The 57,671-nt window shown below is 43.0% G+C and carries 57 protein-coding genes (1 of these 57 running past the window's edge); 31 read left to right on the top strand and 26 right to left on the bottom strand.

Features of this window, described 5'->3' with window-relative positions:
* On the top strand, window positions 1–2,790 hold a 2,790-nt coding region (locus BET10_RS15880), incomplete at its 5' end, for a TonB-dependent receptor (protein ID WP_070983663.1).
* Window positions 2,791–3,096: 306 nt separating this feature from the next.
* On the opposite strand, the gene BET10_RS15885 is transcribed toward BET10_RS15880, so the two are convergent.
* A complete protein-coding gene (locus BET10_RS15885; protein ID WP_070986577.1) occupies window positions 3,097–3,693 on the bottom strand; it encodes a porin family protein in 597 nt (198 codons plus the stop codon).
* A gap of 126 nt (window positions 3,694–3,819) precedes the next feature.
* Window positions 3,820–4,188, bottom strand: a complete 369-nt coding sequence (locus BET10_RS15890) for a hypothetical protein (RefSeq protein WP_070986578.1) — start codon at window positions 4,186–4,188, stop codon at window positions 3,820–3,822.
* A gap of 345 nt (window positions 4,189–4,533) precedes the next feature.
* Here BET10_RS15890 and BET10_RS15895 point away from each other — a divergent pair, with 345 nt between their 5' ends.
* Both BET10_RS15895 and BET10_RS15900 read left to right on the top strand, forming a co-directional pair.
* The gene (locus BET10_RS15895) at window positions 4,534–5,442 is read left to right on the top strand and encodes a DMT family transporter (RefSeq protein WP_070986579.1); all 909 of its coding nucleotides are present in this window, start codon (window positions 4,534–4,536) and stop codon (window positions 5,440–5,442) included.
* Between the two features lie 11 nt (window positions 5,443–5,453).
* Window positions 5,454–6,167, top strand: a complete 714-nt coding sequence (locus BET10_RS15900) for an SIR2 family NAD-dependent protein deacylase (RefSeq protein WP_070986580.1) — start codon at window positions 5,454–5,456, stop codon at window positions 6,165–6,167.
* An 8-nt stretch (window positions 6,168–6,175) separates the two neighbouring features.
* Here BET10_RS15900 and BET10_RS15905 read toward each other — a convergent pair whose 3' ends face one another.
* The gene (locus tag BET10_RS15905) at window positions 6,176–6,877 is read right to left on the bottom strand and encodes a hypothetical protein (protein WP_070986581.1); all 702 of its coding nucleotides are present in this window, start codon (window positions 6,875–6,877) and stop codon (window positions 6,176–6,178) included.
* 258 nt (window positions 6,878–7,135) lie between these two features.
* Here BET10_RS15905 and BET10_RS15910 point away from each other — a divergent pair, with 258 nt between their 5' ends.
* From BET10_RS15910 to BET10_RS15925, 4 genes are all read left to right on the top strand, one after another.
* Window positions 7,136–9,535, top strand: a complete 2,400-nt coding sequence (locus BET10_RS15910; protein ID WP_070986582.1) for a response regulator — start codon at window positions 7,136–7,138, stop codon at window positions 9,533–9,535.
* Entirely contained in the window at window positions 9,528–10,772 is a 1,245-nt protein-coding gene (locus tag BET10_RS15915) for a sensor histidine kinase (protein WP_070986583.1), read from the top strand. Before BET10_RS15910 ends, BET10_RS15915 begins: the two co-directional genes overlap by 8 nt.
* A gap of 237 nt (window positions 10,773–11,009) precedes the next feature.
* A complete protein-coding gene (locus BET10_RS15920) occupies window positions 11,010–12,440 on the top strand; it encodes a RimK family protein (RefSeq protein WP_070986584.1) in 1,431 nt (476 codons plus the stop codon).
* A complete protein-coding gene (locus BET10_RS15925; protein ID WP_070986585.1) occupies window positions 12,433–13,536 on the top strand; it encodes a GNAT family N-acetyltransferase/peptidase C39 family protein in 1,104 nt (367 codons plus the stop codon). Before BET10_RS15920 ends, BET10_RS15925 begins: the two co-directional genes overlap by 8 nt.
* Here the strand turns inward: BET10_RS15925 and BET10_RS15930 are convergent.
* Complete coding sequence (locus tag BET10_RS15930) at window positions 13,507–14,001, bottom strand: hypothetical protein (RefSeq protein WP_083330580.1); 495 nt, start codon at window positions 13,999–14,001, stop codon at window positions 13,507–13,509. The genes BET10_RS15925 and BET10_RS15930 overlap by 30 nt on opposite strands.
* 39 nt (window positions 14,002–14,040) lie before the next feature.
* On the opposite strand from BET10_RS15930, the gene BET10_RS15935 reads away from it, so the two are divergent.
* Window positions 14,041–14,877, top strand: coding sequence for an SDR family NAD(P)-dependent oxidoreductase (locus BET10_RS15935; RefSeq protein ID WP_070986586.1), 837 nt, complete (start codon window positions 14,041–14,043; stop codon window positions 14,875–14,877).
* A gap of 9 nt (window positions 14,878–14,886) precedes the next feature.
* Here BET10_RS15935 and BET10_RS15940 read toward each other — a convergent pair whose 3' ends face one another.
* Entirely contained in the window at window positions 14,887–15,774 is an 888-nt protein-coding gene (locus BET10_RS15940) for a LysR substrate-binding domain-containing protein (protein WP_070986587.1), read from the bottom strand.
* 96 nt (window positions 15,775–15,870) lie between these two features.
* Here BET10_RS15940 and BET10_RS21525 point away from each other — a divergent pair, with 96 nt between their 5' ends.
* The 4 genes from BET10_RS21525 (at window position 15,871) to BET10_RS15955 (ending at window position 19,917) form a co-directional block, all read left to right on the top strand.
* On the top strand, window positions 15,871–16,014 hold the full coding sequence (locus BET10_RS21525) for a hypothetical protein (RefSeq protein WP_170829167.1): 144 nt from the start codon (window positions 15,871–15,873) through the stop codon (window positions 16,012–16,014).
* Window positions 16,015–16,154: 140 nt separating this feature from the next.
* The gene (locus tag BET10_RS15945) at window positions 16,155–17,666 is read left to right on the top strand and encodes a cytochrome-c peroxidase (protein ID WP_070986588.1); all 1,512 of its coding nucleotides are present in this window, start codon (window positions 16,155–16,157) and stop codon (window positions 17,664–17,666) included.
* Between the two features lie 9 nt (window positions 17,667–17,675).
* Window positions 17,676–19,211, top strand: a complete 1,536-nt coding sequence (locus BET10_RS15950) for an ATP-binding protein (protein WP_070986589.1) — start codon at window positions 17,676–17,678, stop codon at window positions 19,209–19,211.
* A 13-nt stretch (window positions 19,212–19,224) separates the two neighbouring features.
* Window positions 19,225–19,917 (top strand): response regulator, encoded by a 693-nt coding sequence (locus tag BET10_RS15955; RefSeq protein WP_070986590.1) that lies wholly within the window; start codon window positions 19,225–19,227, stop codon window positions 19,915–19,917.
* Between the two features lie 34 nt (window positions 19,918–19,951).
* Here the strand turns inward: BET10_RS15955 and BET10_RS15960 are convergent, their stop codons facing one another.
* On the bottom strand, window positions 19,952–20,845 hold the full coding sequence (locus tag BET10_RS15960; RefSeq protein WP_083330581.1) for a LysR family transcriptional regulator: 894 nt from the start codon (window positions 20,843–20,845) through the stop codon (window positions 19,952–19,954).
* Window positions 20,846–20,958: 113 nt separating this feature from the next.
* On the opposite strand from BET10_RS15960, the gene BET10_RS15965 reads away from it, so the two are divergent.
* From BET10_RS15965 to BET10_RS15975, 3 genes are all read left to right on the top strand, one after another.
* The gene (locus tag BET10_RS15965) at window positions 20,959–21,615 is read left to right on the top strand and encodes a glutathione S-transferase family protein (protein ID WP_070986591.1); all 657 of its coding nucleotides are present in this window, start codon (window positions 20,959–20,961) and stop codon (window positions 21,613–21,615) included.
* An 8-nt stretch (window positions 21,616–21,623) separates the two neighbouring features.
* Complete coding sequence (locus BET10_RS15970) at window positions 21,624–22,319, top strand: aspartate/glutamate racemase family protein (protein WP_070986592.1); 696 nt, start codon at window positions 21,624–21,626, stop codon at window positions 22,317–22,319.
* Window positions 22,320–22,404: 85 nt separating this feature from the next.
* Window positions 22,405–24,714: a TonB-dependent receptor plug domain-containing protein gene (locus BET10_RS15975; protein ID WP_083330582.1), complete on the top strand. Its 2,310-nt coding sequence runs from the start codon at window positions 22,405–22,407 to the stop codon at window positions 24,712–24,714.
* A gap of 54 nt (window positions 24,715–24,768) precedes the next feature.
* On the opposite strand, the gene BET10_RS15980 is transcribed toward BET10_RS15975, so the two are convergent.
* From BET10_RS15980 to BET10_RS15990, 3 genes are read right to left on the bottom strand one after another with little or no spacing between them, the layout of a single operon-like run.
* On the bottom strand, window positions 24,769–24,960 hold the full coding sequence (locus BET10_RS15980) for a hypothetical protein (protein ID WP_070986594.1): 192 nt from the start codon (window positions 24,958–24,960) through the stop codon (window positions 24,769–24,771).
* Between the two features lie 4 nt (window positions 24,961–24,964).
* Window positions 24,965–25,141: a DUF1328 family protein gene (locus BET10_RS15985; protein ID WP_070986595.1), complete on the bottom strand. Its 177-nt coding sequence runs from the start codon at window positions 25,139–25,141 to the stop codon at window positions 24,965–24,967.
* Window positions 25,142–25,166: 25 nt separating this feature from the next.
* Complete coding sequence (locus tag BET10_RS15990) at window positions 25,167–25,613, bottom strand: PA2169 family four-helix-bundle protein (protein WP_070986596.1); 447 nt, start codon at window positions 25,611–25,613, stop codon at window positions 25,167–25,169.
* A 473-nt stretch (window positions 25,614–26,086) separates the two neighbouring features.
* Between BET10_RS15990 and BET10_RS15995 the strand changes: the two genes are divergently transcribed.
* Together BET10_RS15995 and BET10_RS16000 are read left to right on the top strand one after the other, a co-directional pair.
* Complete coding sequence (locus BET10_RS15995) at window positions 26,087–26,644, top strand: BON domain-containing protein (protein ID WP_070986597.1); 558 nt, start codon at window positions 26,087–26,089, stop codon at window positions 26,642–26,644.
* An 89-nt stretch (window positions 26,645–26,733) separates the two neighbouring features.
* Window positions 26,734–27,315 (top strand): outer membrane beta-barrel protein, encoded by a 582-nt coding sequence (locus BET10_RS16000; protein ID WP_070986598.1) that lies wholly within the window; start codon window positions 26,734–26,736, stop codon window positions 27,313–27,315.
* A gap of 214 nt (window positions 27,316–27,529) precedes the next feature.
* Here BET10_RS16000 and BET10_RS16005 read toward each other — a convergent pair whose 3' ends face one another.
* Window positions 27,530–28,426 carry a mechanosensitive ion channel family protein gene (locus BET10_RS16005; protein ID WP_070986599.1) on the bottom strand — a complete coding sequence of 299 codons (897 nt, stop codon included), beginning with the start codon at window positions 28,424–28,426 and terminating at the stop codon, window positions 27,530–27,532.
* 450 nt (window positions 28,427–28,876) lie between these two features.
* Here BET10_RS16005 and BET10_RS16010 point away from each other — a divergent pair, with 450 nt between their 5' ends.
* From BET10_RS16010 to BET10_RS16020, 3 genes are read left to right on the top strand one after another with little or no spacing between them, the layout of a single operon-like run.
* A complete protein-coding gene (locus BET10_RS16010) occupies window positions 28,877–29,224 on the top strand; it encodes a hypothetical protein (protein WP_070986600.1) in 348 nt (115 codons plus the stop codon).
* 1 nt (window position 29,225) lies between these two features.
* Window positions 29,226–29,636 carry a hypothetical protein gene (locus BET10_RS16015; protein ID WP_070986601.1) on the top strand — a complete coding sequence of 137 codons (411 nt, stop codon included), beginning with the start codon at window positions 29,226–29,228 and terminating at the stop codon, window positions 29,634–29,636.
* Window positions 29,637–29,643: 7 nt separating this feature from the next.
* Window positions 29,644–29,898, top strand: a complete 255-nt coding sequence (locus BET10_RS16020) for a hypothetical protein (RefSeq protein ID WP_070986602.1) — start codon at window positions 29,644–29,646, stop codon at window positions 29,896–29,898.
* A gap of 38 nt (window positions 29,899–29,936) precedes the next feature.
* On the opposite strand, the gene BET10_RS16025 is transcribed toward BET10_RS16020, so the two are convergent.
* The 6 genes from BET10_RS16025 to BET10_RS16050 all read right to left on the bottom strand — a co-directional run bounded on the left by BET10_RS16025 (window position 29,937) and on the right by BET10_RS16050 (window position 37,178).
* Entirely contained in the window at window positions 29,937–31,895 is a 1,959-nt protein-coding gene (locus BET10_RS16025; RefSeq protein WP_070986603.1) for an ATP-binding response regulator, read from the bottom strand.
* Between the two features lie 13 nt (window positions 31,896–31,908).
* Entirely contained in the window at window positions 31,909–32,355 is a 447-nt protein-coding gene (locus tag BET10_RS16030) for a response regulator (RefSeq protein ID WP_070986604.1), read from the bottom strand.
* Window positions 32,327–33,832, bottom strand: coding sequence for a sensor histidine kinase (locus BET10_RS16035; protein WP_070986605.1), 1,506 nt, complete (start codon window positions 33,830–33,832; stop codon window positions 32,327–32,329). The genes BET10_RS16030 and BET10_RS16035 overlap by 29 nt, the downstream gene beginning before the upstream one ends.
* A gap of 40 nt (window positions 33,833–33,872) precedes the next feature.
* Window positions 33,873–34,070: a histidine kinase dimerization/phospho-acceptor domain-containing protein gene (locus BET10_RS16040; RefSeq protein WP_070986606.1), complete on the bottom strand. Its 198-nt coding sequence runs from the start codon at window positions 34,068–34,070 to the stop codon at window positions 33,873–33,875.
* Between the two features lie 26 nt (window positions 34,071–34,096).
* Window positions 34,097–35,488 (bottom strand): sigma-54-dependent transcriptional regulator, encoded by a 1,392-nt coding sequence (locus BET10_RS16045; protein ID WP_070986607.1) that lies wholly within the window; start codon window positions 35,486–35,488, stop codon window positions 34,097–34,099.
* Between the two features lie 61 nt (window positions 35,489–35,549).
* Window positions 35,550–37,178: a diacylglycerol kinase family protein gene (locus BET10_RS16050; protein ID WP_070986608.1), complete on the bottom strand. Its 1,629-nt coding sequence runs from the start codon at window positions 37,176–37,178 to the stop codon at window positions 35,550–35,552.
* Between the two features lie 403 nt (window positions 37,179–37,581).
* Here BET10_RS16050 and BET10_RS16055 point away from each other — a divergent pair, with 403 nt between their 5' ends.
* Entirely contained in the window at window positions 37,582–39,606 is a 2,025-nt protein-coding gene (locus BET10_RS16055) for a methyl-accepting chemotaxis protein (protein WP_070986609.1), read from the top strand.
* On the opposite strand, the gene BET10_RS16060 is transcribed toward BET10_RS16055, so the two are convergent.
* From BET10_RS16060 to olsF, 6 genes are all read right to left on the bottom strand, one after another.
* The gene (locus BET10_RS16060; protein ID WP_070986610.1) at window positions 39,596–40,798 is read right to left on the bottom strand and encodes an iron-containing alcohol dehydrogenase; all 1,203 of its coding nucleotides are present in this window, start codon (window positions 40,796–40,798) and stop codon (window positions 39,596–39,598) included. The two genes, BET10_RS16055 and BET10_RS16060, sit on opposite strands and share 11 nt — an antisense overlap.
* A 185-nt stretch (window positions 40,799–40,983) precedes the next feature.
* Entirely contained in the window at window positions 40,984–42,798 is a 1,815-nt protein-coding gene (locus tag BET10_RS16065) for a DEAD/DEAH box helicase (protein ID WP_070986611.1), read from the bottom strand.
* A gap of 214 nt (window positions 42,799–43,012) precedes the next feature.
* Window positions 43,013–43,276 carry a GrxA family glutaredoxin gene (locus BET10_RS16070; RefSeq protein WP_070986612.1) on the bottom strand — a complete coding sequence of 88 codons (264 nt, stop codon included), beginning with the start codon at window positions 43,274–43,276 and terminating at the stop codon, window positions 43,013–43,015.
* Window positions 43,277–43,376: 100 nt separating this feature from the next.
* On the bottom strand, window positions 43,377–43,655 hold the full coding sequence (locus BET10_RS16075; RefSeq protein ID WP_070986613.1) for a peptidylprolyl isomerase: 279 nt from the start codon (window positions 43,653–43,655) through the stop codon (window positions 43,377–43,379).
* 226 nt (window positions 43,656–43,881) lie between these two features.
* A complete protein-coding gene (locus BET10_RS16080) occupies window positions 43,882–44,364 on the bottom strand; it encodes a TlpA family protein disulfide reductase (RefSeq protein WP_070986614.1) in 483 nt (160 codons plus the stop codon).
* Window positions 44,365–44,474: 110 nt separating this feature from the next.
* On the bottom strand, window positions 44,475–46,181 hold the full coding sequence (gene olsF, locus BET10_RS16085) for a bifunctional ornithine lipid synthase OlsF (protein WP_070986615.1): 1,707 nt from the start codon (window positions 46,179–46,181) through the stop codon (window positions 44,475–44,477).
* A 174-nt stretch (window positions 46,182–46,355) separates the two neighbouring features.
* On the opposite strand from olsF, the gene BET10_RS16090 reads away from it, so the two are divergent.
* The gene (locus BET10_RS16090; protein WP_070986616.1) at window positions 46,356–47,276 is read left to right on the top strand and encodes a 2-hydroxyacid dehydrogenase; all 921 of its coding nucleotides are present in this window, start codon (window positions 46,356–46,358) and stop codon (window positions 47,274–47,276) included.
* Window positions 47,277–47,476: 200 nt separating this feature from the next.
* The gene (locus BET10_RS21530; RefSeq protein WP_170829168.1) at window positions 47,477–47,617 is read left to right on the top strand and encodes a hypothetical protein; all 141 of its coding nucleotides are present in this window, start codon (window positions 47,477–47,479) and stop codon (window positions 47,615–47,617) included.
* Here BET10_RS21530 and smrA read toward each other — a convergent pair.
* From smrA to BET10_RS16105, 3 genes are all read right to left on the bottom strand, one after another.
* Complete coding sequence (gene smrA / locus BET10_RS16095; RefSeq protein WP_070986617.1) at window positions 47,607–48,188, bottom strand: DNA endonuclease SmrA; 582 nt, start codon at window positions 48,186–48,188, stop codon at window positions 47,607–47,609. The genes BET10_RS21530 and smrA overlap by 11 nt on opposite strands.
* A gap of 66 nt (window positions 48,189–48,254) precedes the next feature.
* On the bottom strand, window positions 48,255–48,494 hold the full coding sequence (locus BET10_RS16100; protein ID WP_070986618.1) for a hypothetical protein: 240 nt from the start codon (window positions 48,492–48,494) through the stop codon (window positions 48,255–48,257).
* A 100-nt stretch (window positions 48,495–48,594) separates the two neighbouring features.
* The gene (locus BET10_RS16105; protein ID WP_070986619.1) at window positions 48,595–49,059 is read right to left on the bottom strand and encodes a hypothetical protein; all 465 of its coding nucleotides are present in this window, start codon (window positions 49,057–49,059) and stop codon (window positions 48,595–48,597) included.
* A 93-nt stretch (window positions 49,060–49,152) separates the two neighbouring features.
* On the opposite strand from BET10_RS16105, the gene BET10_RS16110 reads away from it, so the two are divergent.
* Window positions 49,153–49,536, top strand: a complete 384-nt coding sequence (locus BET10_RS16110) for a response regulator (protein WP_070986620.1) — start codon at window positions 49,153–49,155, stop codon at window positions 49,534–49,536.
* 63 nt (window positions 49,537–49,599) lie between these two features.
* Here the strand turns inward: BET10_RS16110 and rpsT are convergent, their stop codons facing one another.
* The gene (rpsT, locus tag BET10_RS16115; RefSeq protein ID WP_070986621.1) at window positions 49,600–49,860 is read right to left on the bottom strand and encodes a 30S ribosomal protein S20; all 261 of its coding nucleotides are present in this window, start codon (window positions 49,858–49,860) and stop codon (window positions 49,600–49,602) included.
* 373 nt (window positions 49,861–50,233) lie between these two features.
* On the opposite strand from rpsT, the gene murJ reads away from it, so the two are divergent.
* The 7 genes from murJ to BET10_RS16150 form a co-directional block, all read left to right on the top strand.
* Window positions 50,234–51,802, top strand: coding sequence for a murein biosynthesis integral membrane protein MurJ (murJ, locus tag BET10_RS16120; RefSeq protein ID WP_276204896.1), 1,569 nt, complete (start codon window positions 50,234–50,236; stop codon window positions 51,800–51,802).
* Window positions 51,803–51,929: 127 nt separating this feature from the next.
* On the top strand, window positions 51,930–52,856 hold the full coding sequence (ribF, locus tag BET10_RS16125) for a bifunctional riboflavin kinase/FAD synthetase (protein ID WP_070986622.1): 927 nt from the start codon (window positions 51,930–51,932) through the stop codon (window positions 52,854–52,856).
* 21 nt (window positions 52,857–52,877) lie between these two features.
* Window positions 52,878–55,703, top strand: a complete 2,826-nt coding sequence (gene ileS, locus BET10_RS16130) for an isoleucine--tRNA ligase (protein ID WP_070986623.1) — start codon at window positions 52,878–52,880, stop codon at window positions 55,701–55,703.
* A 9-nt stretch (window positions 55,704–55,712) separates the two neighbouring features.
* On the top strand, window positions 55,713–56,213 hold the full coding sequence (lspA, locus tag BET10_RS16135) for a signal peptidase II (RefSeq protein WP_070986624.1): 501 nt from the start codon (window positions 55,713–55,715) through the stop codon (window positions 56,211–56,213).
* Entirely contained in the window at window positions 56,210–56,650 is a 441-nt protein-coding gene (fkpB, locus tag BET10_RS16140; protein WP_070986625.1) for an FKBP-type peptidyl-prolyl cis-trans isomerase, read from the top strand. The genes lspA and fkpB overlap by 4 nt, the downstream gene beginning before the upstream one ends.
* Complete coding sequence (gene ispH / locus BET10_RS16145) at window positions 56,650–57,579, top strand: 4-hydroxy-3-methylbut-2-enyl diphosphate reductase (RefSeq protein ID WP_070986626.1); 930 nt, start codon at window positions 56,650–56,652, stop codon at window positions 57,577–57,579. Before fkpB ends, ispH begins: the two co-directional genes overlap by 1 nt.
* Window positions 57,580–57,597: 18 nt before the next feature.
* Window positions 57,598–57,671: the beginning of a sensor histidine kinase gene (locus BET10_RS16150; RefSeq protein WP_070986627.1), read on the top strand. Its footprint extends 952 nt past the window's final position; only the first 74 of its 1,026 coding nucleotides appear in the window; the start codon lies at window positions 57,598–57,600; its stop codon lies beyond the right edge, outside the window.

Below are 57,671 nucleotides of genomic sequence, written 5' to 3' on the forward strand. Positions count from 1 at the left end.
GCGGTTCGCTTAGCAATCGCGTTTGGCGCTGCTTCTACGGCTGCGTTTTCTGCGAATACGTTCGCGGCCGAAGGTGAACAGAAAGTAGAGCGTATCGAAGTTACTGGTTCTGCAATCAAAAGAACTGACTTAGAAGGTGCATTACCTCTAGACGTAATCGATGCGTCAGCAATCGCAAAATCAGGTGTAACAAGTGTTCCTGATCTAATCGCTAACCTTCCTGCGATGCAGGGTTTCACAGCTGCTGGTGAGTCAGTAGGTGGTGGCGGTGGCGGTATCCAAACTGCTTCACTAAGAAACTTAGGTTCTGAATACACGCTAGTTCTTCTTAATGGTCGTCGTATGGTATCTGCTGACTCAGGCGGTACAATCGACCTTAACTCAATTCCTCTAGCGGCTATTAAGCGCGTTGAAATCCTAAAAGATGGTGCATCTGCACTATATGGTTCTGACGCTATCGCAGGTGTTGTTAACTTCATCCTTAAAGATGACGTACAAAGCACAACTATCAGCGCTCGCTATGACAAGCCAAAAGATACTTCAAGCTCAAACTTCTCAATCACGACTGGTTTCGGTGATTTGAGTGTTGATGGTTTCAACATCACAGCTGCATACAGCCGCGATGAGCAAGATAACCTACGTTCTGTTGACCGTGATTTTGCAAAAACTGGTTTCGTTCAATTTGAACACTCAGGTCAAGACCTACTAGCAGTTGCTGGTTCTTCAAGTGCTATCCCTGGTAACGCGTATGTAAGCTATAACAGACGTGATGAGAACGGCGAACTAATGTTCGATGAAGATGGTAACAACATCAGAAGCACTTATTCATTCAACCCGTACAAATTGAACAACAACGATACTTGTCACACTACAAGTGCACCGTCTGGCGCACGTGCGTGTCAGTTTGACTACACAAGTACTTTGGAAATCCAACCAGAGTCTGAGCGTGACAATATCTTCGTTCAAGGTGTTGCAACTGTAAATGATACGACTGAAGTATACGCGAATGCTTCATGGTCAAAATTCGAAATGATCACACGTATCGCGCCATACCCAACAGGTATTCCTCTAGCTATTGACTCAGAACTAGCGCAAAAATACGTTATTCCTCATACACCGCAAGCTATTTTAGATGATATGGTTGGTATCAGTGCTCGCTGGCGTGTACTTCCAGGCGGTAACCGTACTGATGAGTGGAATACAACAACTAGCCAAATCACAGCGGGTATCCGTGGTGAAATCTCTGAGTGGAATTATGACCTAGCGGTAACTCGCGGTGACTCAGAGCGTGAGCAAAACCGTCTAACGGGTTATCCTAAGCAAGAAGAGTTTCTAGCTCTACTTAACTCTGGTGAAATCGATATCTTCGCAGCGCCTGAAGATTTAACTGATGAAGAAAATGCAGCGGTAGCAGCAACTATGTTTAACGGTCTTTGGGAAAAGACTGAAACTTCAATGACTTCAATTGATGGTAAGATCTCAGGTGCAATCGCTGATTTAGACGCAGGTAGCGTATACCTAGGTGTTGGTTTTGATTACCGTACATCTGAGTACTCTCGCTTTAACGGCGAAGGTAACAACGACAAGGTAGTATTGTACGAGTCAGTATCTCCTGAGTATGACCTAGAGCGCGAAAACTACGGTGCATTTGCAGAATTGATTGTTCCAGTTCTAGAAAACCTTGAAGTAACGGGGTCAATCCGTTACGACAACATCGGTGAAGTTACTGATTCACTTCGTGAAGGCAACAAAACAGTTAACGATAGCGAAAACGATACAACTTATAAGTTGAGCCTATCTTACCGCCCAACAGACGAGCTATTGCTACGTGCTTCAATGGGTACTGGCTTCAAGATGGCTACCATGCGTCAAATCGCTGAGCCTCGTGTAGAGTTTGGTGTAACAGCTGCACCTTACGACTGTCCACTAGCATCAGGTCACCCACTGAAATCAGCATGTCACTCAGACAAACTTCAGTATGACGTATACCGTGAAGGTAACGCGGCACTGAAGCCAGAAACTTCTGAGCAGTATACATTCGGTTTCGTATGGGCTGGTGACACAGGTACAAGTGTATCTGTTGACTACTGGAACATTGACATGGAGAACGAGGTTCGTCGTCTAACTCAGAACCAAATCTTCTTCAACCCAGCGACTTATAACCACTTATTCACGACTAAGTATGATGAGAGCTTGAAAAAAGACGTTCTAGCTATCGTTCAAGCAGCGGATAACGTTGGTAAGTCAACGACTACAGGTATCGACTGGAGCATCAACTTAACGAACGAACTATCTTTCGGTACGTTGAAGACTGGTATCATGGGTACTTACCTAATCGAGTCTGAAAACCTACGTGTTGGTGAAGACAATGTATGGGATTCAAGCCTAGGTAAAGTTGGTCCAGATGAAGCAGTTGCATTCCGTAACATCATCAACATCAACAACTCATTCACTCACGGTGACTTCACTCATGACTTGAACATCAAGGCTCGTAGCGGTTACACAGATGCAGCTGCTGATGTAAACTTCACAGTTTACAGATCTGACTTGAGCGAGACAGTTGATGGAAGCCTTATCCAGAAGCACATTCCGGTATACTTCACTGTTGATTACCGCTTGTCATATGCTTACGGCGACAATGCAAACGTAACATTCGGTATTAAGAACCTATTAGACAAAGAGCCGCCATTTACTCTAAATGCCGCTGCTGGTCACCAAGTAGGTTACGATCCACGTTACGCAGACCCGTACGGTCGTACTTTCTACATTCAAGCTGACTACACTTTCTAAGTTAGTTTGATGTAATAACAATTCGAAACCCCACTTTATGTGGGGTTTTTTGTGGAGGGCGTGCTGCATTCAACAGTCTACTTTCAATAAACACTAAGTTTTTGTTACTCGTTCATCTTGGTGGTTTAATATTGTCGAGGAGCTATAGAAAATAGCAATGCTAGAAACATTGAATAAGGTCGATAAAGCTTAGGGAGGATAGGTTGTTAGCCAGCATACACTGACTAACTAATTAGAAAGCGTTGGTGCTTGTAATGCACCATAAGGCGCTTAACACCAAAAATTTATTAGGCGATAGTTTCTTGGTTAGAACCTATAGCTTATACCTACTGCAAGTGAGCTGGTATCTAAGTCGCCCATATCCATATATTGCCAGCCAATATTTAAAGCAATCCCGTTGTCCCAGTCGTATTGCCAACCAGCTTCGGCAAACAGTCCCATACCGTCATCTTCTTTGAGCTTTTTGCTATTTTGAGCGATTTCATAGTCGTAAAGCTGTGCCCCTAGTTTGCCGTAAAAGTGGCTATTGTCGGTTATTTTGTATTGGCCTTTGGCGGCTACGACAAAGTTATTGTAATCCAACTTATTGGCGTCCAATTCAAACAGCAGATTGTCGTTTCGGTTACAAACAAACTTATCATTGGTGATGTCTTTACAGTCCCAGTCATCAGCCTCGCTACCACCATTTAGACCCAATTCTAAGGCCCATATAGAATCAAACTGGTAGTTGTAATAAACATAGAGCGAACCAACACCATCACCATCCTGACTTGAGCTTTTATACTCTGCAGCGCCCCCTTGTAACTGGGCACCGATACGATGGGTTTCGTTATGTTGTTTTGCTTGGGTGGTAAAGCTGATTGCACTAAGTAGCGCAAGAGAGATAATCGAATGTGTTTTCATATTTTACAATTCCTGTTTGTTTAAGTTACAAAGCAGTGTAGAGATAAGGCTTGTGAGAGTCTGTTGTGGGTTTGTGAGGGGCTGTGGGAGTGTGTCAGAAAATGTAAAGAGCTGTATTAAGTTGGACTATTTAAGATACAAAGAATGTGCTTTGGCATTTAAGAATATCCCTATCCCATATAAGGTTAAACCGCCAGCAATACCAGCACATAGGATGTGATGTACTATCAAATGAGATGCGATAAAGGCTGGTATGTCTTGCAGGCCATCTAGGAGTGTGAACTTGGCAATAAGCAAACCATAAGCGGACAAATGCGTGAATGTTGCTATTTTGAACGCGCGAGCAAAATGCTTATGTTGATAGGCAGGCATATTGAAAAAGGCAAACTTGATCAATATCAGGGCTGAGATTGAAATTATTAAGCTAGCAACACCTAGCCCCAGTAATGATGTTTTGATTGTCGCTGCGAGTAAAATGTAAGCGAATACTTGCATGAATGCCTGACCTTGTAGATTTGAGTTTGGATTGTAAGGAATGGGGGGATTTTGTCTAGCAGTTCATTTCAGTAGACATAGAAAATAAAAGTTGATTAGTACATTTTTTGAATTGACTTATTTCCCTGATTTGATACAACTATAGATTCATTATTCTTTTGAATTCTTATACTTTCATGACTCAATTAACGCATCTGACAAACCTGATAACATGGCAACGAAATAACGTTGTTGTGCGCGTGTTTGTGCTCTGCGGTTAATTATTTTTTCTAACCGCGATGATAAAAGCGGTTAGCCCCCAAGTTTTTCTCCCTTTTATCGTCCAAACTGACAAGGATATAGATTATGCCCGTTCAGGCATCCTATTTGTTTGTGATCTTAGTGTGGTCAACGACTCCACTGGGGATCGTTTGGAGCAGTGAAACAATTGCACCAACATTGAGTGTTTTAATGCGTATGTCGATTGCACTAATACTTGCTGGGCTGGTTGTTGCAATAGGTAATATTCGTGTGCCTTGGCATCGACGTGCTTGTACGCTTTATATGTACTCAGCCTTAGGTATTTTTGGTGGTATGCTGTTGAGCTATATCGCTGCGCAAACCGTGCCATCAGGTGTGATCTCCCTAATATTCGGGATAGCCCCCATACTTTCTGGATTGCTTGCTCAAAAGCTGCTCGGTGAAGCTAAATTTACACCCATTAAAGTATTTGCTTTGCTACTGGCACTGTGTGGTTTGTACTTGATATGTGCTGCACAGATCCAGCAATTGGACTTAGCGCCAATGGGCTTATGCTTAGTTTTTTTGGCGGTATGTTGCTTTAGTCTCAGCGGAGTGCTTATTAAACGTGTTAAAGTTGCGATTCATCCAATGGCAACGACTTTCGGGGCATTGTTATTTGTAACCCCTATGTTTGCGCTTGTATGGTGGATTGTTGATGGCACCTTGGCGATTGAGCAATGGCAAATGAAGTCGGTTTGGTCAACTGTATATTTGGGGGTGGTTGGTTCACTACTTGGGTTTTTAGCTTACTTTCATGTTTTGCAAAAACTGCCCGCAAGCACTGTGGCGCTTACGACATTAATTACACCTGGGTTTGCTATCGCTTTGGGAGCATGGCTCAATAATGAGGTGATAACTGGCAGCTTGCTGCTTGGTGCGGTAATTATTATTTCGAGTTTGGCGTTGTTCCAATTTGGTGAGCAGCTTAAATGGTTCACACCGCAATGTGATCAAGCCAAAAGCGATAGGTAGATGAAAAGCATATGAACACTTTATACATTACTGGGGCGGGAGTCAGCGCACAAAGTGGCATCCCCACCTTTAGGGGAGAAGATGGATTTTGGACTATCGGTAGCCGTAATTATACACCGAAGCAAATGGCTACTCGAGCAATGTATGAACATAACCCTGGTGAGTTTTTAAGTTGGTACTATAAGCGCTTTGTTACTTATCGTGATCACGGCCCAAATGAGGTGCACGCTTGGTTAGCTGACAAAACATTGATAACTCAAAACATTGATGGGTTAGACGCTAAAGCGGGAAATATGAATTATATCTCGGTACACGGACGCATAGATAAAGTGACTTTGTTTCACAACCAAGGTGACCCTGTATCACTAGAGCCTGCACCTTGGCACGAGGTGGATGAAAATAACCTTAAAGCGTCGCTATTGGATATTTTTAAAATTGGACAATTTGGCCCTCAGCTCAATGAATCGCTCAAGTCCTATGTATTGCTCTTTGATGAGTATTATACCGATTTATATAATATCAGTCGTGCCCAAGAGATGATGATGGCAGCAGATAAAATCGTTTTTATCGGCACGTCTTTTAGTGTCAATATCACACAAATAGCACTTGAAATAGCCCGGTATAACCAAATTGAAGTTGAGGTGGTTGACCCTGAGCCGGCGCACATCGTGTACGATAAAGTGACCTACTATGCGATGCCTGCATCACAATATATTAAACGCTAACTAAGTGTTTATTGTGAGCCCACGAGGGTCATTACTTCTTCGTTGGCGCATTCAAACGCCGCCCCGAGTAGTAAAATACGGTGATTGTTGCTGTCTAATTTTGCAAAGTTAGTGCTTTTTTTCAAATGCTTACAGATCTGCACCAAAGTACTTGCCTGACTGTTTTGCTGTTTGATTTGCGCCTCCAGTAAAGCAAGCGCAGCGGTCAGCTCATGGGCTGGCAGTGTGTCAAAACAGGGGTTATAGGCTAAGTAGCATTCCATCGGCATCAGTTGTTGATTGTTTTTACATGCCAGTGCCTTCGCCAGAGATTCATTCCGCTCAAACAGCATGAGTGAACGAATGTAGTTAAAAGGTGGTGGCGTAGGGTGTGAATGCCCTAGCAGTGCATGTAGTATGGTATTACCATGTTCATTTTGTTGATCAAAGCCTTCGCTGGCACTTAGAGCAGGTGTAAAAAATGTTAGCTTATCTAGATCGTTAATACCTGCAATCAGCGGTTTGGGAATGGGCTTCTTTTCAAATAGTGTGCTAACCAAATCTTGAAAAAACTGATAAAGCGACTGATCACTCTGGGCCTGTTGATACAAGTATTTGAGTTGGGCAATGTTATCACTGCTGTTGCTTTGCTGATAAAACTCAACGAGTGCTTGCGCATCTTGATGTTTGATGAGTTCTACCAACTTTATAACCGATTCTTGCTGACCCATTCTATTGTCACCGCACTATGATTCGTTAGCTTCAGTGTAGAATAAAATGTTTTAAAAAGGGAGACTTATAAACGCTCTTGTGGTTGATGTATTGCTTGAGGCATAACGCGTGTTCTACAAAAACTCAGTGCGCAAAGATAAAAACCACGATGTTTGTTCTTTAAGTATTTTGTAACGATATGCTGTTTGGAATAAAACTATTCGCTTTTCTCATTTGTTCACTACACTTAAAGCTTGGATCGCCCAAAGAGTAGTCATATGTTTGATGATGATTCAATTTTATTTAGCGGTGAAGAAGAGCCTGAAGACATTGTCGTAAAACCCCCATGGAAAGTGCTGATAGTGGATGATGAGGAGGATATTCACCAAATATCGAAGCTAGTTTTGGCACAAATGAAGTTTGATGGTCGTGGTATTACATTCCTACATGCCTACAGTGGTCAGCAGGCCAAAGAAGTATTGAATGAACATGACGATATCGCGCTGATTTTACTTGATGTTGTGATGGAAACCGCCGAAGCGGGGTTGGACTTTGCCAAGTATGTACGCCAAAGTGCCCAAAATGCCAAGGTCAGGATCATTTTACGAACTGGCCAGCCGGGTATGGCGCCAGAGTCTGACATCACCCGAGATTATGATATCAATGATTATAAGACCAAAACAGAACTAACCAGCAGTAAACTCAAAGCCGCAGTGATAGTTGCCCTGCGCACCTATCAGCACTTAGAAAAGGCGGAACATGTACAGTCGGGGTTAGACAAAATCATTCGCTGTACTAATTCATTGCTTGGGGACTGTGAACTGGTTGAATTTGAAGTCAAAGCATTTCAATCTATCGTGGAAACTCTGCCTTTAAGCCAACAGTTTGAACCTAGCCCCGTCACTGTGTTTATCGTACAACTAGATGTCCAAGCAGACAAATTGGATGTGGTGTTACCACAAGGAGAGTTGTTAGAAATTCCAAAACATATACTAGATGTATTTATTGGTAGTTTCGACACACATTTTTACCGCAGTGTGGTCATGGAGAACTTTGCGATTTTATATGCGGGGGACAGGCAAGATGGTGTGCCTGTATTTGCCGTCGCCCAGTACCTTAATACCATTGATGAACAAGAAGAGCTATTACTGCTAAACCTCGGGCAAAATATAGAAATAGCGTGGCGCAATGCCAAATTGCAGCTTAGGTTGAGCGATAGCAATACTGATTTAGAAAATCAAGTTGCCGAGCGCACGGCCGAGCTGACCAAAGCAAGAGAGCGGGCGGAGCAGGCAAATCTAGCAAAGTCTATGTTTTTATCCAATATGAGCCATGAGATACGTACACCACTGAATGCTATTTTAGGGTTTGCTCAGCTTATGGAAAGAGCAAAGGATTTGTCTCAAAGCCACAAGCAAACGATGAGCAAAATCATCAGGGCAGGGCATCACCTCCTTGATATTATTAATGATGTACTGGATATTTCGAAGATTGAAGCGGGGTCTATGCAACTCAACTCCGGTGATTTTGAACTCAGTGGCTTACTTGAAGACCTCAGTAGCATGTTTAAGCTCAAATGTGAGCAAAAGCAATTGGCATGGCGTTTGGAAAATAATGTTCATGGCAAAATTGCTGTACACGGTGATCAGGGAAAGCTACGACAAATATTGATCAACTTATTAGGAAATGCAGTTAAATTTACAGATAGCGGCGAAGTTAGGTTGGTACATTCACAAAGCGATGATGACATCTATCATTTTGAAGTACACGACACCGGACCGGGTATATCTAAGCAGGAGTTGAGTAATTTATTCACCAGCTTCACACAGGGCAGTGCGGGTGTGGAAAAAGGTGGAACTGGGCTTGGGCTGTGTATTTCGAGCAAGCAGGTAGCGCTTCTGGGCGGTAAGCTTAACGTATCCTCTGAACAAGGTGAGGGAAGCTGTTTTTCTTTTAGTATCCAACTGCCACCCGCTAAAATGGATATCAACCAGCGAAAAACAACAGAGCTCACTCAGCTGTCATTGCGCGCTGGTAAAAAACTGCGTGCACTGTGTGTGGATGATGTTGCCTATAATCGAGAAATATTAGGCCAAACGTTACTGTCCTGTGGTATTGAGGTTGAATATGCTGAAGACGGCAGCCAGGCGCTTGAGAAAATAAAACATCAGCCATTTGATATTGTTTTCCTAGATTTGTTGATGCCAGTAATGCGGGGTGATGAAGCAGTGCAAATCATTCGCAATGATCTAAAGCTCAGCGATTTAAAATGCGTAGCCATTTCTGCGTTTAGTTTGCATCACGAGGTACAGCATTACTTAAGCATTGGTTTTGACGAATTTATTGGCAAGCCTTATACCATAGAGCAGATATTTGACTCGCTTGTGCGCTTTTTTCCTGAACACTTTGAGTCAAGTGAGCTTGATAGTGCACAGGCACAAGCTAATCAGCAGGTTAAGAGTATAGAGCTATCTGACTTTACCTTACCAAAAGCTCAACGAGCGCAGTTGCTGTCGTGCGCACAGATCAATGGCACCTCGAAAATTAAACAAATATTGCAGGAAATAGAGCAACAGCAACCAAATAACAAGCAACTTACTCAATATTTAGCTAACTTTATAAGTAAGTTTGATATGGCGGGGTTGATCGCCGCACTGGACGAGGTGCAAGATGAATGATGATTTGGCGTCTCTCAACAATTGCAAGATATTGATAGTCGATGATAAAGCTGAAAACCTAGAACTGCTTACGGGTTTTTTAGAAGCGCAGGGATATGAAGTCGCTTTTGCTACCTCAGGTAAAGAGGCTATTAATATCGCCACTATTTTTTTACCACACCTAATATTACTAGACGTGATGATGCCGGGGATTGACGGGTTTGAGACCTGTAGACGACTCAAGTCGCTTGACAAGGTTAAAGATGTGCCCGTGATTTTTGTTACCGGTAAAGCTGAATTAAGCGATATTGTAGAGGCGTTTAATGTGGGGGCGGTCGATTATGTCACCAAACCGATTCGACAGGAAGAATTGTTAGCGCGGGTGTCAACCCATTTGCAGTTACAGGCGCTGATAAACTTACGAGATGAGTTGATTTCCACACTTCGCGATAAAACACTAGAGCTTGAGAAATTATCTAAACTCAAAGAACAACAGCTTGAGGCATCTCAGCAATTTAGCCATTTAGGTGAGCTGGTGGGGGAGCTCACGCACGAGCTTGGTACACCGCTCAGTGTGATAAGCACAGCAATCACACATTTGGATGATAAGCAGCGGGAGTTAAACCAGAAAGTTCAACAGCAAACCTTGGCTAAGAGTGATTTACAGGCATTTATTGATAATTCAGCGCAAAGCTATGACATTGTACTTTCAAACTTAAGTAACGCAATGAATCTTATAAACAGTTTTAAGCATATTGTCGTGGGAGAGTTTAGCGGTGCCATCACAGAGTTTAATTTATTAGATTATTTATATGATATTCAAAGAGTTCTACACCCCAAACTCAAACGCTTACCCCATGAGGTACAAATTACTTGTCCAACGGCTTTACAGATCACATCTGACGCTGGGGCGCTGTCACAAATATTGATTAACCTGATTAACAATGCCCTCATTCACGCATTTTCGCAAAGCACTGCGGGTCACATTTATATCGATGTGAGTCATCAAAACCAACAAATTACGTTAAGCATTAAAGATGATGGACGAGGCATGGACACTGATAGGCTAAATAAGATATTTGATAAATACTTTTCCACTCGCATTGGCCAAGGTGGTAGCGGACTTGGATTATATATAGTGAAAAACTTGGTAGAGAAGAGCTTGCAGGGTCATATAGAGGTCAGCAGCCAAATTGGAAAAGGAACGCATTTTTGTATCACCTTACCTCAACACATGGCTGTGAATGAACAAAGTTAGCTAGAGTCATATTTTTTGTTTGGTTACTGACGTAGCCCACAGAAGTAGCAATTAGGTAGTAAAAGCTTTAAGCACTCACTCCTAAAGATTCTCATCGTGTAGATAAAAATAACTCACTAGTCAGTGGGGTATTTTAGTTTTATAAATCGCGCAGTGCTTAGTTGCACGATGCTGTGATGTGTCAACAAAGCGTAATAGATACGTCACGATTAATGACTCTAATGATTAGGAATTATCATGTTAAAAACTTTGATTGTGGTTGAATCTGAGCAAACCGCAGCTGAGTTTGGTTTAGCCAATGTGCTAAGTTTTGAACAATACCTGCAAGATTACCCAAAGCGTGATGAACCGAAAACACGCATCATCAATCTTTGTGATACTGGGCAATATTTGAGCAAGGGCTATTATTGTTCACTGTTGGCGGAAGCGCGTAAGCATGTCGTGTTGCCGACGGTGAAAACCATTAATGCATTGCGCACGGAACATTTAGACTTTTCTTTAACGGCAGCTCAGCGAAAAGCGCTTGAACAAAAACCCCAGTGGGTGTTTTTTGGACAAACTGACGTTGTAGCATTAGAGGTTGTGGCCGCGACTTTGTACAAGCGTTTTGCGGCACCGTTATTATGTATTCGTTTAATGACTGAAAATCGTCTGATTGTGGAGCAAGGCTCAATCACTCAGTTAGATGAAGCGCAAAAATCATACTTATTTAGCGCGATGGCGAAGTTGAGTGAATCTGTTTGGCGACTCGGTAATAAGCAGCAACATGCTCGTTGGGAAATGGCGATTTTGGTTGACCCACAAGAGCCTTCACCGCCAAGTGATGACGATGCGATTGCTAAGTTTGTGAAAGCGGCTCGTAAAAATGGCATTCATGCACAGGTGAAAACCATTCACACCCTTGATGATATCAATCAATATGACGCGTTATTTATTCGCCAAACAACCGCCATTGATCATGTAACTTATCGGCTAGCGAGTAAGGCGGAGGGTGCAGGTGTGGTGGTGATGGATGATGCAACATCCATTTTACGTTGCTGCAACAAAGTGTATTTGCATGATGCGTTTAGTTACAACAAAGTACCGACATTGAAGACTCAGGTTGTCAGTGATGCGAGCGAGCACACTCTCATGCAGTTAGAGCAGCTATTTAGTTACCCCATGGTGTTAAAGATGCCAGAAGGCTCATTTTCTCGTGGTGTTTACAAAGTTAAAGAGCGCCAACAGCTTATAGAGCGATTGGAAGAGCTATTGGCAGAGAGTGCGCTGGTACTTGTGCAAGAGTATTTATATACCGATTTTGACTGGCGTATTGGGGTACTTAATGGTCGGGCAATTTATGCTTGTCGCTACCACATGGCTAGAAATCACTGGCAAATATATAACCACGATTCGAAACGCTTTAGTTCTGGTGGCTTTGAAACACTGCCGACCTTTGAAGTGCCAAGAGCGGTACTATCCGCTGCACTAAAGGCTTGTAAGGTCATTGGTAATGGTTTATATGGGGTTGATATTAAAGAAGTAAATGGCAAGGCCTATGTTATTGAGGTGAATGACAACCCAAGCATAGATCATAAAGTAGAGGATGCCTATTTAGGCAATGAGTTGTATATGCTGATCATGGCAGAATTTGTTAGGCGCTTAGAGGCGAGAGGGAAATATGAATAGCAACGCGGTTACGCTGCGTTTTGCCAATTCAGACGATTTAGCGCAACTGGCTAAAATAGAGCAAAGTTGTTTTAGTAACGATAGGTTGAGTGTGCGTAGTTTAAGGCACTGGGTAGGCGCTAAGCATGGCTTATTTTTAGTCGCATGTTGTGATGATGCGGTCGTCGCCTACGCACTGGTGTGGTGTTTAAAGGGCACGCGCTTGGCTCGACTGTATTCACTGGCAGTGTTGCCAGCTTATCGTGGTCAAGGGATTGCACAGCTGTTGCTTAGTGAACTTGAGTTGCTTACACAACGCCGTGGCCGAGCATATCTACGATTAGAAGTGTCGGCTTTAAATAAAGCCGCAATATCACTGTATAAAAGTCTGGGCTATCAAGTGTTTGGTGCCTATAGCGATTATTATGGAGATGGTAGCGAAGCGTTACGTATGCAAAAGCGGGTGGCCAGATTTGACGGTAAGGGCATACAGCTACAGGTGCCTTGGTACAAACAGACCACAGATTTTACCTGTGGCCCTGCTGCATTGATGATGGCGATGCACAGTCTTGACTCTGAGCAGCCTCTAACACAAGTGCAAGAGTTGGCGATTTGGCGCGAAGCAACCACTATCTTTATGACCAGTGGTCATGGTGGTTGCCATCCAATTGGTTTGGCGTTGTCGGCCATTAACAGAGGTTTTAATGCCCAGGTATTCTTAACTCAGCTGACCCCACTGTTTTTGGAGGGAGTGAGAAGTGATGATAAAAAACAAGTGATGAGCGTTGTCCATCAAGAATTTGTGTCACAGGCAGATGCTCTGGGTTGTCAGCTTAATGATAAACCTTTGGAGTTAGAGCAGCTGCATAAGCTACTGAAGTGCAACCATAGGGTACTGATGTTAATTAGCACCTATCGTTTAGATGGAAAAAAGGCACCACATTGGGTGTGCGTGACAGCAATCGATGATCATTGTGTATACGTGCACGACCCCGAATTGGACTCATCTCAGCAGTCCATTGACTGTCAACACGTCCCCATTGGCCTTGAAGAATTCAACAAAATGGCCACGTTTGGTAAAAACCGTTTACGATCGTCCATCGCGATTGCAATGTAATTCTGTGGCTGGTCGAGTATAGTACCAGCCTACAGCAAACCCACATCCGCATAAAAACCAAAGCAAGCTTGCCAGTAGTGAAAACCCCGTGGTTTGTTGCCAATAGATGACACTCAATGGCACAGCTGCCAGCCCCCTTAAGGTACAAAGTATTGCTAACGTGAGTAAAGCCAGCCTTTGTAATGGTATGGCCCGAATGATGTTTGCACCAGCGAGTGCATAAATGCCACATAGTAAAAATAATAAAGATATAAAAACACTCGCCACCGGCGCAAGCCATGTCCCTTGTATTGCAGACTCAATAATGACTGGAGGAGCGAGCTGTGAGCGATAACATTGCTCGCCTAAATATATACAACTGAGGTGCGCCAAAGCGGTGATGGTTGCCATAGCGGCGCAAAATAGCAGACAGTACTTAACTAACTTTGGCAAACCATAGGCCCTTTCTGGTTGTAACTTGTACATGTATAGTGGCTATAGTACGGATAACAAAGATTAATCACAATGACAGAATATACATACCCAACCATTCTTATCACCGGTGCTTCTAAAGGGGTCGGTGCGGCCTGTGCTCATGCTTACGCAAACGCTTACCCACAAGGAGTGAATCTGGTGCTGGTGGCAAGGAACTTAGCGCCTCTTGAACAGGTAAAAATGCAATTAGCCAGCTATACAAATTGTCAAGTTTTGCTCGTTCAAGCAGATGTTGCCTCATTAGGAGATTGCGAGCGTATTATCGCGCAAACCGTCGAGCAGTTTAACAACATCAATGTATTGGTCAATAACGCTGGGCTGCATCATCGTGGTGAGTTTTGCAAGTTGCATGCTCAGCAAGTGGCTGCGATGGTTGATGTTAACTTACGAGCACCATTAGTATTAACGTCGCTTGTCCTAGAACATATGCAAGCGGATGGGCCCAATGCAGTGGTGATGGTTGGCTCGCTTGCTGGACTTACACCGTTACAGGGGGCGGCCACATACAGTGGTACTAAAGCAGGTCTAAGGGCTTTCACGTATGCCTTACATGACGAGTTTGCTAGTCAGCATACAAATATTGCAGTGGTGTCTCCAGGCCCAATCGACACGGGTTTTATTATGGATGAAATTGATCAAGTTGAAGACATTGTTTATTCACAGCCCATGAGCAGTGCTGAGCAAGTTGCTGATGCGGTCGTCCGATTGAGCCAATCCGATAAAACAGAGATAGCCATGCCAAAAGCCAGTGGTAAACTGGCAACATTCAGTTATCTATTTCCTCGTTTTCGCCGTAGTGTCAGAGGGTTACTTTATCGCATTGGTGCCAAGAACAAAGCGAAGTATCGCCAAATGCAGCGCAAATAAGACCTGAATTCATGGTTTGTTCAATAAATCTACTAGCCAGTTTCTAAATTCTGAAATTCTTTCTCTGCGTGGTGAGTCTGGATTGAATAGAAAGCTGTAACGTACGCTGGGTTCGCAACTGATGTCGAAAGGTTGTACTAGCAAGCCTTGTTCTAGATAATGCTTGGCTTGCATTGGCGAGCCCAAACATACTCCATGTCCTGTTATTACTGCCCCTAACGCAAAATCCATGTTGCTGACTTCTAACCACTGACTGTTGTCACTACAACGTGAAATACCCGCTTTATTAAACCAATTTTGCCAATAGTCATTGTAGGTGTAATACACCAACTGACAATGCGCCATGTTGGCTATATCGTTCAGCTTGGCTTGTTGGGCGAAGGTGGGGGAGCAAAGAGGAACCAATTGTTCCTCTAGGATAACCTCCTGTTCCAGGCCGGGAAATTGCGAATGACCATAGCGAATAGCGACATCTACTTCGGTATGGCGGATATCTTCAACAGCGGGTGAAACAAGTACACGAACGGCAATGTGGGGGTAGGCTTGCGCAAAGCGCCACATATTGGGGATTAAGATCATCGAGGCGAACGATTGGGTTGTGGTGACCGTGAGTACTCCCTCCAAAGGCTCACAACTTATCTGCTTTACGCTGGCAGCAATACTTTCAAAGCTATCAGAAAGAGCTTGTGCAAGTTGCTTTCCTTGTGAAGTCGGTTGCATGGCACGACCCTGTCGATAAAACAGCTTTCGGCCAAGATGTGATTCTAACAGTCTAATTTGCTGGCTTACTGCGGCTTGTGTCACGTACAGCTCTTGGGCAGCTAAACTATAACTTTGGTGGCGCGCAGCCGCTTCTACATAACGCAGTGCAGTAAAATGATTTAATTCTTTATACATAAGCTAATCTTATAGTTGATGTTAAAAATCATCGTTCGAGAGAATGTTCTTTTTTGTCAATAATGACATGGTTTGATAATCACAGGAAATAGCAATATGACTCAGGAATCACATAAAGAACATGAAAGGAGCGCAGGTTCAGCGAACAATGTAGAGCAAGTTAAACATAAACAACTGATGCCATTGTTAACTTTAATTGCTCAGAAATTACAACTTGGCCAAGCGATAAAGACAAAATAATTATTAGTTGAAATTTATCAGCTGTAAGGCTGAAGTTTCCATGGATGTGGCTTGGTTAAAATAAATTCAAGCTTTCACATTTGGTGCACTTTTACTTGCCAATGTTTCACTGGAATCATATTAAGGTTTGGAGTGACACTATGAACAACGTAAAGTTTGCACGGGTAATAGTGCTGACAGCAGTTTTGAGCGCATTACAAGTATCAGCATTGGAAGCTAAGCCAAAGCCTAAGCATCCACCAAGGCAGCAACAAATCGCATCGCCATTAGACCTAGAGCTTTCAGCCTTGGCAGCACAGCATGGCCTAACGGGGCGTGTTGAGGGGGCGCAGCAGCTGCCCAGAATTTCAGATCCTATTGCACAGTTAGGCATGCAGCTGTTTTTTACCAAGGCACTCGGTGGTGAAAAGACAGTAGCATGCGCCAGTTGTCATGACCCTCGACTAGGTGGTGCGGATGGGCTGTCATTGCCAATTGGCACGAATGCGGTTGACAGTGATGTTGTAGGCCCCGGTCGTCAGGCTATCAATGATGAGATAAATATTCCACGCAACTCACCGACGATTTTTAACAGTGGGTTTGCCTCACATGCTTTATTTTGGGATGGCCGTGTGGAGCGTGTTGTTACCACCGATGAACAAGGTAATGAAATTAGCTTTATCAGTACGCCTGATTCTGGTTTTAATCAACCGGACGAACAGGCGGGTAATACTTTGGTGAGCACCTTGGCACGTTTTCCTGTCACATCACGAGAAGAAATGCGAGGCCAAGCCTTTGAGACGGCAACCACCAATGATCAAGTGCGTGCTCATCTAGCCGAGCGTATTGGTGATTACGGCTCTGAGCAGGGGAGCCTCCCGACTAACGATTGGTTACAAGCATTTCGCGAAGCATTCAATTCACAGGACGATGCACAATCGCTGATCACATTTGATAATATTGCTTTTGCGTTGGGACAGTACCAGTCTTCATTTGTAATGGTTGATACGGATTGGCATCGTTATGTGCGAGGAGACTTAAACGCGTTGACAGAGCAACAAAAGCAAGGTGCTAAGTTATTTTTCACTCAGATCTCCGATGGGGGCGCTGGATGTGTAAATTGTCACAGCGGTGAAAGATTTACCAACGACGGCTTTTTCAATTTAGCATTTCCGCAATATGGTATTGGTACTGATGAAAACCATGCTGACATCGGTCGTGCAGCCATTGATCCTCAGCCTCGCAACCAGTTTGCATTTCGAGTACCGAGCTTGATCAATGTTGCTTTGACTGCACCCTATAGCCATGCTGGAGCATATGAAAGCCTAGCGCAGGTGGTTAGTCATTATTCGAACCCCGAGCAAACCGTGGAGCAATTTTTCCAAAGTGGTGGCGCTTGTGGGTTAAAGCAGTTTGCCTTGAGCGCACAGTGTGAGACACTCAATCAACACTCAAGAGAGAACACCGATGCGGCCTTGAGCTTGTTGCGCACTTCGCCATTTGTGGCGGCAAATTTAGCGCCACAACAGCAGCAAGACTTAGTCGCATTTTTACATGCGCTAACAGACAAGTGTGCCAAAGACAGGGAGTGTGTGAGACGTTGGATCCCAAATCGTCATACACCAGACCCTGACAATTTGCGCTTGCGTGCGCCGCGCAGAACGGGCGGATAACCAAACATTATGAAACTGACCATTCGTGTCAAACTGTTGTTACTTATTTTGATAGCTAATACCGCTTTGGTATTAGCTATTTATGCAGCAAACAAACTTGCGTTTGAAAAAAGTTTTTCTACATACATCGAAAATACCTCTAGAGTGCAGCTACAGGAAGTGATAGCCAAAGTTGCGCAAACTTATGAAAAGCATGGCTCCCTTGCATGGGTTTATCGAGGGTCAGACGATTGGGAAAGCCTTGTGCGTTTTTATTATGAGCAATCAAGGCTCTCTGGAGATGGCTTTGAGAGCCATGAAGGACGGCGGCCTCCACCACCAAGGAAAGAAACTCGCCCTCCTAGGCCACGTCGTCACGATGAAGGGCATGGTCCGAGACCACGTGCTGATGAAGAGTTTAGCCGTCGATCAGAGCACCGCCCACCGCCACCTAGGGCGGGAAACCGTCGTTTGTTACTCAAAGACGCTGATGGTCAATTATTGATGGGCAGTGCGGAAAATACCAAAAACACGTTTTGGTTCCCAGTTTACAAAACTGATCATCTAAATGACCCCAAACAGGAGCAAGTGATTGCCTATTTGGGCGTAGAGGGCAGTGCGTTGATCCGCAACGAGTTTGATCTGCTTTTTGCAAAGCAACAGCAACAGCAGTTTATTATAATCGCGTTGATTGCTTTGTTAGTTACTGTGGTATTGGCTGTGCCATTTAGTAAATATATGGTCAAACCTATTGTACAATTAAGGCGTAACGCGAAGGTGCTGACTCAAGGGGACTACAGTGCCCAAGTTGATATCAGCAGCAAAGATGAACTCGGTCTGTTAGCGCGAGATATGAACCGTTTGGCAGATACCTTGGCGCAAAATCAAGTGGCCAGACAACAATGGATAGCAGATATTTCCCATGAATTGCGTACACCAATCGCGGTTATTCGTGCCGAGTTGGAAGCGATGATTGATGGCATTATTGACAGTACACCCGAGCAATTAATGTCGCTACATGAAGAAATCCAAAGGCTGACTCGGTTGGTGGATGACTTACACCAATTATCGTTATCCGATCGTGGCGCACTAACTTATCATATGGCGACACACAATTTACACGATATTCTGTCGCGTACATTTGCGAAAAGTCGCCATCAAATAGATACCAAGCACCTAGTATGCTCATTCCAATGTAATGAAGACTTGGCTCTTGATTGCGATGAACAACGCTTAGGACAACTGTTTGATAACTTATTGCAAAACACCTTGCGCTATACTGACTCGTCATTACAACACCCCGGAACGCTAGACGTTAGGGTCACTCAGCATAATGGTGAAACAAAAATATGCTGGCAAGATAGTGCGCCAGGCGTATCTTCCGGTCAACTTGAGAAGCTGTTTGACAGGTTATATCGTGTGGAAGGGGCGCGCAGTCGTGAGGCTGGTGGCTCGGGTTTAGGGCTGGCTATTTGCCAAAGTATTGTGTCGGCACACAATGGTCAAATCAGTGCAGACTTGAGTGAACAGGGCGGTCTCGCTATTATGATCACATTGAGGCATTAAGTGGACACAATGTGTGGCAAACAAACATATTTTAATTGTAGAAGACGAGCCAAAACTGGCCGATATTCTAGCTAAATACCTGGCGCAGGAAGAGTTTACTAGCCATTGTGTGCTTGATGGCGCTTTGGCAGAAGAAGCATTTAAACAACAGCAACCTGCGTTGATTCTACTGGACTTAATGTTGCCCAATGTGGATGGTATTGAGATCTGCAAACGAATTAGAGCCTATTCTAATGTGCCTATTGTGATGATCACCGCTCGGGTCGAAGAGGTTGATAGATTGCTAGGCTTAGAAATTGGCGCAGATGATTATATTTGTAAGCCCTATAGCCCCAAAGAGGTCGTTGCGCGTGTTAAAGCAATACTGAGGCGTGTAGCGCTGAATCAAAAAGGGCAAATATCCGAGTTGGAAAGTAAACTAAAATTGGATGAAGAAACCCTTTTTGCCTCATTTTTAAGTGCGAAAGTGGCATTAACACATGTCGAGTTTATGTTGCTCAAAGCAATGTATGGTCATCCGAGCCGCATTTATAGCCGAGATGCACTGATGGATCAAATTTATGAAGACAGCCATATTGTCAGCGATCGAACCATAGACAGTCATATCAAAAAAATTCGCAAAAAACTGCACAGTATCGCACCTGAGCATGAGTTTATTCACTCTATCTATGGAGCGGGTTACAAGTTTGAAGCGCAGAATAATTAGCGAGGCGAGCTGAGCAGCTTAGTGCTGGCAAGAGTTACATATCGACTCGAAAGCTAACGTCGGTGATGTTGTCTTGGATTGCGTTGTGAGTATTGCTGGTGTAGCATTTCGCAATATTAGCGCAAAAAATGTCCGATACTGGGTTTTGTTGGTTATTAGCTCTGACCAAAACCACATCTGCAATGGGTAAGATTGGCAGGCTTTTGTCGCTAAGCACGCTTAAGCTTCCTTTGCTCAATACCGACATCGCGCCAATCGCAAAACCATTGCGCACAATGCCGCGTTGCGCACTGGCACTGCCACTACAAGCGATGATGGTAAACTCACGATTGAGTTTATGTAACCCTTCAATGGCAGCTTGATGAAAACGGCAATCCCTCTGGAAAATAGCAATTGGCAAAGGTTGTTTGTTGTGCGCATCACATTTGGGGTTGTACACCCACACGCCTTGAGTTGATTCGAGCAAGTAACCTTCCTCAGAATCTGATGAGCGAGTGATGATGGCTAAGTCTAGATGGCCGCTATCGATCATAATTTTAACTCTATTACTGGGTGTACAGGTTATTTGTAAATCTAGATTTGGCCATTGCTGATGAAGTAATTGAACAACTTTAGGTAAAACAGACTCAGCGTAGTCATCTGGGCAGCCTAGACGAAGCAACGTGCTAGGCTTAACAGCGTTCATTTGTGCCAAGGTTTCATCGTGTAATTGCAATAGTTGTTTAGCGTAGCGCGCAAATATTTGCCCATCGTAAGAGAGATTAAGTAAACGACCTTGTTTTTGAAACAATGATTTATTTAAGTCTTGCTCTAGCTTTTTCATTTGCATGCTGATGGCTGATTGTGTGCGATTCACTTGTTTGGCGGCACGGGTAAAACTGCCAGTTTCAACAAACGCCAAAAAACTTCTCAATGCATCAATGTCCAAAAATTGCTCCAACCTATCAGTAATGCTTATAGGTTATATCAAAATTATCCGTTAGTCAGAACTGTTTTTATTGGGTTTAATTGCGTGACATCGCACGCTAAGGAGACATAAAAATGCAGTTATATATAGGTAATAAAAACTATTCATCATGGTCACTAAGAGCATGGTTAATGCTTGAAAAAAATGGCATAAAGTTCGAAGAAATTAAACTTCCACTAGCAACGCCTGCATTTTATGAAGCGTTAAAGGCGGTGACACCTAGCCTTAAAGTTCCCAGTATTATTGACAACGACATTCATGTTTGGGACTCATTGGCTATTTGCGAGTATATCAACGATGTTTATTTGTCTGGTCGTGCGTGGCCTGAGTCAATGGGTCAAAAGACAAAGGCTCGAGCGGTAGCATGCGAAATGCACTCTGGATTTGGCGCCTTACGCAATGAAATGCCGATGAATATTCGGGCCAAGCGCAGCTTAACGATAAGCGATGCCTGCAAAAAGGACATCGCTAGAATAGAGCAGATTTGGGCTGAGCAGATGAAAGATTATGCAGACGAAGGAGGTTGGTTGTTTGGCGATTGGTCAATCGCAGATGCGATGTTTGCGCCTGTGGTGATGCGCTTTCAAACATATGGCATAGTTGTAAGTTCGCAGGCTCGCCTTTACATGGATAAGGTGCTTAGTTGCTCGGTGTTGGGTAAGTGGATAGACGAAGCCTTACAAGAAACTGACATCGTTACAATAGATGAAGCTGGAACAGAACTTGAGTAGGAAGCACAATGAAAACAATAGGTTTATTAGGGGGCATGAGCTGGGAGTCTACCGCTACATATTATCGATTGATAAATGAAGGTGTGAAAGCCAATCTTGGTGGACTTAATAGCGCTAAAATCGTGCTTCATAGTGTTAATTTTGCAGAAATAGAGGCGCTGCAACGTACAGGCGATTGGCAAACATGTGCTCAGATATTAGGGCAAGCTGCCGCAGGGCTGGAGCGTGCTGGTGCCGAGTGTATTGTAATTTGCACCAATACGATGCATAAAGTGGTCCCACAGCTCACAAAATATGTGTCTGTGCCCATTATACATGTTGCGGATGTGGTCGCGCAGACACTAAAGGCACGGAGCGTTGAACGCGTCGCACTGCTTGGTACGCGTTTTACCATGTCAGAGCCATTCTATGCTGAGCATTTAAGCAAGCACGCTTTAGAGGTGATTGTCCCAAATCAAGACGAGCAGAAAATGGTGGATGGTGTCATTTATCAAGAGTTATGTGTTGGGCATATTAATCCAAGTTCAAAGCAACAATACCTAACGTTGATAAATGCATTACATAAAAGAGGTGCTCAGGCGGTAATACTCGGATGCACAGAGATAGGTTTGCTTATCAATCAACGAGATTGTGAACTGACGTTATTTGACACAACACAAATACATGCACAAGCGGCTGTAAGCTTTGCCTGTGACAATAGCTAGCGCCCCTTACTTGCTTTTATGTTGCTAAGTTATACAAGCGCATCTATAACTGTATGATGCGTTTATTTTTTATAGTGATATAAAAGTGAGTAAGAGGCTAGCGGTATGTTGTATCTGGGTGTCGAGTATATTTGGAGGTTTGTTGCAAGCTCAGGAGGACGAACAAGAGATCTTCTCACTTACGTTGAATGACTTACTGGAGCTTTCCGTGACGTCCGGCTCTGAACGAGCCGAGAAGTTGCGCTATACACCCGCTTCCATTCAAGTCCTCACCAAAGAGCAAATCAAACAGCGTGGTTATACAAGCCTAAGCGAGGCTATTGCAGATTTCTCTGGATTCGACCTAAGCACTGCGTATGGCTCTGAACACACGACGTTTTTCCAAAGAGGGTATAGAACACCGAGTACACAGCGTACATTGGTTATGATTAATGGCATTATTAATAACCGACTGTGGGGCCATGACTTTCCAGCAAATCGGCAGATCCCATTCACCGGTATTGAACGTATAGAGGTGCTTTCAGGTCCTTCGGGGGCGGTATACGGACCCAACGCGTTTTTGGGAGTGATCAATATCATTACGCAAAAAGGCAAGGACCTAGAGAGTGACGGGCACCATTTAACGATGCAAGCTCAGATGGCAGATTTTGATTCGAAGGGGTTAGACTTCACGGTACTGGGTAAGCAACAAGGCCTGAGTTATTGGTTATCGGCTAAGGTATATGAAAGTGATGGTCCTGAACTTGAAGACATGGCTCGCTGGGGCTTTGTGAATGAGGATTATTTATCAGATGAGCGGTTTTGGGGACCTGTGCTTAACTACAAGTATAATGGCGTCCCATACGGAGAATATGTATCAAAGAATCAAGAACACGGGGTGTTTGCAGAGATAAGCCATGGTGGCTTAAGCGCAGGCATTAACCACTGGTTGACGCAAAGTGGTTATGGTATGCAGTTTAGTTTTGATAGGGGCCAGCCCAATGCCACTTGGAGTAAAAAAAACAATTTGTACTACCTTGAATACGATCATGTTTTTTCTTCAGGCTTTGGAGTGAAAAGCTTCTTGCGCTATCGCACTGAACAGAGATACGGTAATTGGGCTGAGGCAAGCCCTGATAAAAACAGCGAAAACTCTCAATATTCGTTCGTCACCATTTCCGATTGGAACTCGATTAACTCCTCTTGGCAAGCTCGTCAGGATTATGACTACCAATATTCAGACTCATTACATTTGGCTGCGGGAATTAAATACGAAAGAAAGGAATTAACCAAAGCTTATGAAATTTGTGGATATTGGGCATCTGCGTACTGCTCATTAGAAGATGATGGACAGTTGGGACCTTATGGACTGGGCAAAGGGGTATATTATTCCACCGACAGCAGCATGCCTGTACTACTTGGTGCATTGGGGGAAATGGACGAGTCTAATCTCATTCGAACTACAGACAGAGGCGCATATTTTAGAGCTAGTTTAAAAATGCCAGGTTGGTCGTTAAGTGGTGCCATTCGCTGGGATAATAATTCAACCTATGGCACATTCATCAAGCCCAGAGTAGCGGCTACTTATGATTACAATGAACGCAATACATTTAAGATAATTTATGCCACTGCTTTTCAAGAGCCTGCACCCATTCAACTCTATGGCGGCTGGAATGGTCGCAATGCCAATCCTAACTTGTTGCCAGAAGAAGTTCGTGACTTGTCGTTAATATGGATGTATCAAAGTGGGGCATGGTTTAGTGATTGGTCAGCTTTTTATAGTAAATATAAAAACGTAATAAAAGAAGAAGCGGATAATGCGGGTAAAAGGGATGTAAAAGGAATTGAGTGGCGTGTTAAATATGAGATGGATAATCACTGGTTTGACGCAGCTCAGATAAGCAGTTACATAAACTACAGTTATACTGATGTTACGAGTTATATCAACTATGATCATCAGCGTGGCCGTTGGATAGGTAGTGGCAGCGCAGCCTGTAAGCAAGATAGCACGCTATGCGAAGAGTATCGATTGCCCTTGGGTGATATAGCGCCACACAAACTGAATATTGGTTTTAATGTGCCGGTTACTTCCCAATGGAGCGTAAATACTCGGTTTAACTATGTATCTTCTCGGCACCTTTACTTAAGAAACCCATTAAGAGCACAGGGAATTAAGCTTGGAGACTATTTGACAACGAACCTAAATTTGGCGTGGCGCAGTGATAGGCTCAGTGTTCACGTTAAAATTAACAATCTATTTGATAGTCAAATATATCATTCTGGGCTTGGACCTGCCGACTCGGGCAATGCATTTACAAGTGCTGATGGTAACCTTTCACGCACTCAAGGGTTTTACAATTCAGTGTTGCCACAAGTGGGCCGTAATTGGGAAGTTGTCGTCACCGCCAGCTTTTAGCTCGTTGAAAAGCTCAAAAGGCGGGGGGCGCACTTTTGAGCTTAGTTTGTGTTATTAACAGTTTTCGTTTTCTGCTTTCGCTGCTTCTTTGAGGTTTTCACAAGCGTCTTCGACAGCGTTTTGAGCGTCAGTGATCATTTCATCAACCTCTTCGCCTGTTTCCTCGGCAGGGCCGTCAGAGCAACCAGCTAGTGTCAATAGTGTTGCTGCACCAAAGACTTGTATCAATGTTTTTAAGCTATTCATAATATCACCTTGTTCCTTTTGATTTATTTATTAACGACAGAAGAAATGACAGCACTAAAAAAGCAACGAAGATAAAGAACAAAATCTTCGCAATGCTAGCTGCTGCACCCGCGATGCCACCAAAACCAAATACAGCGGCAATAAGCGCAAGTACTAAAAAAATAAGTGACCAACGTAACATGGGAACCTCCTTTGTACTTAGGCTGTTAAGCCGTAGTTTCTTTCAGGCCTTTCATCTCATCATGGTTTGCCTGCATCACCGAGCGGATTTGATTGAGGGCGAGTGTACAGCTAGGTGGTAAGTCTTGCTTTAAAGCTCTGTCGATTTTTCTCAGTACTTTATCTTCGACCTCTTCAAGCTGAGAAAGGTAGGTATGCTCTTTATCCGTACTAATAAGCGAAATGACTTTAGTATAGGACTCTCGAAGTTCAACGCTTAACGCGTTGTCATCTTCAATTTTACCCTCATCGGCAACTATGAATTTTTGTAGCTCAGATACAGCCTGTGCCTTATCGAGAATATTTTTCTCAAAAATTCGTGCCAGTATAAGGTTGTCAATGTTCTTCTTGGCTTGCGTGTAAAACTCTACGCCTGCATTTAGTACTTTGATCAGTTCTTTAACTGTACTTAAATCATGATTGGGATGGGTCATATATTCTCTCCTTAATCTTCAACAAATTAAATCTTGCGTGTTCAAATATCATCAAGCATGTCCTATGCCATATTATTTTTTCTTTATTTTCATGTTGTTATGAAAACTTTAACTAGGGAGATGTAATTTTTACTTAATGGTTGTAATCACTTCACGTAATTTTTGCATGATTGTGATTCATGTGATTTATAACGGTGTGTGATGGGTAAGCTTGGTACTTTAAAGCTTTCACGAGCCTGTATTGCGACGTCCAGTGATAGCAAGTAGGTGGATAACAGTGCAGTTGTTTGACATAGCCTGTCAAAAAGTTACAAAGGCCGTGAATATTTTACCTGTAAAAATTTCATGTTCAATGCAATAGAGGCGGATATAGAACTAAGGTTTTCTTTTATTTGTTTGATTTATATGGTTTTTTGCTTTTGGTATGCGTTGTGCTTCATCTGATTCGACCAAATTATTTAAGGAGAATGATTATGAAACGCACATTGATTACTATCGCATTGGCTTCAACTTTGGCTGCAACCTCAGCAAGCGCTAAAGATAACACGTGGGAGAAAGAAGCAAGCGATGCTTGGATAGATGGTAAAGCAGAAGCTACGCTGCTATTTAACACGAACCTAGATTCTTTTGACATCAACACCGATGTCAAGGGTGGGGTAGTTATCCTGACTGGTAAAGTTGAGCGTAGCGTAGATAAAAAACTCGCTGAAGAACTCGTTGAGGGGATCGACGGAGTAAAAGAGGTTGAGAACCAGATCACCATCGTTGAGAGCGCTCAGCAAGATAAAAGCAACCATATGGATAAGTCTACATTTACGGACGCTAAAATAGCTACCGTGATTAAAACACGCTTTCTATTTGATACGGATGTTGATGCCAGCGACATTGAAGTTGATGTTGAAAACGGCGAAGTAACATTGCGTGGGGAAGTGGCTTCTTCTTCAGAGAAGCAGCTCGCTGTAGCCATAGCGAAGAATACAGCTGACGTACGTGATGTTAATACAGAGCTAAAAATCGTTAAAGAATCTTAATTACCCAATGCTTAAAAGCGCTCCTATGAGCGCTTTTTTTATCACTAAATTTCAATTCACAACTTTCTATAAATACACAAGGAATTATTATGCGTAAATTCGTGTCAATTACCGCTGCGTCTATGGTTTTAGCAATGAGTGGGGTAGCATCTGCTGCACAAGGCAATTACTTTGATTTTAATGGTGAGCCTAAGGTGTATGCTGGTATTGGCTATGGTCAGTATTCGTTTCAGTGGGATGACCGAGAAAACGATACCAGCTTTGATGAAGATGAGTCGATGTTAAAGGGTTATATCGGTACGGCTCTAAATGAATACTTTAGTGTTGAGCTTGCCTATCAAAACTTTGATGAAGCTAGTGATATCGATAGCAATGCAGAGCTTGATGGTGTCTCGTTAGCTACGCGTTTTTCTGCGCCACTCAGTAATAGATTTTCACTCTATGCAAAAGGAGGGTGGCTTGAGTGGAATGCTGATATTTATGCCAATATTCCAGAAGTAGGTAGGGTTGGTACTGAACTTGATGGCGGCGATTGGTTTTATGGTGCGGGTGTTGCCTTCGTTGTGACTAACAATGTAAACATGCGACTGGAGTATGAGCGCTACGAGCTGGATGATAGAATAGACCCGAATATGGATGTGGCATCTTTGTCTGTTGAATATGTATTTTGACGTACAATTATTCCAAACATAGTGCCCAGTTTACATGTTGTTTTTCACCGCTGTGATTTATCATAGCGGTGTTTTTATTTAAATAAAGAGCGCAAGGTTCAACAGGGAAAGGCGCACGTATTTAAGTTAACCTTACTTATAGCAAGCGTGTTAAATGATTAAAAATCTTTGGTCTTGGTATCAGGCCATCTTTAACGTTCTTTAGCGAGTCAAATTACTCATCATGCTTTTGCATATCCTGCAAGGTCTTCCCACCCTTAGCATTAAAATCAAGCGTGCGAATAGGAAATGGTATGAGGATATCGTTCTCATTGAGTGCCTTATTGATGGTAACAATGGCTTTGTGACGAATATCCATAAAGTTCCCGTTGCCTGGATATGCTATCCAAAACCAAACGAGTAAATTTATTGCACTATCACCAAAGTGGCTGGCATAGACAGCGGTTTCTTGTTTGTTTATAACAAACTCATGCTCATTAATCGCTTTTTCTATAACATCTCGAGCTTTGTCAATATCGTCGGCATAAGATATACCGACGGCTACCTCTATACGCCTCTTACCTGTACTCGAATAGTTTTTAAGGTCATGTTTGAAAAGCATTTTATTTGGGATTATATGAAGCTGTCCATAGAAGTTCTCGATTAGCGTATTACGCAGGTTGATTTGTTTAACCGTACCAAAGGTATCACTTGTTTCTACGATATCACCTACTCTAAACGGCTTACGTATCCCCATGACGACACCCGCAATGAGGTTTTCTGTCATATCTTGAAATGCAAAACCGATAGCAAGCCCAATAATTCCTGCACCAGCTAAAAGTGACGCGACCGCACCAGAGAGCCCCATAATATCCAAAGCGAAGAAAAAGCCTATGGCTATTACAATCAGCTTAATGATTGCCGCTAGTAACCCTGCGACTTGAACAGAGTTAGATGCCCTTTTGAGTAGCTTGAGTGACCACTTAGCAATTAGGCTGGATAAGAAAAGAAATAGTACAAAAATAATGATGGCAACAATGAGGTTGGGTACATTTTTAATGCTTAGTTCAACCCAAGCTTCTACTTTTTCATGTATGAGCTGCCAAAACTTCTCTAACGATAAAATATCCATATGGCTTCACCGTGTTAATTTGAAAGGTACAGTGTCGCAGTTATTATGCCAACCAGCCCTTAATTAAAAGTTAGTTGAAACAACATGTTGTGAGCGATGCGTGGAGAGGGGCGGGAAGGTGGTAAATTTTTACCTGTAATTTCTTCACAATGTTAGAAGAACCTACATCACAAATGAGTGGTACGCTAAGGTGTAAATATTAATACTTTAATTATGATTGTTTTTCTCTGTGGTGTGCGACACGCTTGCTTTCAGCACGAGTAACTTTTCAAGCACACGTATTTACTTTGTCGGGTACGAAAATTGTACAGTGTAAATTTTTCTCACTCAGACTGTATAGGTTACAATTCAATATTGAGTTTTTATATAAGACTTTGATTTTTAAGTTGTTTAAGTTTGGCCTGTTGATTGCTTTATACAAGTGACATTTACTTTTTATAAGGATTAATCATGGCTACTACAAATACAGCGACAAGTAACTCTAATCGTAAGTCTAACTCTAAAGATCAGCCAACACACGCGCAATACAGTGATGAGGAGCACCCTGTATCAGATAAAATGGCAGACACTCTTCATCATACAGTTGATGGCTTGCACTCGAGTGCAGCCCATGCTGAAGAGGTGCTAAGGGCGAAAAGTGGTGAATCTGCAACTGCGATAAAAGCACAGTCAAGACTACTTCAGCAAAAGTGGAACAAATCGGGCGCTAAAAAGTATGCAACTGAAAACCCCGTGAAAACAGCTGGGTTTGCCTTTACAGCGGGTATGTTGCTGACGTTATTTTTAAAGAAGAAATAAGATGAAAGAGTCACTTGGTTCTTCACAAAAAGAGCAAGGCTCAGTTGATCTGAAAGCGCAGTTTGATGCGCTTTCGGATCAAGGACGCCAGTTGGTTGCAAGTTATATCGACATCTTTTCGAGCTACTCGAATTTACTCAAAGCAAAGTTAAAGGCGAACTTAAAGCTGCTTGTGACCATCTTCTCGCTTATTGTTGCAGCGGTGATGTTGATGATGATGGTCTGGGCGAGCCTTCAAGTGGTGCTTGCCTATGCTTTGGTATCAACGGGGTTTAGCTGGTATGCCTCAGCAGGTTTGGTGATGGCACTGAATGTTGCATTGGTTTATTACCTAACCGCAACGGCTGTGCGATTATTTGACAAAGCCAGTGGAGATTTACTGGACGACTTCTTTAACGCTGATAGTAAATAGGTTCAACATGACTTATCTAGCTAAATACATATACCAAGCTGCGAATAAAGAAGTGAATGAGCGCCGAGCACATTACCTACGCAGCACTTTACGCCATCAGGTTATTAAAACCTGTATGTGTGCGCAATTAAAAGAAGTCATCTCATCGCCTATCGTTTTGACAGGCGTGGTAGTCGCTGGTGTTTATGTTTCTGGGTCAAATAAATTTGGAACGTTGCGGCAATTAGTCCGCATTAGACAAATGATAAAGCAGCTCAGTTGACCATCTCGACAGGTATTCTTATTTTTCGCCCGTATGATTTACAGTGACTCAATGAGTGCTTGAAGATCAGGTAATGACACGGGCTTAAGCAGAACTTTATCTATGTTCGCGGTCGCCAGTTTTTGTGGGTCTGGATCTGAGCCACTCACAATCACTATGTCTTGATGTGGATTGAGCGCTTGAATTTTTGTTACCGCATCAAACCCAGAGCCATCCGGTAGTGTTAGGTCAAGTAAAACCAAGTCAAAGGGGGCTTGATCAGCGTACACATTGAGGCTGCTTTCGATGTTATGCGCACTACATACATTGGCGTCCAAAGAAGACAGTAATAATGTCATCAACTCTCGTGCATCATTGTCATCTTCCACCAACAAAATGCGTTTAGCACTGGAGTTATGTGATTTTTTAAAGGTCTCTGAGTGTTCGTCTTGATTCTGAGAACCTAGATGATAGGTCAATGTTGCGTTTAGTTTAGCGACGTCGATTGGCTTGGTTAGGCAATCATTAAACCCAAGCGCTTTTAGTGTTTCTTTATTGCCTTTTTGCGCTGCAGCGGTCAGAGCCACTACTGGGATCTCAATGCCTTGTTTTCTAATCGCCACAATGGCTTCGTGACCATCCATTTGTGGCATATGTAGGTCCATGAAGGCTAAATCTATGTGCTGATTCAGACTTAACGTGTCGACAGCTTGCTTACCGTTGTTTACAGCTGTTACGGTAACGCCTGTTTTTTCGATTAAGTCTGAAATCAAAAAGCGTATTTCTGGAATGTCCTCCACCACAAGCACATGGCCACCCAGTTGTGGTAAAGGCATTTGTTCTACCTCCGATGGTGCTTGCCGTAAATTTAGTGGCACTAATTGTATCTCGCTTGGGGAAGTGTGCTCGTTCAAGATATCTACATAGAATGAGAAAAGGCTGCCTTGGCCGAGCGCAGATTCAACCGTCAAACCTCCGCCTAGCAGCTCAATGAGGGCAGAGCTGATTGCTAACCCAAGTCCCGCGCCTTCATTCGTCTTGGTCGTTGTGTTTTGAACTTGCTCAAAGGGCTTAAATATACGTTTGAGGTTTTCGGGGGGAATGCCAATACCAGTATCTTTGATATAGACGTGCAGCTGAGTGTGCTTTAGTTCTAGCTCAACTTTAATGCTACCCTCATCAGTAAACTTGATAGCGTTGTAAATAAAATTAGTAAGTACTTGGCGCATTCGTGTTGTGTCATTATATATCTTATCGGGTAGCGGGCCACGGGCTGTGATTGAAAAACAGAGGTTTTTCTTTCTCGCAGCCATTTGAAACAGGCTTTGTAAATCTACAAGGAATGAGTTGAGTGAAAGCCACTCTTTCGATAGCGATAAGGTATTGGCTTTGATTTTCGATAAATCCAATACGTCATTGAGAAGGTTCAGTAAGTGTAGGCTATTGTTATTTATAATTGTCAATTCAGGTTTAATATTGTCCAGTTCTTTGCGAGACAGTAACAGGTCGGTATAGCCCATGATTGAGGTTAAAGGAGTTCTGAGTTCGTGACTCAAGTGCGCTAAAAAGCGGTCTTTTGCTCGGTTGTCGGCCTCGACCCTGAGGCGTTCCAAGCGCTCATTAGTCAACTCTTTACGAGATAGGGCATAGCGGATAGCACGAATAAATCGTACGCTATTAATTTCAGACTTAACCAAAAAGTCTTCAGCGCCAAGCTCAAGAGCTTGCTTGTCTAGCACTTCATCTGCCAGACCAGTTAGCATAATAAAGGAGGTCGAATTGCCCATCTCTTTAGCTGCTTTTAATACTGATAGGCCTGTGTAGGCACCAAGATGATGGTCTAATAAGCAAAGGTCAAAAGTTGTCTGCTCAAGTGTATGAATTATTTCGTCAAAGTCACTTAACCAAGTGATCTCAAAGTCAAACTCTAGCATTTCGTTAAGATAGTCGAGAGCCAGTGTATAATCGTCTTCATCATCTTCGATTAATAGTAGCTTGACGGTTTTATCGTTACTCATCTAGTGCTCCACGCTACGGTAGTTCGACTATCTCAATCCAATATTTACCTAGGTTTTTCATCAACTCGACTAAACTTTCGAAATTGACAGGCTTTGAGATGTAAGAGGCGGCACCTGAGTCATAACCCCGTAGCTTATCTTCCTCTTGCTTAGAGGTGGTGAGAATAACTACTGGGATTGAGCGTAGGTTCGGGTCTGCTTTTATTTCCTTTAGTGCTTGTCTACCATCCATTCTTGGCATGTTTAAATCCAACAAAATCAGGCTTGGTCTAGGGTGAGCTCGCACGTCACTAAAGCGCCCTTCATGGCGAAGATACTCCAGTAGCTCAACGCCATCATGAACAAAGTTTATGGTATTAAGCACACGCCCCTCATCGAGTGCATCTTGTGTTAACATCCGATCATCTTCATCATCATCGGCCATTAGAATATTAATTCTTTTCGGTTGTGAGTAGTTCATTTGTGTTGTCCTGTACACTGAATAGATTGGCATCAGTGGGTAGTGTAATCGTAAATGAGGCACCATTATTGGCATTGGGAACCGCATAAATTTGGCCACCATGGCGCTCTATGATCCGTCTGCATACGGCTAAACCAATACCTGTGCCTGCGTATTCTTTACGTGTATGTAAACGTTGGAACGGGGTAAATATTTTTTCAGCATATTCTGGAGCAAAGCCAATACCGTTATCACTGATGGTGATTTTGATCCAAGTTCCTTGCTGATGCGTCAGATGGGAGGGGGCTGAGATTGATTCGCTATGAATCTCTATTTCGAGCGCTCGCTGGCTGTGGCGAAACTTTATTGCATTAGATAGCAAGTTAGAAAATAACTGAGAGAGTTGGCTAGCGTCAGCAATAATTGTGGGGAGTGGATGGATGACTATCGAGCCTTGGCTTTCTTCTATGGCAATTTCTAAGTCGTCAGTGACTTGCTTGAGTAAGTTATTTAAATCAACTTGAACGAACGCTTTGCCTCGTGTAGTAACACGAGATAGCTCTAATAAATCAGTGATCAGTGTAGACATGCGCACCGCCGCGGCATTCATTCGCGCGAGATAATCACAGCCTTTGGCACCGAGTTGATCACCACAGGTGGTGGTGAGCCTGTCAGCAAATGCACGAATTTTTCGAAGTGGCTCTTGCAGGTCGTGGGAAGCAACAAATGCAAAGTCTTCTAATTCTCGGTTACTTCGGTTTAGTTCGTCGGTGTAAACTTCAAGTGCTTGGGTACGCTCTTTCACTCTTTGTTCTAGCACTTGGTTTAATGCTTCTAACTGTTGCTTCGCGGCTTTTTGGTTCTTGAGGTGTTTATTCAGCAGTACCACAATGAATATACACATCAATATGCTCAGTACTGTAAACCAAATGACATTGCTTTTTGCTTGTGTTCTTGCTTGTTCTAGTCGCTGCAGCAACGCTTGCCTGATCAAGGTTTCTTCTTCAATTATTACTTGATATAGCTTGCGCATATCACCTTGAGATAACTGTGTATCTTGTAATAATCTTTGTTGCTGCGTTTCATCTGTTATAGCTGCTAAATCGATACTCGCGCCCAAAGAGTTCAACTTTATTTGCGCAAGTTTGGCGAATTCTTCAATTCTAGCCTGTTGTAAATGGCTTTGTGATTTTATTTGCTGCAAGCGCTTCAAGGTCGCTTTGAACTGCTCAAGCGTTTCTTTATAGGGGGCAAGAAACGCTTCTTTTTTAGAAATGAGGTAACCTCTTTGGCTTGACTCCGCATTGAGCATGTCTATATGCATGCTATCAATAACCAGCATCACCTCACCGGCATTGGTTAGGTCTTTGTGAATATCAGCAATATCATAGATATTTTTAAAGCCAATCATGGCGTTGGATAAAATAGCACCTATGATAAGCATGGCATTTAGCCATGCAAAGCGAGAGGCACTTAGCCTATTTATAAAGCTGCTCATGGTTATTTAGCCTCTATTATTGTGCTGATTTTGCCAATGCTCATTGTTGTGTCATTTGCTGTATGGTGGCACTACATTCTTTCGCTGCAAGGATAATTTGATCAGCAATTTTTTTGACCTCCTCTGGTGAGGCGGACTTATCGACCATGATTTTAAGTAACTCAGCATTCATTGATATATGATTGAGTGGCTTTCGTGCATCATGAACAATTGCGTCGAGTTTTGCTTTATCTTGCATTGTTTATAACCTCCAAACTAAAGTGGTTAATGAGAGCTTTCGTAAGTGTTTAATCGGTTATATAGCGTTTTCGTACTGATCCCAAGAATTTTTGCCGCATTGGTTTTATTACCATCAACCGATTCTAGTGTTTTGTAAATTAACTCTTTTTCCAGTGCCTCTATGGTTGTACCTACTTTGATGTTGGTGTTTATGATGGGATGAGCATCTTGCTGTGTTGCATTGTCAGTGGCATGGTGAGCCACTGAAGTGGCGCTACTATGCTTCGAAAAAGGAGAGTCGAATGAATCAGGAAAGACCAAAATCTTTCGTTTTAAATCTGCCATGATGTAAGCACGATGAATAGTATGCTTGAGTTCTCGGATATTGCCGGGCCAATCATGCGTCACTAGCCGGTCCATGTCTGCGTCATTCATGGTAACGTTAGAGTTATATTGCTGATTTAATTCATCGAGGAAATGTCTGGCGAGTAATGGAATATCATCTTTTCTTTCTCGCAAAGGTGCTATCGTAATCGGGAACACTGCCAATCGGAAGTAAATGTCTTCTCGTAGCACTTTGCCTTGAGCAATTTCTTCTATGCAACGGTTCGTCGCTGAGACAACGCGGCAATTAATAGGGATACTTTTTGTTGCGCCGACTCTTGTCACTGTTTGTGTTTCTAGTACGCGTAATAAATTAGGTTGCATATCTAAGGGCATTTCAGTGAGTTCATCCAAAAATAGCGTACCGTTCTTAGCCAACTCAAACACGCCTTGTTTTTGTGCGTTGGCCCCAGTAAAAGCCCCTTTTTCATGACCAAATAACTCACTGCCAATTAAGTCTTTGGGTATCGCTCCACAGTTGATAGATACGCGATCGCCGGTAGCGTTACTTGCATTGTGAATTGCTTGTGCGACCATCTCCTTACCAACACCACTTTCGCCCAATAGCATGACGTTCGCATCGGTTTTTGCAACGCGCTCAATCATCAGGTACATGTCTTTCATCGCCTTTGATTCGCCAATTAGGCAACCGAAGTGATGCGTGTAGCCTTTACTTTCTTCTTTACTTGAAGCTTGTTTGTTGGGAGGTGTGAATAGGATTCCTTTCAAGTCATCTGCATCAATGGGTTTAGTTAAATAGGCGATGCTGTCATCGCATATCTCTGCGATGGCATTTTTTACACTAGGGTGGCCTGTGATCATGGTCACTGATGAGGGAATATTTGCGCTTTGGATATAATCGAGCAAGTGTAATCCACTGCCATCCGGGAGCATGAAATCTAATAAGATATGGTCAAATTTATGTGAGGCAAGCCATTGTTTAGCTTCTTTAATTGAGGCGGCACTATACACCTCACAGTCTAGGTATTCGATGATCTTACATGCCAGCTCGGTAAACTCCAAATCATCGTCAATTAATAAAACACTTTTCACAAGTTCATATCCTTTTCTTACCTCTTGTCCATTCTAACTGATATCAAAGCGTTTTTACATGCTACGTATCAGCACAAATAATTGAGAGGCTCTGTGGTAGCACGGCAATACTTAATTGTTTGGCAGACTCTATCTCACCATCAATAGAATATTGGAACTCGGTTTCACTACTAAGATGAACGGCTTTTGCTTTGTGGTGTTGCACACTCATGTTGGCGCTGTTGCTTTGGCTGATGCTATTGGTGACAAGCTCGGCTAAACTCAATATACGCTCAGAGGTATCGTCTGTATAATTGAGTTGTGTAATATCGAGCAAACCGTCTTGCCAGTCAGGCGGGCCACCTCCTTGTGCTAGCAAGGTACTAAAAGGAGCCGCGTTGGCAATGGCAATACTACTACACTCTACATGCTCAGGGGGCTGCTCATCCACACACAGGGTCATGTCAAGTTTGTCATGTGCTATGAGCGCATTGTAAAACCCTTTGATATAAGCCAATTGCCCTAGGCGGTTTTTTTGCTCACGATTGGCATGGTCAATCATGCGCTCTTCTAAGCCTACTGCCACAACCAATAAAGCTGTTTGCTCATTACATGTCATGGTGTCCATATTGACAGTTTGGTGTGCAAGCAGTGCCTCACACGCTTCAGTTATCGGGTTTACTTTGCTGTTAAAACCCAGCAGCACATGGGCAAGGGCATTTGCGGTACCTGTAGGCATAATACCCAATGTATGTGGGGTGTTTTTAATTGCCGATGCAACTTGAGTGACTGTGCCGTCGCCACCGCAAGCGACAAAGGTGGTTGCGTTTGAGCGAGGTTCCAGCAGTGAAGAAGCTAAATTAGTCACATCCGTGTCTTTTTCTGTGAAATGAAAGTTCAGCTGATATTCTTTTGTAAGTTCTCCAATAATTTCATTGTCATACTGATACCACTTACCTGAGCCAGAGACTGGGTTTACGATCAACTGTAATTCTTGCGGTGCATGTTTTATAACATGGTTGTTAATAGAAATAAGACCCTTAAGTTGTTTTTTATTAAGTCTTGCTGTGCCGCGAATACTTTGTATTTGCTCAATTACTTCTCGAACGGTTAAATCAGGTTGAGAGGCGAGTAAGTATGCGCAAAGCGTGAAAAATGAGCGACCACGACCCAGTGCGCAGTGTATGACAACTTTGTTCTTAAGCTGATGCTGTGCTTTTATCCAGTTGATTGCGTGTATTATTTGCGTTTCGTTTGGTGAGTAATGATCTAAAATAGGAATATTCAGATAGTACAGACCTTCCTGTTCAGCAGACCAGTTCAAGCCATCAAATTCAGCAGTAACGTCAACAATAGCATTAACGCCCTCTGCCTCAAGCATTTCAATATCGGTAGGAAATAGTCGACATGCTAAAAATAGATCTGGGGTGATCTGCTGTATTGCTGGAACTTTATCATTATGACGCACAATGGCATTGTACAACTGCGCGCCTGCAAGGTAGGGCAGAAGTAAGATTTTGATCCATAATGGTATTGAGCCTGTGGCAGATTTTCTGAATATTTTAGGATAGTTGCTTGTGTAAGCGAGTAATATAAAAAATAGTGACAATGAGAGCCACACAGAGGGAATGAGTAACCAGCCATGACGGCCTGCCCAGACTAGCCCAAGTGAGAGTAAAAGAGCGACGGCATAGTATTTAATCATTTTCATTAAGTTAAAACTCCTTTGGTTACCTAAAATGAAAGCAAAATCTGCACCACACAACCATATTTTAACGTTTTGATTTAAAAGAAATTATTTTTCTATATTATTTGGCGTGTCGAATTTACACGAACAGACTGATTATATTGTAACTTTTACAGGCCCATGTCTGTAAAAGGTATCGTGTGAATCTTACTTGCTAATTGATTAACGATATAGCTTTGTAAAAATAGCACATAAAGTTGTTGAGTCGGCTCAGTTGTGCCATGTTTAATTAGGTTTTACTGTATTTTTTGCAATTTAGGAGGTTGATATAACAATAAATTTTAAAGTTTTTATTCTAATTTTGAAGTATGTGTGAAATATTAACCTTTTGATTTGTAGTAGGAGTGTGCACTAGCACTGAGGCCAAATGCTTAAACAACTTTCCATCAAGCAAAAAATCATTTTGGGCTTTACTAGCTTAGGTATTTTACTATTGATATCAAGTGGCCTTGCATATACGGCTTTAAAGCAAATCAACCACGCCAACAGTGAGGTAAAAAGTGTTGCATTACCTATATTAAAAACGGCTAACACCTTACAGCTACAACAAAGTTCATTAAGCAAATTAATCTCTAAAGCTTACAGTGAAAATGATGGCGCGCAATTGAGAGCCATAAAGCAGCGCTTTTCTGAACAACAGCAAACGTACCAAACACAATTGTCTACACTTCATTCTATTACTCAAGACAAACAACAGTTTACTGAACTTTTAAACACCATAGTGTCAGTGAGTAAAAATATTGAGCGTGAGGCGAACTCTTTACTGTCGGCGAAACTCACAGTCATCGAACAAAGACAGCGTATTAGCGAGCAGATAGAACAGTTTGAACAAGCCCGAAGCCTGGCCAGTGACGCTATGCTTAATCTTGAACTAGTTGAAACGAGCAATAGGCGTCAGCTTGCGGAAGTGGCAGGTACAGGTATACGTATTGACGATATGATGTATACCTTAAGCGACAACGTAAAAGTTGCGAATCAGCTTGAAGGACAAAATTGGCAAGCCCAACAAGATGATGTGCGGTTTTTGCTAGGTAATATTCACGATAATTTGCAGTTTTTAAAACGCCAGTCACAGGGATTGGATGTAGAGGAATTATTAACAGCGTTTGGCGAGCAATTGACGGTAATTGCAGCCATGGTAGATGAACCCGGCAGTTTGTATCAAAGCGTAGCAAAGAAGCTGTCTGCTCAGGCTCAGTCGCAAAGTGCATACCAGCTAGCAGAGCGGGCAACAGAGCGGGTTCAGAATACGTTGCGAGACCTACAAAAAGCTGCCGATGAGCAATTTAATTACTATGAAAACATTGCAGAGCAAAAGATTCAACAGGCTCAAAAGGCCGCTTTGACCATGGCCGTGGTGTTTATTGTTTTAGCTGTATTTATTGCCATTTCAACGAGTCGAGCGATGTTGGGCCCTTTGGCGGCCGTAAATAAAATGCTTGGTTATCTGGCTCAAGGAGATTTCTCTAGAGCTATGAAAAAGCGCAGTGATGACGAATTTGGCATGTTGATTGACAACATCAACCGCGTAAAAGACAGCCTGCGAGTGCTGTTGGATGATATTAACAAAAAGGTTCATGAGTTGGAGCACATGTCAGACTCGACGCAACAGCGCAGCCAGACTTTGGCACAAAACGCTCAGCAGCAACTACAGCGCATTGACAGCGCAGCAGGGTTGGCCTCACAAATCGCGCTCAGTGCTCAACAAGTTAGTGAAGAATCAGCAACGACGCTTAGCAGTATCAAAGAAGCGGAACAGCAGAGTTTGAGCGTCAATGATATCGCCAACGACAACAAGCAGCACATGCTATCGCTCAACAGCAAAATGGCAGACACCGTTGCGGTTATGGATAAATTGACACAGCACAGTGAAAACATCGGATCGATTCTAGACACGATCGTTTCTATTGCAGAGCAAACTAACTTATTAGCTCTGAATGCTGCAATAGAGGCTGCTCGAGCAGGCGATCAAGGTCGTGGCTTTGCAGTTGTTGCGGATGAAGTCAGGACCTTGGCTGCTCGTACTCAATCTTCAACCAATGAGATCAATACCATGATTGAGGCACTGCAACAGGACACTAAACTGGCCAATAGTGCTATTTTAGAGGGCCAATCAGGTACTCAGGCATGTGCAGCTCGCAGTGAGTCATTATCCGATGCCATTGGCCAAATTGAGCAGGTATTGGTGCAAGTGAATGAGCTAAGCAGTCGCGCCAGTGGCGCTGCCAATGATCAGGTATCTCATTGTCAAGAAATTGAGAGTGTTATGGAGCACGCTCAGCAAACCGCTAAAGACAACGCCAATGAAATGCAACATATGGCTCAAGCCAGCGAGTCGCTTAGCCGCTTTGCAAACTCCCTGACGGAATTAGTGAGCCGTTTTAAGCTGTAGTGCTGACGGACGTTAGAATACCTCGACATTCTTGCAAGTTCATAAAGTGTGGTACAGGGTAATCTGGGTGCGCTTCTTTTAGCGCAGATTGTGCAAGGGCATCAATATCTTGACCGCGCAGTTCACTAAAAGTGGTTTGAATGTGCATAGTTGTAAGAAGTTGCTCGATATGGGTGAGTAAATCCTCCGCCTGACGTGCGATTGGGTAATCCAAAGAGGTCAGACGACACTCACGAGCAATTAAAGCCAGTGTGTTATCAATACGAGTGCCGTACCAGCGTAAAACAGGCAATAATAATACCGCGTTTGATAAACCATGCGCAGTACCATAATTGGCGCTGAGCTGGTGCGAAATGGCGTGCACGTATCCTACTGAAGTACGTGTAAACGCTTGCCCTGCATAAAACGAGGCCAATAATAGTTGTTCTCGGGCATCTAGGTCTTCACCATTTTGGTAGGCATTTGGCAAATGGCTGAAAATTAAATCACAAGCCTGTAGCGCCCTTTCCCTACTAAATCGCAAACAGTTAATGCTTAATAGCGCCTCAATTGCATGTGTCAGAGCATCTATTGCCGTTGTTGCGGTTAACTGCGCAGGTAAGCTGGTGGTGAGGTTGGGCAGTAATACAGCGTGTTGTGGTACCAATGAAAAATCAGTAGCAGCATATTTTTGCTGCTTTTGGGGGTCGTTAACAACTGCAGCAACCGTTGTTTCTGCACCGGTACCTGCTGTCGTCGGAATCGCAATATTGGGAGGCAGACGTTTGAGCACTTTAAACAGGCCTTTGAAGTCGGCTATCGGTTTATTGGGCCTGACTACTTTAGCACCAATGAGTTTCGCGCAGTCGATTACTGAACCGCCCCCGATAGCGATAATTGCACCGCATTGGTTGTGTGTGTAACAGTCATAGCCTTGTTCAACATCGTTAACGGTAGGATTAGGGTGAACGTCACTAAAAACGAATGGTTCAAGTTGTTGTTGTTTGATGATGTCGAGTAATGCTGATATTTGTGGGAGCTTCACGAGCGTATTGTCGGTGACAACGAGCACGTGGGACTGTTGTTTAAGTTTGAGTGCTTGTAACGCTTCTAGTAGCGCGTTACTACCACGGTGTAACTTGGGATTAGGCACGCCAATTAGAATAACGATGCATTTAAGGATGAAGTGATAACAGCGATAAAGCAGGGCCATGTGAGCGCTCGATTTTTAAACATGACAAAAATGTAGCATAAAGCTGTTTATTCATCTATGTCAGGTGAAGGAACGATACACATAAGACACTGATGCTTATCGTGTTATGTTGGAAGCGTATAAAAACAAAAAAGCCGCTGAAAAGCGGCTTTTTAAAGAGCAATCAAGTTGCTGCTTAAATGAGATTAGCTGAAGCTTACAGCTCTACGCTCTTTACGTTCACCATCGCGACGAGGTGGACGTTTGCCTTCGCTACGTGGGTCTTTAAAGCTACGCTTTCTGTCGCCACGAGGCTCAGAGCTGCCAGCTTTATCAGCTGGGTGAGAGCTCTTAGTTAGCTTCATTGGACGTTTACAGATAAATACGTTCTGGAAGTGTGATAGCACTTCAGCAGGCATATTCTGTGGTAACTGCACCGTACTGTGTTCATTGAACAGGCGGATGTCACCGATGAATTTGCTTGAGATATCAGCTTCGTTCGCAATAGCACCAACAATGTTCTTAACCTGAACACCGTGATCACGACCCACCTCAATACGGTAAGTATCCATAGGTCCTTGTGAGCTGTTGCGTGGGCCACGATCTGAACGCTCACTGCGTTCACGGCCTTTACGCTCACCACGAGCACCGTCACGACCACGACCTTCACGGCGATCATCGCGTTCACGACGCTCACGCTGGAACTTGATTTCTTCAACTTTAAGCGGTGACTGTTGCTGTGCTAAACACAGTAACGCGCCTGCTAAGTCTTCAGTGCTAAGTTCTAGCTTTTCAGCCAAGTCTTTTGCAACGTCATTGAAAAAAGCAATATCTTTGTGCTCAAGTGATGTTGCAAGCTTAGTTTGTAGTGCCGCGATACGTTTTGCTTCAACCGCTTTTGCAGAAGGTAATTCAACCTCAGCAATTTCCGATTTAGTATGACGCATGATGTTGCGTAGCAAATAACGTTCATTGTGTTTTACGAACAAGATTGCTTTACCAGTACGACCCGCACGACCAGTACGGCCAATACGGTGTACATATGCCTCACTATCTTGTGGAATATCGTAGTTGATTACTAAGCTTAAACGATCCACATCTAGACCACGAGCTGCAACGTCTGTTGCAATAACGATATCTAACAGGCCATTTTTTAAACGCTCTACAGTGCGCTCACGTGCTTGCTGGTTCATATCACCATTAAGCGGAGCGGCTGAAAAACCTTCATGCTCAAGTAACTCTGCAAGTTGTACAGTATCGTTTCGAGTACGAACGAACACAATTGCACCATCATAGTCTTCTGCTTCTAAGAAGCGAACGATGGCTTTGTTTTTGTGTACATTGGCACGCCAAAATACTTGCTCAACCGTTGAAACAGTTGAGTTACGAGCAGAGATATGAACTTGTTCAGCATTGTCTAAATACTTAGCACAAATAGACTGAATCTGTTTTGGCATCGTCGCAGAGAACAAACAAGTTTGCTTATCTTCTGGTGTTTTTTCCATGATGCTTTCAACGTCATCAATAAAGCCCATACGTAACATTTCATCGGCTTCGTCTAACACAAGCGCTGCAAGGTTAGATAGGTCGATAGTCTTACGGTTAATATGGTCAATTAAGCGTCCAGGTGTTGCAACAATGATTTGTGCACCACGGCGTAATGCGCTTAGCTGAATGCCGTAGCTTTGTCCACCATATAGAGCTAGTACTTCAACGCCCTTAGTGTATTTAGCATATTGTTCAAATGCTTCTGCCACCTGGATGGCAAGTTCACGAGTTGGTGTTAACACCAAAATTTGTGGCTGCTTAGTAGCCGGGTCAATATTGTTCAATAATGGTAATGCAAATGCTGCTGTTTTACCTGTACCCGTCTGCGCTAGTCCCAGTACGTCCTTTCTTTCTAGCAATAACGGTATACATTGAGCTTGGATCTCAGATGGTGTCTTGTATCCTTGCTCTTCGACTGCTTTTAAAATTGCAGGAGAAAGATCTAAAGATTCAAACGTGACTGGTTCTGACATTAATGCGCCTCAACGAATTTAAAGAGGCGCGCATTGTATAGGAAAAGCGCATCAAATGCTTGTACTAATTGGAACTATTTTATATGTGGTTGAAGTTGTACGTTTTTTAATCGTTTATAAAATAGGTAATTAACAATGTGTTTACTAAGTTGTTATTCCTGAACGTATTTTAACCGAGCACGAGGCTCGGTGTTATCGCAACAATCAACCAAGGTTAACTGTAAAGCGCCAAGTTCTCTTTGGCGTAGGCTTCAAATTCAGTAAAACCGCCGATGTGGTTTTCGTCAATAAATATTTGTGGCACCGTAGGGCAAGGTTTGCCAGCCGATTTTTCTAGATCAGCTTTGCTGACACCTTCTTTAATGATATCGACATAACGATATTTAAAATCCTCGCGCTGTGCGCTTAAGCGTTCTGCTACTTCTTTAGCACGTACACAATACGGACAACCTTCACGACCAAAAATAACACTAAACACGATAAGACTCTCTTTTGTAATGTGATTGATGGTTACAGTTTAGGAGAATTTTACCAAACTAAAAGTAACAAAAAACAATCAGGCTAATCGATTTATTAGATTAGGTTCGATACACGGTTTTAATTAAGTGATAGCCAAACTTGGTTTTTACTGGTCCATGTACTTCAAAAAGCGGTTTTTTAAATACCACATCATCAAAGGCTTTAACCATATCACCCTTGTTAAACTCTCCTAAATCGCCGCCACGCTTTTTTGAAGGACAAATGGAGTGTTGTTTAGCAAGTTTGTTGAAGTCTCCACCTTTGGCAAGTTTAGCTTTGATAGCAAGGCATTCTTTTTCGGTTTTTACCAGAATGTGGTAAGCACAAGCTTTTGGCATGATAGCTCCTAAATTCAAATAATGGCGAGATCATGCAGGGCTGGTAAGTAAAACACAAGCCCTTTAGCCCTCTTGATATTGTGCGTAGTTTTTAGCTGCATCGTGAGTGTGATTAGTTTACCGAGATTAACCTTCAATACGAGGACTACGAGGACATGTTTATTGATATGTACTGCTTAAGGTGCTGAGGTTTATGTAATTAATGGGCGGTTCTAAAGTCATAAATCTACATTCTCATCCGCAAACCTAGTTCGCTGGAGTAACCTCTAGAACGAGCGATGATGTTACTTTTTTCATCCAAGACATAATAGCTGGGGTAGGCACTTACTCTATAGTTGGCTTTGATATTGTGGTGGCCCAACAACACTGGCATAGATAGCTCAAGTTCATCAATAAAATGTTGCACCTGTGCTGCATCATCATAATCCAAAGCGATGGCAACAACATTTATATTTTGTTGTTCATAGATGTTATTCAAGTTTGGCATACTGAGCTTGCAGACATGGCACCAAGGCGCGAAAAAATACACTATGGTTTTTTGCCCTTGTAGTGATACTAAGTCTATGCGTTTATCACCCGTGAGGCTAGCAAGTGAGAAATAAGGGGCAGGTTGTGTGCCATCTTCACTGAGCATATCCTTTTCTTGATAAGCCGAAACAAGTAAAAATACGCAAACTACAACAATACATTGCACTAAAAATTTGACCATTTCATAGCAACTAAAAAACCTTATTCATAGCCAAGCTTACTATGGAATGGTCTGATAACAAAATGGATTGCGGCGTGTAATGAGTGAGTCAAACACGTCTTTTTATTCCGCTATCCAAGATAGCGCTTGGCCTTTTGAGGTTTGATCTTTGTTAAATCGACCAACACTAAGCCATCGATACAGTTGTTAAAGTCAGGGTCGATGCTAAAGCATAAAAAGTTGGCGCCATCGTTGTCGCAAAGCTCTGTGTACTGCTTGAACAATGTGGGTACTTGAGCACCCATGTTCGCCAGTACATGTTTCAGCTCAGCAAAATCTTCCTTGATGTCGTTACCATCAAATAGTGCCTGATACTGACTCACCTGTTGACTGGTCAGCTTAAACTCGTTTTTAGGCTCAGCGTGATCAGGCAGTGAGGAAAAGTAATGGGAGTAGTGATAAACCAGCATGGCTTTGGCCTCCTCAGGCAAGCTGTTTGATAAGCTTACGGCACCAAATAGATAGCGATGCTCAGGGTAGCGTTTTACAAAAGCGCCAATTCCATACCAAAGATAGTCAAGGCTTTTTCTTCCCCAGTATTTAGGTTGCACAAAACTGCGGCCAAGTTCTAAACCATGTTGAAAGTATGATTGCATTTTGTTGCTGTAGCGAAAGAGGCTGTCAGTGTATAAACCCTGCTGGCCATATTCTTCAATCACTTGTTTAGCGCTTGCCAGTCGGTATGCGCCAACTAGCTCCAATTGATTGGGGTCCCAAAGCACTAAGTGTTGATAGTGCATGTCGTATTTATCAATGTCGCGGCGCTTGCCACTGCCTTCTCCTACAGCACGAAAGGCGATCTCTCTTAATCTGCCTAGCTCTCGAAAGATGACTGAGCTGCCTTGGTATTGGTAGAGGTAAATTTGCATACCATCATGGGTCTGACCAAGGAGTTCACAGGTTTCCAATGCTTTTTTTAATTCTTTTCGGCATTCAGAAACTGCAATGGGTGTTCGAGTTTTTAACGGTAGGGGCTTTTTACTGCTAAGTCGATATAGCTGTTTGCGAATAAGACCAACAATCTCTTTGTCTTTAAGGTTTTCAATTAAATATGATTCTGGAGGAATAGATGCCCCAATTTCAAATTCCAGTGACTTTTGTCGCTGTTTAAACATTTCTTTGACCAAAAGCAGGCTTGCTAGTGGTTTGTAAATCATAGAGGTGCCATAAAACAGTGGACTATTTTTAGCTTTAATAAAGACAGGTAAAATAGGGCAGTTGGCTTTTTTTGCCATTCTCAAAAAACCGGAGTTCCACTTGCAGTCTTTGATCCCTGTAGGGCTTAATCGTGAAACTTCGCCAGCAGGGAAGATAAGTAAAGCACCTTCTTGTTTGAGATGTGCTTGGATGTTGGCAAGTTCCTGTTTACGACTTGTACCAGAGAGGTTGTCCACAGGTAGTAGCAGAGAATGCATCGGCGTGATTGACATCAGCATTCTGTTAGCGACAACTTTTAGATCGGGACGAACTTTTGTGATCACACGAACTAGCGCAAGTGCATCAAGTGAGCCTATCGGGTGATTGGCAACGATGACCAGACTGCCTTCGCTGGGAATATGTTCAATTTGTTTTGGTTTGTAGCGGGCATCAAAGTCCAGTTCGTCAAGTACCTGCTCAACAAACTCTATACCTTGTAGGTGAGGGTAGGTGTCAGCAAACGCCACGAATTCCTGTTCATGTAAGAGATAGCCTAACCCTTTTTTGACGAGTCCTTTGACTTTTGGAGATTGCTCTAATTGCGGCAAATTTGCTTCGATCACTTTATCGACACTGATCATATAACAGTCCTATTAGGTATGATGTGCATTAGATTAGAAATCTCTGGTGACAACCATGTTGCAAAAATACGGCAGTTGTATGACATCGCATGGCGTAACCTAATATAAAGTGGTGCTGGGTTTTTCAAGTTGAATTGGTTAGCATGACCATAATACATTGTGATGAGGTGATTAATGTCGTTATTGGTATGCGTAACAAAACGAGACAACACAAAGTTACTTGCTAAGTTAAGAGCTTTGTTACCTGGGGTTGAAATCAATGAGTGGCCACATTGCTCTGCGTTGGAGCGAGTTCGTTTTGTTCTTGCATGGGGGGCGCCAGATAATTTGTGGCCTCAGCTACCCAACCTAGAATTAGTTCAATCATATGGTGCGGGAGTTGACGGCATCGCTATGGAGCTATTACCAGAGCAGGTTGTGGTGACGCGTATTGTCGATAAGAAGTTAGCTGAAGATATGGCTGAATATGTTTTGACTCATGTACTCGCTCATAAGCTACGTTTGCACCAGTATTTTAGCCAACAAACTCAGCGACTTTGGAAGCCTAAACGAGCGCATCAGGGCTTACATGTCGGCATTTTAGGGATAGGCGAACTTGGCAAAGTAGCTGCTAAGCGGCTGATAGCTAATGGCTTTAAAGTAAGTGGTTGGTCCGCGACAGATAAACGTGTTGCTGAGGTTAATTGCTACGCTGGTGAGTCTCAGTTACCTATTTTTTTATCGGAACTTGATTACTTAGTCTGCTTGTTGCCGCTGACCGAGCACACCAAAGGTATGCTTAATCGTAATATCTATGAGCAGCTCCCAAATCATTGCGTATTAATAAATGTAGCTAGAGGTTTACACGTCAATGAGGAAGATTTACTTTGGGCCCTGAATAACGGCGAATTGGCAGGCGCTTGCTTAGATGTTTTTGCACAAGAACCTTTAGCAGAAGGGCACCCATTCTGGTCTCACCCAGCTATTACAATAACACCTCATTGTGCGGCGCTGACAAGCATTGATACCGCATGTGAACAAATTGCTGCTAACTATCTTGCTTTAATAAGCAATGGGCGAATTTTCAATCAAATAGATAGAGTACGGGGTTATTGAGTAAACAAGCACAAAAGATAGGATAAAAGTGCTAACTCTTCTGGCATTCATTACCGCTTAGTTAATTGAAATATTTTACCCTGTACCTACGGTGTTACAAAAAGTTCACTTATTGTTCATGTTGCTGTATATAAAAACACCTTGTTCGTTCAGGAAATATTCAGTAAATTAATAAAAAATAATAAAAACAGGAGACTAAGATGAAAAGTAAACAAAGTGGTGTTAAGTTCTCAATAATCCTTTTCTCTGTTATCATTTTGGGGGTATCCGCTTGGTTTACCAAGGCTCAAGCAACTGAAATACCTAAGCCTGAAGGCAATGTGGCACACTCTAGCGTTTAGCGTGTAACTCTCTGTTTTCTAATTTCTTCTCTTCACTTTTCTTAAGTAAAACATAAGTTGCAGCACTACCGCCATGACAACTTAGCGCACTATGAAATGCCAACACCTGTGGCATTTCTTGGAACCATTTATTGACGTAGCTTTTTAAGATAGCGGGGAACGGTTTGCTTTTGAGCCCAATACCGTGTCTGACTAGCAGTACGCGTATGTTCCGCTGTTGGCAGTCCATGACGAAATCAAACAATGCGCTTCTGGCTTCACGAAAGGTTTTCCCGTGTAGATCCAACGTTGCGTCAATCTGATACTTACCTAAGCGTAAGTTTTTATAAACGCCTTCTTGGACACCCGATTTTTTGTACTGTAATAGATCATGAGGATCGAGTAAATCAACGTATTCAGTAGAAAGAAAGTTGGCATCAAAATCTATTTCTTGCTGCGCGGCTCGACGTTTCTCAAGTTGCGCTATGGTGGGAGAATGCTTAAGACGGGAAAGCTCGACTTGATTTGATTGTGCTAATGGAGTGACGTCCCCCATTGATGCTAGAAATAATTCTTCGTCTGTCATAGCCATACTGCACCTGTAAAAACCACTGTAGAGTATGGCTGAGATTCTAGCTTAGTCAGACGTCGATGACTACTAGCTTAGTTCTATTTGTCCAAACGTATAGACTTTAAATAAATAAAACGTATTAATTAAAATCAAACTAAGGTTGGAAACAACCGTGGTATTCACAAAGTCCAAACTGAACGATAGAAACAACAGACTACAAGCAGCGATAGCTGCGCCACGCAACAGCGTGATCTGATTGATAAAAAATGCGCCTAAGCCTAGCGCTAACAATACAATATTAATGAGCCAGTTGAACTCGTTGAGCATGGTCTGTTTGGTCTTCCATAGTTGATTAAAGGAGCGCCATTATGGTGATCATTTAACCATGCTTCAAGCGAGTATTTTTATAATTTTCGGATTAGTTTTTTTAATCTAAAATTAATTTTTTCAAGGCGGAAATAAAGCCATTTTGCTCAATGATTTGATATTTTTGACAGCTATCTGGGTTGTTTAGATCTGCACACAAATATAGCGTATCCCTTTCAAGTGCTGGACGTGGGTGCAAGTTAGAGTCAAATAACACAGGGTCAATACCAGGTAGTCCTCCCCAATATACACTTTGCGAAACGAGTCCTAACTTTTCATAAGTTATAAGCTTTGGCTTGGGAAAGACCAGTGCGATTAGCATAATTACCCCTAGCACAATCCATTTAGTTGGACTTTTCCGCGAGCTTGGCGGCAGGTTTTGGGTGGTAGATTCAGAGGCTGACTTCTCAAATGTTAAATTACCTTTGTGAGGTGTTCTTTTAATGCGAGCCTTGTGCTTTCCCTTTACTTGTCCAAGTAGCTGAGCTTTTTGTTGTTTTTTTTGCTTATTTAAATTGTTTGCCATGCTTAGATGTAGCCTTTTAGTTGCAGCACTCTATAATAGTTCTATCATCTTAATAATAGCGTATTTTTATGTCGCAGCCTATGGGAAAGGATTATGGATCAGCAAATCTCAATATTAATCGTCGATGATGTGGGAACAGTGCGTAGCTTTTTACACCAAACCTTAATGCACCTGGGAATTGAGCATGTGAAAGAGGCCTCAACTGTTCGCCAGTGTATTAACGCCTGTGAAGAACAGCACTTTGATATCGTGTTTTTAGATATAGAATTACCGGATGGAGACGGCAAAGAAATCATTGCGCAACTTAATGATATTAACCCTGATCTTAATGTTGTGATGGTATCTGCACATTCAACTGTAGAAAATGTAAAAGATGCCATTGAGTTAGGCGCTAAGGGGTTTGTAGTCAAGCCATTTTCACCAAAGAAAATTGCAGCAATGTTGAAAAAGTTCTATCCAGAATTAGAGATAAGTTAGGCTGAAGGTGCATTTAAGGCATAAAAAAACCGACTTTCGTCGGTTTTTTTAATCAAAAACAAATTATAGTGCTTTGATTTTAGCAGCTAAACGGCTCTTATGACGAGCAGCTTTGTTTTTGTGGATTAGACCCTTAGTTGCGTAACGGTCTAGGATAGGTGTTGCAACAGCAAATGCTTGAGTTGCAGCTTCTTTGTCACCAGCTTCAATAGCAGCTACTACTTTTTTGAAGTAAGTACGCATCATTGAACGACGGCTTGCGTTGTGCTGGCGGCTTTTTTCGCTAGTAATAGCGCGTTTTTTTGCAGACTTGATGTTAGCCAAGGTTTGCTCCTAACAATCTTAAAATAAGCTTAATTTAAAGGCCGAGGAATATGCCTGTTTTAATCGCAAAAGTCAATAAAATTTGACAACTGCGGCCTTTGTTTCTTTCTCATTGGTGGCCTGAATTAACAAAACAGTAAGCAAAAAGCTCGCTATCAAGCATTCTCAGGCCATTGAATCACACCAATACCAAAGAAATTCCCCGGCTGTTGCGATTAATGGAGCGCATTGTAGCAAACCTTACTTCGTTCACATAGTGTTAGGCTAATAAATTTTACTCTATGGTCGTTTTCGTACGATTAGATTGTCATAGAATCATGATCCTATGGCATAATTGGTGGGTTTTACTGATGGTTTTAATTTTGGGGGAAGAGTGGGCAAAGGATTATTTAAATCCGGCATGATAGTCAGTGCGATGACTATGATATCGCGTGTAATGGGATTGGTGCGAGATGCAGTTGTGGCGAACTTGCTTGGAGCTGGGTTAGCTGCGGATGTATTTTTATTTGCCAATCGGATCCCCAATTTTTTACGTCGTTTATTTGCAGAGGGAGCGTTTGCGCAAGCGTTTGTACCAGTACTTTCTGAAATCAAAGAAAAGCATGGTGATGATGATGTGCGAATCTTTGTAGCGCAGGCTGTGGGAACCTTAGGCACGATACTTATGTGTGTCACGATTTTGGGTGTTGTCGGCTCTCCAATTATTGCTGCGCTTTTTGGTACAGGTTGGTTTATAGATTGGTGGCAAGGTGGGCCAAATGCTGAGAAGTTTGTCTTGGCTAGTAGTTTATTAAAGTTAACTTTTCCATACCTGTTTTTTGTCAGCTTAGTCGCGCTCAGTGGCGCAATTCTTAACGTGTACAATCGATTTGCCGTAGCCGCTTTTACGCCAGTGCTGTTAAATATTTCTATCATAAGCTGTGCCATATTTTTACACGACGTATTTTCTGTCAGCGCGTATGCACTTGCCGTGGGGGTGTTTATTGGCGGAGTGGTACAGTTGGCGTTTCAGTTACCTTTCTTATTTCGCTTGGGGGTTTTGAGTCGCCCTACGTTTGCTTGGTACTCGCCTCAAGTAAGCAAGGTACGTAAGCTTATGCTACCTGCTATGTTTGGTGTGTCTATTAGCCAAATCAACTTGTTATTAGATACCGTTATTGCGTCATTATTGGTAACAGGGTCAATATCATGGCTTTACTATTCAGATAGATTGATAGAATTTCCACTTGGCCTGTTTGGGATTGGGATTGCGACCGTGATCTTACCTGCGCTATCTAAATTGCACGCTGGGGACAAGTTAGACGATTTTCAAAAAACCTTGGACTGGGGCGTACGCTTCATCTTATTTCTCGGATTTCCTGCGATGTTTGGGTTGATGGCAATAAGCCCACTGATAATCTCAGTGTTGTTTGATCACGGTGCCTTCTCGTCTGCTGAGGTTGACCATGTACAGGCTGTAAGTTACGGCGTTGCTGCATATTCCGTAGGGTTGGTTAGTTTCATGTTAATTAAAGTGTTAGCTCCTGGGTTTTATGCGCGTCAGGATACCAAAACTCCAGTGAGAATAGGCATTGTAACTTTGGTGCTCAACATGGTGTTTAATATCATCCTAGCACCATTTATTGGTTATTTAGGGCTAGCACTCGCGACTTCTCTTTCTGCCACTTGTAATGCTCTGTTGCTATATCGCCAGCTTAATCGTGATGGAGTTTATCGCGTATCTGGCTTTACATGGGGTTTTGCGATTAAATGCGTTGTAGCGGCGGTTGTGATGGCTGTGAGTGTGGGGTATGTCACCTCGTTATATTCGTGGCAAAGTTGGCTGTTGTTGGAGCAAATAGCTTTGCTCGCTCTTTTGCTGCTAATGGCAATGGTAGTATATTTTGGTTTACTGCTGTTATTTGGCGTTAGGCTGACAACAATCAAAGACCTGCGAGATTGATAGTAAGTGAGCGGCCATACCAACTGTAAAGTTGTGCTTGCCTTAAGGTATCTAGATGTTCGCATTTTTAGGTAACTTGGGTATAATCGCTCACTTTCAACTATTGCGTAAATAAGGCATTGAAACTATGCAACTGATCAGAGGTATCCATAACATTCGGCCACATCATTTTGGCTGTGTGTTGACTATTGGTAACTTTGATGGAGTGCACCTAGGGCATGTTGAAGTTCTAAAGGGGCTAAAACAAGATGCGCAGCTACATGGCTTACCTAGCACTGTGATGCTATTTGAACCTCAGCCGCAAGAGTTTTTTGCGAAAGAAAAAGCGCCAGCCAGACTGACTCGCCTAAGAGACAAACTTGTGTTGTTGTCTAAGCTGGGTATCGACCGCGTTATTTGTGTTAGTTTTAATGCAAAGTTTGCCAGCCAGCAAGCTGAAAACTTTATTGAACAAGTTCTAATAAATAAGCTGGGCGTAAAAGCACTTACGGTTGGCGATGACTTTCGCTTTGGTAAAGCCAGGCAAGGTGACTTTGGGATGTTACAACGCCTTGGTAAAGTGCACGGTATGCACGTCAAAAATACTGAAAGCTTCCGACGGGACGATCATCGAGTGAGCAGTACGCTAATCAGGCAGGCGCTGAGTGAAGGTAAGCTTGATGAAGCGCACCAAATGTTGGGACATACCTATTGTATATCTGGTCGGGTGATACATGGCTGGAAAAAAGGACGCGAACTTGGCTTTCGAACTGCAAATATAGCATTGAAACGACAAGTAAACCCTGTTCGCGGAGTATTTGCTGTGCGGGCGAGTGTGGCAGGAAAACAGTACAATGGTGTTGCCAATGTAGGCAATAAACCCACGCTAAATGGTACAAAAGCACTGTTAGAGGTGCATTTATTTGATTTTAACCAAGATGTCTACGGACATTTTATGCAAGTGGAGCTGATCAAAAAGCTTCGCAATGAGCAAAAATTCGATACATTGGAACAATTAACAGCGCAAATCAGCGAAGATGTTGCCGCTGCTAAACAATGTTTTAATTTTAAGTAGCCGATACGGAAACTAGGATAAATGAGCGACTACAAACATACTTTAAATCTACCGGAAACTGAGTTTCCAATGCGCGGTAACTTAGCGCAACGCGAGCCAAAAATGCTTAATGCTTGGTATGAACAAGACTTATATGGTCAGATTCGTAACGCGAAAAAAGGTAAGAAGCCATTTATTTTGCATGATGGCCCTCCGTACGCCAATGGTGACATTCATTTGGGTCACTCAGTTAACAAAATCCTAAAAGACATCATTGTAAAATCTAAGACGTTATCAGATTTTGACGCGCCTTATGTACCAGGCTGGGACTGTCACGGATTACCTATCGAGCTACAAGTAGAAAAGAAAGTGGGTAAGCCTGGTCAAAAAGTGACGGCTGCTGAATTTCGTGAAAAGTGTCGTGAATATGCCGCCAAGCAAGTAGAAGGTCAAAAAACAGATTTTAAACGTCTTGGTGTACTGGGTGATTGGGATAAGCCTTATCTGACTATGAACTTTGACTTTGAAGCCAATGCTATCAGAGTACTAGGTCGTATCATCAACAATGGTCACCTGCATAAAGGTGCAAAGCCTGTTCATTGGTGTACAGATTGTGGTTCAGCATTGGCGGAAGCGGAAGTTGAATATCAAGATAAGCAATCACCTGCGATTGACGTACGTTTTGATTTTGTCGATCAGCAAGCTGTGGTCAGTGCATTTAATCTGGCTGATGGTCACGAAGGACAGGGCACAGTTAGCACTGTGATCTGGACTACCACACCTTGGACTCTGCCTGCGAACCGTGCCGTTGCGGTACATGCCAAACTTGAGTATGCCTTGGTTCAGGTTGAAGATGAAGGTAAAGAGCAGCGTATTATCTTAGGGTCTGAACTGGTAAAGGACGCAATGGATCGCTTTGGCTTTAAGCATTTCCATGTATTGGGTTATATCAATGGTCAAGCGCTTGAAAACCTGCGTGTGGCTCACCCTTTCCTTGAAATTGATGTACCAGTTATCTTAGGCGATCACGTTACAACTGACTCAGGTACAGGTATCGTTCACACAGCACCAGGCCACGGTCCGGAAGATTTCTCGGCAGGTCTGGCATACGGCCTAGAGGTTGCCAATCCAGTTGGCGCAAATGGTGTATTTTTGCCAGACACGCCAATTTTTGCAGGACAACACGTCTTCAAAGCCAATGCGAGCATCGTAGAGCTGTTAACTGAAAACGGTACGTTAATGCATCACCACGCCTTGCAGCACAGCTACCCGCATTGCTGGCGTCACAAAACACCGATTATTTTCCGTGCCACTCCTCAGTGGTTTGTGAGTATGGACCAAGCAAACTTGCGTCAAGACTCACTTACTGAGATTGGTAAAACTCAATGGATCCCTGAATGGGGCGAAAACCGTATTGCTAACATGGTTGAGGGACGCCCAGATTGGTGTATCTCTCGTCAACGTACGTGGGGTGTTCCAATTGCGCTATTTGTAGACAAAGACACCGGAGCGCTACACCCAAATACCAATGAGTTGATTGAGCAAGTTGCTAAACTCGTTGAACAAAAAGGCATTCAGGCGTGGTACGACTTAGAACCAGAAAGTTTGCTAGGTGATGACGCGCAGCAGTTTGTAAAAGTACAAGACACGTTAGATGTATGGTTTGACTCGGGTGTTACACACGCTTGTGTGGTTGATGCAAGGGAAGAGCTAACGGGCCCTGCTGATTTGTATCTAGAAGGTTCGGACCAACACCGTGGTTGGTTTATGTCATCTATGATGACGTCAGTGGCGATTAATGGTCATGCACCGTACCGTCAAGTGCTGACTCATGGTTTCACCGTGGACGAAAACGGTCGCAAGATGTCAAAATCACTAGGTAACGTGATTTCACCACAAAACGTTATGAATAAGCTGGGTGCTGATATTCTGCGCCTGTGGGTGGCTTCAACAGATTACACAGCTGAGATGACAGTATCGGATGAAATTTTCAAGCGTTCAGCCGATCGCTACCGTCGTATCCGTAATACAAGTCGTTACTTGTTGGCAAACCTAAGCGGTTTCAACCCTGCAACTGACTTAGTTGCGGTAGAAGATATGGTTGAATTGGACCGCTGGATTGTGGCACGTGCTGCAGAACTACAAAAAGAAATTATTAATGCATATGACAACTACCACATGTTGGTTGTTACGCAGAAGTTGATGAACTTCTGTACAGGTGAATTGGGTTCTTTCTATCTTGATGTGATAAAAGACCGTCAATACACTGCAAAAAGTGATAGCCATGCTCGTCGCTCTTGCCAATCGGCGCTTTATCATATTGCTGAAGCAATGACGCGTTGGATGGCACCAATCATGAGCTTCACAGCGCAAGAGATCTGGGAAGTACTACCAGGTGAGCGCGGCCAGTTTGTGTTCACCGATGTATGGTACTCAGGCCTTGAGAACGTGACAGAAGGGGCACTGAATAACGAGTACTGGCAGAATTTATTAGCGGTACGTGATGAGGTAAACCGTGTGCTTGAAAACGCCCGTAAAGAAGAGCTTATCGGTGCGACATTACAAGCAGAAGTGACCTTATACACGGGTGGTGATTTAGCACAATCACTACAGCAAATTGGTGATGAACTACGTTTTGTTCTATTGACGTCAAAAGCGACGGTAGAAGTCGTTAATAGCAAGCCTCAGCACGCCATCGCGACAGAAATCGAAGGTTTATACATCTCGATTCAGGCAACCGAAGCTGCGAAATGTGAGCGTTGCTGGCATTACTGCGATGATGTAGGTCAACATGCAGGGCATGATGACTTATGTGGTCGTTGTGTAAGCAACGTAGAAGGTGATGGCGAACAGCGTCAATTTGCATAGGAGCATTAAGTGACTAGCACAACCCAAAGAAGTGGTTTAGTCTGGTTATGGCTGAGTCTACTGCTTTTTGCAGTAGACTACGTGACCAAGGCCGTAGTGGTTGCTAACATGGAGCTTTATGAGTCGATAAAGCTATTACCATTTTTTAATTTTACCTATATGCACAACTACGGCGCAGCCTTTAGTTTCTTGAGTGATGCTGGGGGCTGGCAGCGTTATTTCTTAAGCGTGATTGCAATCGGGATCAGCGTTTTATTACTATATTGGCTTAAAAAGCTACCTGCGAAAAGCTGGGTCTTATGCTGTGCCTATTCAATGGTATTAGCTGGTGCGCTTGGTAACTTGGTTGATCGATTGATACATGGGTATGTAATTGACTTTCTGCATTTTTACTATCAAACCTGGCATTATCCAGCGTTTAATGTTGCGGATATGGCAATTGTTGGTGGTGCTGCATTGTTAATTTTTGATGCCTTTAGAGGTGATAACGCGCAGGAGAAAAAAGTATGAGTGAGCAAGTGATTGGTCCACAATCTGAAGTTGTGTTTCACTTTTCTATTAAACTTGAAGATGGTTCCGCAGCGGACTCTACCAAGGTTCATAATAAGCCAGCAAAGCTGTTTATGGGTGATGGTAGTCTGACGGAAAACTTTGAGAAGTGCCTGTTAGGTCTAAAAGCGGGCGACAGCAAGTCGTTTGATTTGCAACCAGAAGATGCTTTTGGTCAACCAAACCCAGACAACATCTATTATCTTGATCGCAGTAAATTCGGTGCAGATGCACCCGCTAAGGTGGGGAACATTATTGCGTTTACTCAGCCTGACGGCACTGAGTTACCAGGGCTTATTCGTGAAGTTGCAGGTGACTCGGTGACCGTAGACTTCAATCATCCATTGGCAGGTCAACCAGTGACCTTTGAAGTTGATATTTTAGAGGTGAAAAACTAATGGACATTTTGCTGGCAAACCCGAGAGGATTTTGTGCGGGCGTGGACCGTGCGATAAGCATTGTTGAGCGAGCACTAGATATCTTCGAAAAGCCCATCTATGTGCGCCATGAAGTGGTGCATAACAAGTATGTGGTTGATGGATTGCGTAAGCGAGGTGCGGTATTTGTTGAAGAACTTCATCAAGTACCCGATGACAGTATTGTTATTTTCAGTGCGCATGGGGTATCACAACAAGTACGTCAAGAAGCAAAACGCCGTGAGCTAAAAGTGTTTGATGCAACTTGCCCATTGGTTACTAAAGTACATATGGAAGTGACTCGCGCAAGCCGCAAAGGAACTGAGTGTGTACTGATAGGACACCACGGACACCCTGAAGTCGAAGGTACCATGGGGCAGTATGACAACCCTAACGGTGGGATTTACTTAGTAGAAACGCCACAAGATGTTGCTAAGTTGCAAGTAAAAGACGATAGCAACTTATTTTATTGCAGCCAAACGACCTTATCAGTTGACGACACCGCGGATGTGATTGATGCGCTGCGTGAAAAGTTTCCGAAGATCCATGGCCCGCGCAAGGATGATATTTGTTATGCCACACAGAATCGCCAAGATGCGGTAAGAGATTTAGCTGATAAAGTTGACGTGCTATTAGTGGTCGGCGCTAAAAACAGCTCTAACTCTAACCGCTTACGAGAACTTGCGGATAAAATGGGAACGCGAGCTTATCTTATTGATGATGCAAACAGCGTCGATTCTGACTGGTTTGCTAACGTACAAAAAGTGGGAGTAACAGCTGGTGCATCGGCACCTGAAGTACTTGTGCAGCAAGTTATAACTCGCTTGAAAGAACTTGGTGGACAAACCGTAGTAGAAAACCCCGGCGAAGAAGAAAATGTCGTCTTTGCTGTTCCGGTTGAGCTTAGATAATCCACTAAGCGGCGTGTCATGCTTAAGTCGAACGATTTAACTTCACAGCTGCTACCTACCATTGTTACCGCCAGAGGTGTATTGGCCATGCT

The sequence above is a fragment of the Pseudoalteromonas amylolytica genome, from assembly GCF_001854605.1.
Taxonomy (GTDB): Bacteria; Pseudomonadota; Gammaproteobacteria; order Enterobacterales; family Alteromonadaceae; genus Pseudoalteromonas; species Pseudoalteromonas amylolytica.

Coding starts and splice junctions, on each gene's coding strand:
- BET10_RS15885 (WP_070986577.1), bottom strand. CDS start 3,693: ATGAAAACACATTCGATTATCTCTCTTGCGCTACTTAGTGCAATCAGC.
- BET10_RS15890 (WP_070986578.1), bottom strand. CDS start 4,188: ATGCAAGTATTCGCTTACATTTTACTCGCAGCGACAATCAAAACATCA.
- BET10_RS15895 (WP_070986579.1), top strand. CDS start 4,534: ATGCCCGTTCAGGCATCCTATTTGTTTGTGATCTTAGTGTGGTCAACG.
- BET10_RS15900 (WP_070986580.1), top strand. CDS start 5,454: ATGAACACTTTATACATTACTGGGGCGGGAGTCAGCGCACAAAGTGGC.
- BET10_RS15905 (WP_070986581.1), bottom strand. CDS start 6,877: ATGGGTCAGCAAGAATCGGTTATAAAGTTGGTAGAACTCATCAAACAT.
- BET10_RS15910 (WP_070986582.1), top strand. CDS start 7,136: ATGTTTGATGATGATTCAATTTTATTTAGCGGTGAAGAAGAGCCTGAA.
- BET10_RS15915 (WP_070986583.1), top strand. CDS start 9,528: ATGAATGATGATTTGGCGTCTCTCAACAATTGCAAGATATTGATAGTC.
- BET10_RS15920 (WP_070986584.1), top strand. CDS start 11,010: ATGTTAAAAACTTTGATTGTGGTTGAATCTGAGCAAACCGCAGCTGAG.
- BET10_RS15925 (WP_070986585.1), top strand. CDS start 12,433: ATGAATAGCAACGCGGTTACGCTGCGTTTTGCCAATTCAGACGATTTA.
- BET10_RS15930 (WP_083330580.1), bottom strand. CDS start 14,001: ATGTACAAGTTACAACCAGAAAGGGCCTATGGTTTGCCAAAGTTAGTT.
- BET10_RS15935 (WP_070986586.1), top strand. CDS start 14,041: ATGACAGAATATACATACCCAACCATTCTTATCACCGGTGCTTCTAAA.
- BET10_RS15940 (WP_070986587.1), bottom strand. CDS start 15,774: ATGTATAAAGAATTAAATCATTTTACTGCACTGCGTTATGTAGAAGCG.
- BET10_RS21525 (WP_170829167.1), top strand. CDS start 15,871: ATGACTCAGGAATCACATAAAGAACATGAAAGGAGCGCAGGTTCAGCG.
- BET10_RS15945 (WP_070986588.1), top strand. CDS start 16,155: ATGAACAACGTAAAGTTTGCACGGGTAATAGTGCTGACAGCAGTTTTG.
- BET10_RS15950 (WP_070986589.1), top strand. CDS start 17,676: ATGAAACTGACCATTCGTGTCAAACTGTTGTTACTTATTTTGATAGCT.
- BET10_RS15965 (WP_070986591.1), top strand. CDS start 20,959: ATGCAGTTATATATAGGTAATAAAAACTATTCATCATGGTCACTAAGA.
- BET10_RS15970 (WP_070986592.1), top strand. CDS start 21,624: ATGAAAACAATAGGTTTATTAGGGGGCATGAGCTGGGAGTCTACCGCT.
- BET10_RS15980 (WP_070986594.1), bottom strand. CDS start 24,960: ATGAATAGCTTAAAAACATTGATACAAGTCTTTGGTGCAGCAACACTA.
- BET10_RS15985 (WP_070986595.1), bottom strand. CDS start 25,141: ATGTTACGTTGGTCACTTATTTTTTTAGTACTTGCGCTTATTGCCGCT.
- BET10_RS15990 (WP_070986596.1), bottom strand. CDS start 25,613: ATGACCCATCCCAATCATGATTTAAGTACAGTTAAAGAACTGATCAAA.
- BET10_RS15995 (WP_070986597.1), top strand. CDS start 26,087: ATGAAACGCACATTGATTACTATCGCATTGGCTTCAACTTTGGCTGCA.
- BET10_RS16000 (WP_070986598.1), top strand. CDS start 26,734: ATGCGTAAATTCGTGTCAATTACCGCTGCGTCTATGGTTTTAGCAATG.
- BET10_RS16005 (WP_070986599.1), bottom strand. CDS start 28,426: ATGGATATTTTATCGTTAGAGAAGTTTTGGCAGCTCATACATGAAAAA.
- BET10_RS16010 (WP_070986600.1), top strand. CDS start 28,877: ATGGCTACTACAAATACAGCGACAAGTAACTCTAATCGTAAGTCTAAC.
- BET10_RS16015 (WP_070986601.1), top strand. CDS start 29,226: ATGAAAGAGTCACTTGGTTCTTCACAAAAAGAGCAAGGCTCAGTTGAT.
- BET10_RS16020 (WP_070986602.1), top strand. CDS start 29,644: ATGACTTATCTAGCTAAATACATATACCAAGCTGCGAATAAAGAAGTG.
- BET10_RS16025 (WP_070986603.1), bottom strand. CDS start 31,895: ATGAGTAACGATAAAACCGTCAAGCTACTATTAATCGAAGATGATGAA.
- BET10_RS16030 (WP_070986604.1), bottom strand. CDS start 32,355: ATGAACTACTCACAACCGAAAAGAATTAATATTCTAATGGCCGATGAT.
- BET10_RS16035 (WP_070986605.1), bottom strand. CDS start 33,832: ATGAGCAGCTTTATAAATAGGCTAAGTGCCTCTCGCTTTGCATGGCTA.
- BET10_RS16040 (WP_070986606.1), bottom strand. CDS start 34,070: ATGCAAGATAAAGCAAAACTCGACGCAATTGTTCATGATGCACGAAAG.
- BET10_RS16050 (WP_070986608.1), bottom strand. CDS start 37,178: ATGAAAATGATTAAATACTATGCCGTCGCTCTTTTACTCTCACTTGGG.
- BET10_RS16055 (WP_070986609.1), top strand. CDS start 37,582: ATGCTTAAACAACTTTCCATCAAGCAAAAAATCATTTTGGGCTTTACT.
- BET10_RS16060 (WP_070986610.1), bottom strand. CDS start 40,798: ATGGCCCTGCTTTATCGCTGTTATCACTTCATCCTTAAATGCATCGTT.
- BET10_RS16065 (WP_070986611.1), bottom strand. CDS start 42,798: ATGTCAGAACCAGTCACGTTTGAATCTTTAGATCTTTCTCCTGCAATT.
- BET10_RS16075 (WP_070986613.1), bottom strand. CDS start 43,655: ATGCCAAAAGCTTGTGCTTACCACATTCTGGTAAAAACCGAAAAAGAA.
- BET10_RS16080 (WP_070986614.1), bottom strand. CDS start 44,364: ATGGTCAAATTTTTAGTGCAATGTATTGTTGTAGTTTGCGTATTTTTA.
- olsF (WP_070986615.1), bottom strand. CDS start 46,181: ATGATCAGTGTCGATAAAGTGATCGAAGCAAATTTGCCGCAATTAGAG.
- BET10_RS16090 (WP_070986616.1), top strand. CDS start 46,356: ATGTCGTTATTGGTATGCGTAACAAAACGAGACAACACAAAGTTACTT.
- BET10_RS21530 (WP_170829168.1), top strand. CDS start 47,477: ATGAAAAGTAAACAAAGTGGTGTTAAGTTCTCAATAATCCTTTTCTCT.
- smrA (WP_070986617.1), bottom strand. CDS start 48,188: ATGGCTATGACAGACGAAGAATTATTTCTAGCATCAATGGGGGACGTC.
- BET10_RS16100 (WP_070986618.1), bottom strand. CDS start 48,494: ATGCTCAACGAGTTCAACTGGCTCATTAATATTGTATTGTTAGCGCTA.
- BET10_RS16105 (WP_070986619.1), bottom strand. CDS start 49,059: ATGGCAAACAATTTAAATAAGCAAAAAAAACAACAAAAAGCTCAGCTA.
- BET10_RS16110 (WP_070986620.1), top strand. CDS start 49,153: ATGGATCAGCAAATCTCAATATTAATCGTCGATGATGTGGGAACAGTG.
- ribF (WP_070986622.1), top strand. CDS start 51,930: ATGCAACTGATCAGAGGTATCCATAACATTCGGCCACATCATTTTGGC.
- ileS (WP_070986623.1), top strand. CDS start 52,878: ATGAGCGACTACAAACATACTTTAAATCTACCGGAAACTGAGTTTCCA.
- fkpB (WP_070986625.1), top strand. CDS start 56,210: ATGAGTGAGCAAGTGATTGGTCCACAATCTGAAGTTGTGTTTCACTTT.
- ispH (WP_070986626.1), top strand. CDS start 56,650: ATGGACATTTTGCTGGCAAACCCGAGAGGATTTTGTGCGGGCGTGGAC.